The sequence below is a fragment of the Paeniglutamicibacter cryotolerans genome (genome assembly GCF_014190875.1).
Lineage (GTDB): Bacteria > Actinomycetota > Actinomycetes > Actinomycetales > Micrococcaceae > Paeniglutamicibacter > Paeniglutamicibacter cryotolerans.
On record NZ_JACHVS010000001.1, the window covers coordinates 2,751,793 to 2,808,627 of the forward strand.

50 protein-coding genes (2 of these 50 cut by a window edge) are annotated in these 56,835 nt (G+C 68.2%); 32 read left to right on the forward strand and 18 right to left on the reverse strand.

From position 1 onward, the window contains the following. From E9229_RS12660 to E9229_RS12685, 6 genes are all read left to right on the forward strand, one after another. Nucleotides 1-1,525 carry the 3' portion of a hypothetical protein gene (locus E9229_RS12660; protein ID WP_183511671.1) on the forward strand. The gene continues 152 nt to the left of window position 1, outside the view, so only the last 1,525 of its 1,677 coding nucleotides appear in the window; the start codon falls outside the window, past its left edge; it ends in the stop codon at nucleotides 1,523-1,525. Between the two features lie 101 nt (nucleotides 1,526-1,626). Continuing rightward, nucleotides 1,627-2,550: a co-chaperone YbbN gene (locus tag E9229_RS12665; RefSeq protein ID WP_183511672.1), complete on the forward strand. Its 924-nt coding sequence runs from the start codon at nucleotides 1,627-1,629 to the stop codon at nucleotides 2,548-2,550. Nucleotides 2,551-2,703: 153 nt separating this feature from the next. Continuing rightward, nucleotides 2,704-3,486 (forward strand): ABC transporter ATP-binding protein, encoded by a 783-nt coding sequence (locus E9229_RS12670; protein ID WP_183511673.1) that lies wholly within the window; start codon nucleotides 2,704-2,706, stop codon nucleotides 3,484-3,486. Continuing rightward, nucleotides 3,468-5,039 (forward strand): transporter, encoded by a 1,572-nt coding sequence (locus E9229_RS12675; RefSeq protein ID WP_183511674.1) that lies wholly within the window; start codon nucleotides 3,468-3,470, stop codon nucleotides 5,037-5,039. Before E9229_RS12670 ends, E9229_RS12675 begins: the two co-directional genes overlap by 19 nt. Before the next feature lie 93 nt (nucleotides 5,040-5,132). Continuing rightward, a complete protein-coding gene (locus E9229_RS12680; protein WP_183511675.1) occupies nucleotides 5,133-5,429 on the forward strand; it encodes a DUF3039 domain-containing protein in 297 nt (98 codons plus the stop codon). 80 nt (nucleotides 5,430-5,509) lie between these two features. Then, complete coding sequence (locus E9229_RS12685) at nucleotides 5,510-7,309, forward strand: DEAD/DEAH box helicase (protein WP_246380487.1); 1,800 nt, start codon at nucleotides 5,510-5,512, stop codon at nucleotides 7,307-7,309. A 75-nt stretch (nucleotides 7,310-7,384) separates the two neighbouring features. Here E9229_RS12685 and E9229_RS12690 read toward each other — a convergent pair whose 3' ends face one another. Together E9229_RS12690 and E9229_RS12695 are read right to left on the reverse strand one after the other, a co-directional pair. Further along, a complete protein-coding gene (locus E9229_RS12690; RefSeq protein WP_183511676.1) occupies nucleotides 7,385-7,993 on the reverse strand; it encodes an isochorismatase family protein in 609 nt (202 codons plus the stop codon). Beyond that, the gene (locus E9229_RS12695; protein ID WP_183511677.1) at nucleotides 7,983-9,296 is read right to left on the reverse strand and encodes a nicotinate phosphoribosyltransferase; all 1,314 of its coding nucleotides are present in this window, start codon (nucleotides 9,294-9,296) and stop codon (nucleotides 7,983-7,985) included. Before E9229_RS12695 ends, E9229_RS12690 begins: the two co-directional genes overlap by 11 nt. 148 nt (nucleotides 9,297-9,444) lie before the next feature. Between E9229_RS12695 and clpS the strand changes: the two genes are divergently transcribed. From clpS to E9229_RS12730, 7 genes are all read left to right on the forward strand, one after another. Continuing rightward, on the forward strand, nucleotides 9,445-9,750 hold the full coding sequence (gene clpS, locus E9229_RS12700) for an ATP-dependent Clp protease adapter ClpS (protein WP_183511678.1): 306 nt from the start codon (nucleotides 9,445-9,447) through the stop codon (nucleotides 9,748-9,750). 5 nt (nucleotides 9,751-9,755) lie between these two features. Beyond that, on the forward strand, nucleotides 9,756-10,325 hold the full coding sequence (locus E9229_RS12705) for a DUF2017 family protein (RefSeq protein WP_183511679.1): 570 nt from the start codon (nucleotides 9,756-9,758) through the stop codon (nucleotides 10,323-10,325). 65 nt (nucleotides 10,326-10,390) lie between these two features. Next, entirely contained in the window at nucleotides 10,391-11,326 is a 936-nt protein-coding gene (gene murI, locus E9229_RS12710; protein WP_183511680.1) for a glutamate racemase, read from the forward strand. Then, on the forward strand, nucleotides 11,323-12,222 hold the full coding sequence (locus E9229_RS12715) for an MBL fold metallo-hydrolase (RefSeq protein WP_183511682.1): 900 nt from the start codon (nucleotides 11,323-11,325) through the stop codon (nucleotides 12,220-12,222). The genes murI and E9229_RS12715 overlap by 4 nt, the downstream gene beginning before the upstream one ends. 49 nt (nucleotides 12,223-12,271) lie before the next feature. Continuing rightward, nucleotides 12,272-13,021 (forward strand): ribonuclease PH, encoded by a 750-nt coding sequence (gene rph, locus E9229_RS12720; protein ID WP_183511683.1) that lies wholly within the window; start codon nucleotides 12,272-12,274, stop codon nucleotides 13,019-13,021. Beyond that, on the forward strand, nucleotides 13,018-13,641 hold the full coding sequence (gene rdgB / locus E9229_RS12725) for an RdgB/HAM1 family non-canonical purine NTP pyrophosphatase (protein ID WP_183511684.1): 624 nt from the start codon (nucleotides 13,018-13,020) through the stop codon (nucleotides 13,639-13,641). The genes rph and rdgB overlap by 4 nt, the downstream gene beginning before the upstream one ends. 172 nt (nucleotides 13,642-13,813) lie before the next feature. Beyond that, the gene (locus E9229_RS12730; RefSeq protein ID WP_246380488.1) at nucleotides 13,814-14,461 is read left to right on the forward strand and encodes an AAA family ATPase; all 648 of its coding nucleotides are present in this window, start codon (nucleotides 13,814-13,816) and stop codon (nucleotides 14,459-14,461) included. 13 nt (nucleotides 14,462-14,474) lie between these two features. Here E9229_RS12730 and acnA read toward each other — a convergent pair whose 3' ends face one another. Next, nucleotides 14,475-17,267 (reverse strand): aconitate hydratase, encoded by a 2,793-nt coding sequence (gene acnA / locus E9229_RS12735; protein ID WP_183511685.1) that lies wholly within the window; start codon nucleotides 17,265-17,267, stop codon nucleotides 14,475-14,477. 550 nt (nucleotides 17,268-17,817) lie between these two features. On the opposite strand from acnA, the gene E9229_RS12740 reads away from it, so the two are divergent. Continuing rightward, complete coding sequence (locus tag E9229_RS12740) at nucleotides 17,818-18,159, forward strand: cupin domain-containing protein (RefSeq protein ID WP_183511686.1); 342 nt, start codon at nucleotides 17,818-17,820, stop codon at nucleotides 18,157-18,159. Nucleotides 18,160-18,358: 199 nt separating this feature from the next. On the opposite strand, the gene E9229_RS12745 is transcribed toward E9229_RS12740, so the two are convergent. Further along, entirely contained in the window at nucleotides 18,359-18,646 is a 288-nt protein-coding gene (locus E9229_RS12745) for a hypothetical protein (protein WP_183511687.1), read from the reverse strand. A 95-nt stretch (nucleotides 18,647-18,741) separates the two neighbouring features. After that, nucleotides 18,742-19,413, reverse strand: a complete 672-nt coding sequence (locus E9229_RS12750; RefSeq protein WP_183512050.1) for a VTT domain-containing protein — start codon at nucleotides 19,411-19,413, stop codon at nucleotides 18,742-18,744. 247 nt (nucleotides 19,414-19,660) lie between these two features. Here E9229_RS12750 and E9229_RS12755 point away from each other — a divergent pair, with 247 nt between their 5' ends. The 4 genes from E9229_RS12755 to E9229_RS12770 all read left to right on the forward strand — a co-directional run bounded on the left by E9229_RS12755 (nucleotide 19,661) and on the right by E9229_RS12770 (nucleotide 22,781). Continuing rightward, the gene (locus E9229_RS12755) at nucleotides 19,661-20,047 is read left to right on the forward strand and encodes a GntR family transcriptional regulator (RefSeq protein ID WP_183511688.1); all 387 of its coding nucleotides are present in this window, start codon (nucleotides 19,661-19,663) and stop codon (nucleotides 20,045-20,047) included. A 4-nt stretch (nucleotides 20,048-20,051) separates the two neighbouring features. Further along, complete coding sequence (locus tag E9229_RS12760) at nucleotides 20,052-20,975, forward strand: ABC transporter ATP-binding protein (protein WP_183511689.1); 924 nt, start codon at nucleotides 20,052-20,054, stop codon at nucleotides 20,973-20,975. Beyond that, complete coding sequence (locus E9229_RS12765) at nucleotides 20,972-21,661, forward strand: hypothetical protein (protein WP_183511690.1); 690 nt, start codon at nucleotides 20,972-20,974, stop codon at nucleotides 21,659-21,661. Before E9229_RS12760 ends, E9229_RS12765 begins: the two co-directional genes overlap by 4 nt. Before the next feature lie 100 nt (nucleotides 21,662-21,761). Next, complete coding sequence (locus tag E9229_RS12770) at nucleotides 21,762-22,781, forward strand: exonuclease domain-containing protein (protein ID WP_183511691.1); 1,020 nt, start codon at nucleotides 21,762-21,764, stop codon at nucleotides 22,779-22,781. A gap of 79 nt (nucleotides 22,782-22,860) precedes the next feature. Here E9229_RS12770 and E9229_RS12775 read toward each other — a convergent pair whose 3' ends face one another. From E9229_RS12775 to E9229_RS12785, 3 genes are read right to left on the reverse strand one after another with little or no spacing between them, the layout of a single operon-like run. After that, nucleotides 22,861-23,985, reverse strand: a complete 1,125-nt coding sequence (locus tag E9229_RS12775) for a flavin reductase family protein (protein ID WP_246380489.1) — start codon at nucleotides 23,983-23,985, stop codon at nucleotides 22,861-22,863. Then, nucleotides 23,985-25,283 carry an aromatic ring-hydroxylating oxygenase subunit alpha gene (locus E9229_RS12780; RefSeq protein ID WP_221184454.1) on the reverse strand — a complete coding sequence of 433 codons (1,299 nt, stop codon included), beginning with the start codon at nucleotides 25,281-25,283 and terminating at the stop codon, nucleotides 23,985-23,987. The genes E9229_RS12775 and E9229_RS12780 overlap by 1 nt, the downstream gene beginning before the upstream one ends. Before the next feature lie 56 nt (nucleotides 25,284-25,339). Further along, the gene (locus tag E9229_RS12785; RefSeq protein WP_183511694.1) at nucleotides 25,340-27,379 is read right to left on the reverse strand and encodes an oxidoreductase; all 2,040 of its coding nucleotides are present in this window, start codon (nucleotides 27,377-27,379) and stop codon (nucleotides 25,340-25,342) included. A 120-nt stretch (nucleotides 27,380-27,499) separates the two neighbouring features. On the opposite strand from E9229_RS12785, the gene E9229_RS12790 reads away from it, so the two are divergent. Further along, the gene (locus E9229_RS12790; RefSeq protein WP_183511695.1) at nucleotides 27,500-28,435 is read left to right on the forward strand and encodes a LysR family transcriptional regulator; all 936 of its coding nucleotides are present in this window, start codon (nucleotides 27,500-27,502) and stop codon (nucleotides 28,433-28,435) included. On the opposite strand, the gene E9229_RS12795 is transcribed toward E9229_RS12790, so the two are convergent. Further along, nucleotides 28,432-29,328, reverse strand: a complete 897-nt coding sequence (locus E9229_RS12795) for an ADP-ribosylglycohydrolase family protein (protein ID WP_183511697.1) — start codon at nucleotides 29,326-29,328, stop codon at nucleotides 28,432-28,434. The two genes, E9229_RS12790 and E9229_RS12795, sit on opposite strands and share 4 nt — an antisense overlap. Before the next feature lie 73 nt (nucleotides 29,329-29,401). Here E9229_RS12795 and E9229_RS12800 point away from each other — a divergent pair, with 73 nt between their 5' ends. The 3 genes from E9229_RS12800 (at nucleotide 29,402) to E9229_RS12810 (ending at nucleotide 35,005) form a co-directional block, all read left to right on the forward strand. After that, a complete protein-coding gene (locus tag E9229_RS12800; RefSeq protein ID WP_183511698.1) occupies nucleotides 29,402-30,568 on the forward strand; it encodes an exonuclease SbcCD subunit D in 1,167 nt (388 codons plus the stop codon). Next, nucleotides 30,565-33,621 (forward strand): AAA family ATPase, encoded by a 3,057-nt coding sequence (locus E9229_RS12805; RefSeq protein WP_183511699.1) that lies wholly within the window; start codon nucleotides 30,565-30,567, stop codon nucleotides 33,619-33,621. Before E9229_RS12800 ends, E9229_RS12805 begins: the two co-directional genes overlap by 4 nt. Nucleotides 33,622-33,724: 103 nt before the next feature. Further along, nucleotides 33,725-35,005 (forward strand): MFS transporter, encoded by a 1,281-nt coding sequence (locus E9229_RS12810; RefSeq protein ID WP_183511700.1) that lies wholly within the window; start codon nucleotides 33,725-33,727, stop codon nucleotides 35,003-35,005. A 5-nt stretch (nucleotides 35,006-35,010) separates the two neighbouring features. Here the strand turns inward: E9229_RS12810 and E9229_RS12815 are convergent, their stop codons facing one another. Further along, complete coding sequence (locus E9229_RS12815; protein WP_183511702.1) at nucleotides 35,011-35,742, reverse strand: IclR family transcriptional regulator; 732 nt, start codon at nucleotides 35,740-35,742, stop codon at nucleotides 35,011-35,013. Nucleotides 35,743-36,262: 520 nt separating this feature from the next. On the opposite strand from E9229_RS12815, the gene E9229_RS12820 reads away from it, so the two are divergent. After that, entirely contained in the window at nucleotides 36,263-37,603 is a 1,341-nt protein-coding gene (locus tag E9229_RS12820) for an MFS transporter (protein ID WP_183511703.1), read from the forward strand. Nucleotides 37,604-37,723: 120 nt separating this feature from the next. Here E9229_RS12820 and E9229_RS12825 read toward each other — a convergent pair whose 3' ends face one another. Continuing rightward, nucleotides 37,724-38,392 carry a phosphoribosyltransferase gene (locus E9229_RS12825; RefSeq protein WP_183511704.1) on the reverse strand — a complete coding sequence of 223 codons (669 nt, stop codon included), beginning with the start codon at nucleotides 38,390-38,392 and terminating at the stop codon, nucleotides 37,724-37,726. A gap of 120 nt (nucleotides 38,393-38,512) precedes the next feature. Between E9229_RS12825 and E9229_RS12830 the strand changes: the two genes are divergently transcribed. From E9229_RS12830 to E9229_RS12840, 3 genes are all read left to right on the forward strand, one after another. Then, nucleotides 38,513-38,881: an META domain-containing protein gene (locus tag E9229_RS12830; RefSeq protein ID WP_183511705.1), complete on the forward strand. Its 369-nt coding sequence runs from the start codon at nucleotides 38,513-38,515 to the stop codon at nucleotides 38,879-38,881. Between the two features lie 6 nt (nucleotides 38,882-38,887). Next, a complete protein-coding gene (locus E9229_RS12835; protein ID WP_183511706.1) occupies nucleotides 38,888-39,292 on the forward strand; it encodes an META domain-containing protein in 405 nt (134 codons plus the stop codon). A gap of 410 nt (nucleotides 39,293-39,702) precedes the next feature. Next, the gene (locus tag E9229_RS12840; protein ID WP_312855683.1) at nucleotides 39,703-41,178 is read left to right on the forward strand and encodes an MFS transporter; all 1,476 of its coding nucleotides are present in this window, start codon (nucleotides 39,703-39,705) and stop codon (nucleotides 41,176-41,178) included. 94 nt (nucleotides 41,179-41,272) lie between these two features. Here the strand turns inward: E9229_RS12840 and hpaD are convergent, their stop codons facing one another. The 5 genes from hpaD to E9229_RS12865 form a co-directional block, all read right to left on the reverse strand. Then, nucleotides 41,273-42,355, reverse strand: a complete 1,083-nt coding sequence (hpaD, locus tag E9229_RS12845; RefSeq protein WP_183511709.1) for a 3,4-dihydroxyphenylacetate 2,3-dioxygenase — start codon at nucleotides 42,353-42,355, stop codon at nucleotides 41,273-41,275. A 49-nt stretch (nucleotides 42,356-42,404) separates the two neighbouring features. After that, complete coding sequence (hpaE, locus tag E9229_RS12850) at nucleotides 42,405-43,910, reverse strand: 5-carboxymethyl-2-hydroxymuconate semialdehyde dehydrogenase (protein ID WP_183511710.1); 1,506 nt, start codon at nucleotides 43,908-43,910, stop codon at nucleotides 42,405-42,407. Nucleotides 43,911-43,975: 65 nt separating this feature from the next. Continuing rightward, complete coding sequence (locus tag E9229_RS12855) at nucleotides 43,976-44,635, reverse strand: GntR family transcriptional regulator (protein WP_183511711.1); 660 nt, start codon at nucleotides 44,633-44,635, stop codon at nucleotides 43,976-43,978. Beyond that, entirely contained in the window at nucleotides 44,632-46,143 is a 1,512-nt protein-coding gene (locus tag E9229_RS12860; RefSeq protein WP_312855684.1) for a fumarylacetoacetate hydrolase family protein, read from the reverse strand. The genes E9229_RS12855 and E9229_RS12860 overlap by 4 nt, the downstream gene beginning before the upstream one ends. A gap of 349 nt (nucleotides 46,144-46,492) precedes the next feature. Continuing rightward, entirely contained in the window at nucleotides 46,493-47,305 is an 813-nt protein-coding gene (locus E9229_RS12865) for an alpha/beta fold hydrolase (RefSeq protein WP_183511714.1), read from the reverse strand. Nucleotides 47,306-47,492: 187 nt separating this feature from the next. Between E9229_RS12865 and E9229_RS12870 the strand changes: the two genes are divergently transcribed. The 5 genes from E9229_RS12870 (at nucleotide 47,493) to E9229_RS12890 (ending at nucleotide 53,224) form a co-directional block, all read left to right on the forward strand. Continuing rightward, nucleotides 47,493-48,239: an NUDIX hydrolase gene (locus E9229_RS12870; protein ID WP_312855685.1), complete on the forward strand. Its 747-nt coding sequence runs from the start codon at nucleotides 47,493-47,495 to the stop codon at nucleotides 48,237-48,239. Next, complete coding sequence (gene nadA / locus E9229_RS12875) at nucleotides 48,236-49,504, forward strand: quinolinate synthase NadA (protein WP_183511716.1); 1,269 nt, start codon at nucleotides 48,236-48,238, stop codon at nucleotides 49,502-49,504. Before E9229_RS12870 ends, nadA begins: the two co-directional genes overlap by 4 nt. Beyond that, entirely contained in the window at nucleotides 49,501-51,150 is a 1,650-nt protein-coding gene (gene nadB / locus E9229_RS12880; RefSeq protein WP_183511717.1) for an L-aspartate oxidase, read from the forward strand. Before nadA ends, nadB begins: the two co-directional genes overlap by 4 nt. Before the next feature lie 68 nt (nucleotides 51,151-51,218). Beyond that, complete coding sequence (gene nadC, locus E9229_RS12885; protein ID WP_183512053.1) at nucleotides 51,219-52,082, forward strand: carboxylating nicotinate-nucleotide diphosphorylase; 864 nt, start codon at nucleotides 51,219-51,221, stop codon at nucleotides 52,080-52,082. Then, a complete protein-coding gene (locus E9229_RS12890) occupies nucleotides 52,079-53,224 on the forward strand; it encodes a cysteine desulfurase family protein (protein ID WP_183511718.1) in 1,146 nt (381 codons plus the stop codon). Before nadC ends, E9229_RS12890 begins: the two co-directional genes overlap by 4 nt. A 10-nt stretch (nucleotides 53,225-53,234) precedes the next feature. On the opposite strand, the gene E9229_RS12895 is transcribed toward E9229_RS12890, so the two are convergent. After that, complete coding sequence (locus E9229_RS12895; protein ID WP_183511720.1) at nucleotides 53,235-55,073, reverse strand: HNH endonuclease signature motif containing protein; 1,839 nt, start codon at nucleotides 55,071-55,073, stop codon at nucleotides 53,235-53,237. A gap of 128 nt (nucleotides 55,074-55,201) precedes the next feature. On the opposite strand from E9229_RS12895, the gene E9229_RS12900 reads away from it, so the two are divergent. Continuing rightward, the gene (locus tag E9229_RS12900) at nucleotides 55,202-56,578 is read left to right on the forward strand and encodes a M20/M25/M40 family metallo-hydrolase (protein WP_246380490.1); all 1,377 of its coding nucleotides are present in this window, start codon (nucleotides 55,202-55,204) and stop codon (nucleotides 56,576-56,578) included. Between the two features lie 25 nt (nucleotides 56,579-56,603). On the opposite strand, the gene E9229_RS12905 is transcribed toward E9229_RS12900, so the two are convergent. Further along, nucleotides 56,604-56,835: the 3' portion of a hypothetical protein gene (locus tag E9229_RS12905; protein WP_183511721.1), read on the reverse strand. The gene runs 59 nt beyond the window's last position; only the last 232 of its 291 coding nucleotides appear in the window; its start codon lies off the right edge, out of view — the gene reads right to left on this strand; the stop codon is at nucleotides 56,604-56,606.

Genomic DNA, 56,835 nt, shown 5'->3' on the forward strand with positions numbered 1-56,835 from the left:
CGGCGTCGTATCGGCCAGTGATACGCCGGTACAGCTGACGATCGAGTCCAAGGGCACCTTCAGCGCCTCGCTGGGCCGGGCCGAGGACGTCAACGCCTGGGTGGACGGGTCCGCCCACACCACCATCCGTGGCGTGGATAAGTCAAACCTGGTGCTCGACGCCGAATCGACGCCCGGCAAGGCCACCAGCCCCAATCCCGCCGGTGCCGACCTCTTCTACGGCTCGGAGACGGCCAAAGACACCATGACCTACCGCTGGAGCGCCCCGGACGACGGGAACTGGTCCCTGCTTCTTGCTGCCAACGGGAAAGCCGATGCGCCGACCAACGTCACCGTCTCCTGGGCCGGAAACACGGACACCCCCTTCTCGATGCCGCTGATCGTCGTTGGCTCCCTGCTGGTCCTACTTGGCCTCGCCGGGCTGCTGACCCGCGGCCGCGGCAAGGGCACCGCCAGCCGGGCGATGCTCGATTCCCCGCGCCGCGAATCCCGCGGCCAGACGGAAGGCAGCGGAAACGGCACGGCCAAACGCCTTGCCGCCGGCGCCACGGCCCTGTCGCTCTTGGTGCTGCCCGCGTCTCCGGCCTTGGCTGTTGGCGCCGCTGTATCGGTCGTCGACGGCGGTACCGCCACCTCGTACCCGGTGCTGATGCCCGAACAGCTCAAGCGCATCCTTGATTCGGTGTCGACCACGGTGAGCGAGTCCGACAAGAAGCGCGACGCCAAGACACTGGGCTACCGTGCCGCCGGTGGGGCGCTGCGCCTGCGCAAAGCGAACTACAAGCTGCTTTCTGACGGGGTGAAGGTCCGCGTGGCCACGCCGTTCTCCGTTGATGTGATCCGTTCGGCCGCTGTCACCACCAGCACCGATTTCCCGCGCAACATCATGATCGTCACCGCCAAGGACAACAACCCGGAGACCATCCCCTCGGTCCTGGCGCTGACTCAGAAGACCCCGTGGGACAACTACAAGCTGGTCTCTGCCCCGGCCATGCTGGCCGGAGCCACATTCCCGGGCATCGGTGTCGGTGATTCCGCCGTGCAGAGCCTGAAACCGGGGGACAAGACGCTGAAAACCAGCCCCGAGGTCGCCCTGACCCAGCTGGCCAACGTGCTGGATAACGACAAGGCCAAGGAAAAGGCCGACTTTGCCGATAACCCTTACATCAAGATCAACGCCACCGAACAGGCTGCACTGGCCAAGGCAAATGCGAAAAACGCCGTGGTGAAGTTCGATCGCACAGTGATTCCGGCCGACACCATGGTGCTCTCGGCGCCCGACGGCGGCGCGGTGGTCATGGGCCAGCTGACCAGCACCACCACCGTCACCCCGAAGGAGCTCGGAGGCAAGGTGGTCCTCGACTCGATCACCTCCAAGATCACCGGGGTCAAGGAGACCGACAAGGGCATCGTGGTCTCCTACGGCGAGTCGATGCTGCTATACGTCCCGGCAGCCGGTAGCGCGGACAAGATCCGGCTGGTGGCCGTGGAATCGATCACGCTGGGTGCCCAGCTCAAGAAGTAGGGCCCTGAAGGGCCCCTCGGCGTCCGCCCCCGCAGCCACCACGGCGTGCGGTGGCGGACGCTTTTTCGTGCAGCCGGGGTCATACGGCATAAAGTAGAGTCATGACGAGCCTGCCTGAACCCACCGCCCCTTCGTCCCGCGGGGCGATTGACCTGACTTCACTGCAGCACCATGCACCGGAACCCGTCGACGACTACCCGACCGGACCGGCCTGGGTGCGCACGGCAAATACGCAGAACTTCCCCGAGATCGTTGCCCTTTCCCAACAGGTGCCCGTCGTGGTGTCCCTGGGCGGCCCGCGTTCCGACGTGTCGCTGCAGCTGGATGGCCTGCTGGCCCGGGCCGTGAACGCCCGCGGCGGCAAGTTCGTGCTGGCCACGGTCGACGCGGAGGCGGAAGCCGCCATTGCGCAGGCCTTCCGGGTCACCCAGGTCCCGGCCGTCGTCGCGCTGATCAACGGACAGCCGGTACCGATGTTCCAGGGCATGGTCGAGCCGGAGCACATCGACTCGCTGCTCGACGAACTCCAGGGCTTGGCCCTGCAGAACGGTGTGGTCGGAGAAGCCCAGCCGATTCCGGCACCGGGCACCCCGGCGGACCTGCCGGCACCGCTGCCGCCGCTGCACCAGGCAGCCCTCGACGCCCTCGCGGCGGGGGACTTGGACGGAGCCGAGGCCGCCTACCGCAAGGCGCTTGCCGAAAAGCCGAACGACGACGATGCGGCTGTGGGACTGGCCCGGGTGCAGCTCCAGCAGCGCACCGCCGGCGCCGACCTGAACGTGGCCCGCGCCGCGGCGGCCGCCGATCCGGATGACCTCCAGGCCCAGTTGGCCGTTGCCGACTTGGACATGCTCGGCGGCCACGTGGAGGATGCCTTCGCCCGGCTGGTCTCGTTCATCGGGCGCAGCGCCGGCGAGGAGAAGGAAGCTGCGCGGGGCCGCCTCATCGAGCTCTATTCCGTCACCGGGACCACCGACGAACGCGTCGTCGCCTCCCGGCAGAAGCTGGCCCGCGTCCTGTTCTAGGCCCGAGTTCTAGACCCGAGCCGGCCGGGCCGCGGCGCCCCGGTTGTCCGTTGCGGACGGCCGGGGCCCCGTGCCGTCTCAGCTAAAGGTCGATCCCCGGATTACTCCCGAAGGATGATCCGCTGCGGCACCGGCCGATGCTACGTTCATTGCATGAGTAGTGAACACGTCACATCCCCGCCTGCGCCGGCGCTGTCCATCAGGGGCCTGGGCAAGCGCTTCGGCGACAAGATCGCGGTCAACGGGATCAGCCTCGATGTCCCCTCCGGTTCGTTCTTCGGGCTCGTAGGACCCAATGGCGCCGGCAAGACCACCACGCTGTCCATGGCCACGGGGCTGTTGCGCCCCGACGCGGGTACGGTGGCCATCCACGGGGTGGACGTGTGGAGCGAACCGCTGAAGGCCAAGTCCTCCCTGGGCGTGCTCGCAGACGGGGTGCGCCTGTTCGACCGGCTCTCGGGGCGCCAGCTGGTGACCTACTCCGGGCTGCTGCGCGGCATGGACCGCGAGACTGTTGCGACGCGTACCGAGGACCTGCTGCGCGTGCTTGACCTGCAGGAGGCGGCGGACAAGCTCGTCGTGGACTACTCGGCGGGCATGACGAAGAAGATCGCCTTGGCCACCGCGCTGATCCATTCCCCCCGCGTGCTGGTGCTCGATGAGCCGTTCGAGGCGGTCGATCCGGTCTCCGCGGCAAACATCCGCGACATCCTCAGCGACTACGTCGGGCACGGCGGCACGGTCATCGTCTCCTCGCACGTGATGGACCTGGTCCAGCGCATGTGCACCCACGTGGCGGTCATTGCCGGCGGCAACCTGCTTGCCGCAGGGACGGTGGACGAGGTGCGCGCCGGCGAATCACTCGAAGACCGCTTCGTCTCGCTCGTGGGCGGGCGCGGAACGAACGAGGGGCTCTCGTGGTTGCACACCTCCTAGCCCTGAAATGGCGCCTGCTGCGTAACGGCTTCAAACGCAGCCCCTGGCAACTGGTCGGATTCATCATCGGCGGTCTGTACGCGCTGGGCGTCGTGGTGCTGCTCGTTGCCGGACTGTTCTTCCTGGGTAACGAGGGGCCGGCCTTCACCTCGATGGTGCTGACACTTGCCGTGTCGGCGATGCTGCTGGGCTGGACGCTGGTCCCGGTGCTGGCCTTCGGCGTTGATTCAACGCTCGATCCTTCGCGCTTCGTGACGTTCACGCTCGACCGCAGGCAGCTGGTCATCGGCCTGCTGCTCGGCGGGTTCATTGGCATACCCGGCCTGCTCACGCTGCTGCTGTTCAGCGCGCAGGCGCTGGCCTGGCGCAGTTCGCCCGCAGCAGCAGCAGCGGCGCTGACCTGCGGCGTGCTCGCGGCAGTGCTGTGCTTGGCAGCGGCCAGGCTGAGCACCACCGCCGCCACGGCGCTGACCTCCAACCGGCGCTTCCGCGATATCGCCGGCGTGCTGCTGATCATCCCGCTGTTCCTGCTGGGCCCGATCCTGACCGGACTCGGCAACGGCTTCGAGCAGGCGCTGGGCTGGCTGCCCAAGCTTGCGGCCGTGCTGGGCTGGACGCCGCTGGGCTCCTTCGCCGCGGTGCCGGCCGACATCGCCGCAGGTGCCTGGGGCATCGGCGCCCTGCGCTTCGTGCTTTCACTGGGCTACCTCGCCGCGGTGGTCTGGCTCTGGCAGCTGCTGCTGTTCAGGGCGCTGGAGAATCCGCCGGCGGTGGCATCCGGCGGCAAGGGCGCCAAGGGCCTGGGTGCCTTCGCCCGCTTCCCGGCCGCACCGTGGGGCGCCGTGGCTGCCCGCGCCCTGATCTACTGGCTCAAGGACCCGCGCTATGCGGCGAGCATCGTGATAGTTCCGCTGCTGCCGGTGATGTTCTGGTTCATCGGCAGCCAGACCGAGAGCTACGGTCTGCTGATGTACGTCGGCCCGATCATCGCCGTGCTGATGGCCTTCAGCATTTCGGCCGACGTTTCCTACGATTCAACGGCCTTCGCGCTGCACGTGACATCCGGGGTGCGCGGGATGGCGGACCGCGCCGGTCGCGTGGTGGCCTGTGCGCTGCTCGCCGTTCCCGTGGTGCTGCTGGCCACCGTGCTGCCCCCGGTGCTCTCCGGTCGGCCCGATCTGCTTCCCGGGCTGCTCGGGCTCTCGCTCGGGGCCCTGTGCACCGGGTTCGGCGTTTCGTCAGTGGCATCGGCGCGCTTCACCTATGCCGTGCCGATGCCGGGGGAGAGCCCGTTCAAGACGCCTCCTGGCGCCGGAGCGCGCATGGCGCTGGTGCAGTTCGCCACCTTCGGCATCATGGGCCTGCTGATGCTTCCGGAAATCGGCTTGATGGTGGCATTCCTGATCACCGGCAACGCGTTGTTCGGTTGGCTGGTGCTGGCCACCGGTGGGGTGCTGGGAGCGGTGCTGATGGTCCTCGGCATCCGCCTGGGTGGGCGCTGGCTCGACTCGCGGATGCCGGAGCTGATGCAGGCCACGATGGTCAACCGCTGAGCTGCCCGGTAGCACGGCGTGTCGGGACCGGCGGGACCCGGCGCGCCGCCTACGTCACTGCGCGCTCGTGTGCGGCTTGTTAGACTGGGTGCCATGAGCCTGCCCCCAGATCCTTTCCACCATGACCCCTCGACGCCCGGTGGCGGTACAGCCACCATCGAGCGCACTGAGCTCGCCCAGGAACTCGAGGCCGGCGACAGGGAGCGCTTTGCCCACTACGTGCGCAAGGAAAAGATCATGGAATCGGCGCTCAGCGGAGACCCGGTCATCGCCCTGTGCGGCAAGGTCTGGGTTCCGGGCCGGGACCCGAACAAATTCCCGGTGTGCCCGGACTGCAAGTCCATCTACGAGGGACTCACCGGCGGCGGCGACAAGTCGGATAAGAAGTAACCGCCGTTTTCACTTCCTGCAGTTCCACCTGCCTTTGGCGTGCCCTCGCGGCGCGTGCCACCGCTAGCCCTTAAGGAGGCATGCCCGTGAGCGATACGCTCTTCAGCATCGGCGAGAAGCTGCCGATGGAAGACAAGCTGCCGCCGGCGTACCCGGAACGGGCCGCCTGGGGCACCGTGACGAAACTGCGCCAATGGCAGTCCGAGGCGCTGACCAAGTACTTCAGCGACTCGCCGCAGGATTTCCTGGCGGTGGCAACCCCGGGTGCCGGCAAGACCACGTTCGCGCTGCGCGTGGCTGCAATGCTGGTCGAGGCCGGAACCATCAACCGGATCACCATTGTCTGTCCCACCGAGCACCTCAAACGCCAGTGGGCAGATGCCGCGGCACGCATCGGGCTCTCGATCGACCCGAACTTCAAGAACTCCGACGGGCGCCACGGAGCCGGCTACATCGGCGTCGCCGTGACGTACGCGCAGGTCGCTTCCAAGCCGCTGCTGCACCGCGCCAAGACCGAAGCGGCCCGCACGCTGGTGATCCTGGATGAGATCCACCATGGCGGAGACGCGCTGAGTTGGGGAGAAGGCATCCGCGAGGCCTTTGAACCGGCAGCCCGCCGGCTCGCGCTCACCGGCACCCCCTTCCGTTCCGATACCGCTTCCATCCCGTTCGTGGACTACGTCGAGGATTCGGCCGGCATCCGCCGCTCCAAGGCCGACTACACCTACGGCTATGGCAACGCGCTGAAGGACCATGTGGTGCGCCCGGTGCTGTTCATGGCGTACTCCGGGCACATGCGCTGGAAGACCAGCTCCGGGGAAGAAATGGAGGCCCAGCTCGGCGAGGGCTTCACCAAGGACATCACCGCCCACGCCTGGCGCACCGCGCTGGACCCGGCCGGCGACTGGATCCCCTCGGTGCTGGCCGCTGCCGACAAGCGGCTGACCGAGGTCCGCCGCACCGTGCCCGATGCCGGCGCGCTGGTGATCGCCACCGACCACGAGGACGCCCGCGCCTATGCGGCGCAGCTGAAGGCCATCACCGGGCAGGACATCACGGTGATCCTCTCCGACGATGCCAAGGCCTCGGAAAAGATCGAGGAGTTCTCCGACGGGGATGCACGCTGGATGGTCGCCGTGCGCATGGTGTCCGAAGGCGTGGACGTGCCCCGGCTGTGCGTCGGCGTCTACGCGACATCGACAGCGACCCCGTTGTTCTTCGCCCAGGCGATCGGACGCTACGTGCGCTCTCGGCGCCGCGGCGAGGTGGCCAGCGTGTTCCTGCCCTCGGTGCCGATCCTCATGGAACTGGCGAACCAGATGGAGCTCGAGCGCGACCATGCACTGGACCGTCCGGAAAAGCACCTCGAGGACCCCGACTTCGTGCCCGAAGAAGCGCTCATGGCCGAGGCGAATCGCGAGGACAAGGCCTCGGATGAGCTGAACAAGCAGAAGTTCGAGGCCCTGCACTCGCAGGCTTCCTTCGACCGGGTGCTTTTCGACGGCGGCGAATTCGGCACCGGCGGTGCGGCGGGTTCCGAGGAGGAGCTGGATTTCCTGGGCATCCCCGGGCTGTTGGACGCCGAGCAGGTCGGCGTGTTGCTGCGCCAGCACCAGGCCAAGGCCGTCACGAAGCAGAAGTCCTCACGCCAGACGGCCGAACCGGAGCCGTCGGTCATCGACCACCGCCAGCTCATGGAGCTGCGCACCCAGCTCTCCAAGAACGTCGCTGCGTGGAGCGCACGCACCGGGACCCCGCACGGTGTCATCCACACCTCCCTGCGCGCGGCCTGCGGCGGCCCGGCCGTGGCCCAGGCCAACGCGGACCAGCTCACCTCGCGGCTGGCGAAGCTGCAGAACTGGTTCATCGGGCGCAAGTAGCTGTTGCACGGCCATGTCCCCGCGCGGATGCGGGACGGGAGCGGTGCCTTGTGCGGCGTTCTTCCCGGAGAGCAATCAGCCCAGTGTCAGCACTGTGACCCTGGCGTCCTGCAGCCCGGCCACGACTTCGGCAACGGATTGCGGGTGCACAGCGGCGCTCAGCGGCAGGATCACCGTGGTATCCAGTCCCTGGGCCACTGCATCCAGTGCCGTGGCACGTACGCAGAAGTCCGTCGCGATGCCCACGATGTCCACCGAGGTGACACCTGCTGTGCGCAGCCAGTCCCCGAGCAGCATGCCTGATTCGGAATCACTTGCCTCGCCGTCGGCGGCCAGCCGGGCCTCGAAGCCCGAGTAGGCTGCGGCGAAGCGGCCCTTGCGGAACCGCGCGCCGACGTGCCCGAGCGCCGGGGAGAGGCCCGGGTGGAAATCGGCCCCCGGCGTCCCGGCCACGCAGTGCACCGGCCAGGAGTCGATGAAATCGGGGGTGTCGGAAAAATGCGTGCCCGGGTCGATGTGCCAGTCCTGGGTGGTCGCGATGTGCCCGTAGTCCGCCGAGCGCACGGCGAGATCCGTGGCTATGCCCGCCGCGACTGCCGCACCGCCGGCCACTGCCAGGGCGCCGTGCTCGCAGAAGTCGTTTTGCACGTCGATGATGAGCAGCGCGCGCTCGCTAGCGTCCATGGGTGAACTCCGTCGGGATGACCGGCTCCCCGCGCTGGAGCCGGCGGGCCATGCCCGGCATCTCGGCGATCGAGTCCTTGTGGCGTTGGGTGGCCCGGGCGACGCCTTCGGCCCCTATCCAGCCCGGTGCCAGCACGCCATCGGCCACGAAGTGGTGCAGCAACGTGCGGTCGTTGCCGTCGGATGCCGGCGGTTCGCCGATGCCGATGACCTCGGTGGTGGCGCGGCCGCGCTCGTTGAGCCGGCGCAGGGCGAACTTGCGCCCGCCAATGCTGACCTTGTTCTCCGCGGCCTTGGCAACGTCGATGAATTCGCCGGCATCGTTCTGGCGGCTTACCAGCTTGTAGACCATCGACGCGGTCGGGGCGCCCGAACCGGTGACCAGCGAGGTGCCCACGCCGTACGCGTCGACGGGGGCCGAAGCCAGGGCGCCGATGGCATATTCGTCGAGATCGCTGGTGACCACGATGTGGGTGTTCTCGTTGCCCAGGTCATCGAGCAGCGTCCGCACCCAGCGGGCCTGTTCGACCAGGTCGCCGGAGTCCAGCCGGACGGCGCCGAGCTCGGGTCCGGCGGCCTCCACCGCGGTGCGCACCCCGGTTTCGACATCGTACGTGTCGACCAGCAGCGTCGTGTCGGCTCCCAACGAGGCGACCTGCGCCTCGAAGGCCGCGCGCTCGGAATCGTGCAGCAACATGAAGGAGTGCGCCGCCGTGCCGACGGTCTTCAGCCCGTAGCGCATCCCGGCCTCCAGGTTGGAGGTGGAATCGAAACCGGCGATCAGCGCGGCACGGGCCGCGGCGACGGCCGATTCCTCCTGGGTGCGGCGGGAGCCCATCTCGATGCAGGGGCGGGTGCCGGCGGCGGCGATCATGCGCGAGGCGGCGGAGGCGATGGCAGAATCGTGGTTCAGCACCGAGAGGATGAACGTCTCCAGCACGCAGGCCTCCGCGAACGTGGACTCCACGATCAGCACCGGCGAGTTCGGGAAATAGATCTCGCCCTCGGCGTAGCCATAGATGTTGCCGCTAAAGCTGAAGTCCGCCAGGTAGTCCAGCGTGAGCTGGTCCACGACGCGGGTGGAGGCGAGGAACCCAAGCTGGGCGGGGGAGAAGCGGAAGTGCTTAATGCCTTCCAGGATGCGTCCGGTGCCGGCCACCACGCCGTAACGCCGGCCATCGGGCAAGCGCCGGGCGAAGGCCTCGAACACCGAGGGGCGGTGCGCCGTGCCCGAATGCAGTGAGGCCTGCAACATGGTCAGCTCGTAGTGGTCGGTAAAGAGGGAGGTGGGCTGCTGCCACATCGGTGGGGCTCCTGAAGGGATGTCGTGCCCGCCGGGCGGCGCAGGGCCGCTGTCCCGGTGGAGGGGCGTTCGCTTACCCGTCCCACTCTAGTCCCCGGCCTCTGCCCGCCGGCTGCCCGGTGTCGGCGGTGCGTCGTAGAATGGTTACATGTCCGTCATTACAGCCACCCCCGACGTGCTCCCCGTCGAGGATCTGGGCCTGCTCCAGGAAACCGCCGTTCCGTATGTCCTGATCGTCTGGAACGACCCGGTGAACCTGATGAGCTATGTGAGCTATGTCTTCCGTTCCCATTTCGGCTTCAGCGCGGCCAAGGCCGACACGCTGATGATGGAGGTGCACCAGCAGGGACGCTCGGTGGTCTCCACCGGCAGCCGCGAGAAGATCGAAGCCGACGTGACGGCGATGCATACCTACGGGTTGTGGGCCACGCTCCAGCGCGCGGATGCGAGCTGAGGGGCATGGCACGGGCTTTCAAATACACCCCCCGCGGGCTGAGCGCACAGCTTGACAAGGCCGAACGGCAGCTGTTGCGCGGCCTCTTCCAGGACGTCATCACGTTGCTGGAGCCCGAGCGACGCAAGGACGAGGACCCGCTCTGGGCCATGGTGGGACTGGATCCCGACGCGCACCGCGCTGATTTCGCCCCTCCATCCGACCGCGCCGTCAAGCGCCTGCTGCCCGATGCCAACCCGGACGACGCCGCCGCGTCGCTGGAGTTCCGCCGGCTGACCGAACGCACGCTGCGCGAACGCAAGCTCGGGGCGCTGCGCGAGGCCGCGCTCGCCGTCGAATCGCGCGCGCTATTGCTGGACATCGCAGCGGCACCGCGCTTCGCCGCGGCACTCAACGACGTGCGCCTGGTGCTGGCCCAGCGCCTGAGCCTGGAGACCGAGGAGGACGCCGAGGCGATCCATGCCCAGGACGACTGGTCGAAGGCCGAAACCACCGACGATTACCTGGCCCTGGTCTACAACTTCGTCACCTGGTTCCAGGAATCGCTGATGCAGGCGCTGGCGCTTTCGCTGTGACCTGGCCGACAATGTGCCCGACGTCATTCGTTGAACCCCCCGAAACGCAGTAGTCTCGATAAATCATGACTAGTGCTGCACAGGTGCGCCGGAACCGGACCGCCTCACCCACACCCCGGGCCGAGGCTCCACTGGGCATCTTCGATTCCGGGGTAGGGGGACTGACCGTCTCGCGCGCCATCATCGACCAGCTGCCCCACGAATCCACCATGTACGTGGGGGACACGGCCAACTCGCCGTACGGTCCGCTGCCCATAGCGCAGGTGCGGGCCAATGCCCTGGGCGTGATGGACGAACTGGTCGATTCCGGGGTCAAGCTGCTGGTCATCGCCTGCAATTCGGCCTCCGCCGCCGTCCTGCGCGATGCCCGCGAACGCTACACGGCCCGCTACGGGATCCCCGTGGTCGAGGTCATCCAGCCGGCCGTGCGGCGCGCGGTATCCGCGACCCGCAACGGGAAGATCGGTGTCATCGGCACCGAAGCCACCATCGGATCCCGCGCCTACGAGGACGCCTTCGCCGCGGCCCCGCACCTCTCGATTCATTCCGCCGCCTGCCCGCGCTTCGTCGAGTTCGTCGAACACGGCATCACCGCCGGACCCGAACTGCTTCAAACCGCGGAGGCCTACCTGGCCCCGCTGAAGGCGGCCGGGGTCGACACGCTGGTGCTGGGCTGCACCCACTACCCGCTGCTGACCGGCGTCATCTCCTATGTCATGGGCGACGATGTCACCCTGGTCTCCAGCGCCGAGGAAACGGCCAAGGACGTGTACCGCGCCCTGTTGCGCCACGACCTGGCCCGCGCGGGCACCGGCACCCCCGAACACCAATTCATCGCCACCGGCGACGCCGCCTCCTTCGAGGTCCTGGCCCGCCGCTTCCTGGGTCCCGAGGTGCTCTCCGTGGAGCACGTCGCCCACGTGGCCGCCCACTATCCCACCGGCTCGTTTCCGCGGATCACCCCGGAAATGATGGCCCAAGCACAAGCGAGCGTGTCATGAAGCTGACCATCATCGGCTGTACCGGTTCCTTCCCCGGCCCCGGCTCCCCGGCCTCCTGCTACCTGGTCACGGCGTTCGACGGTGAACGCGACTGGAAGATCCTGCTCGACATGGGCTCCGGCGCGCTCGGCGTGCTGCAGCGCTACGTCGACATCAAGGACCTGGACGGCATCTTCATCTCGCACCTGCACCCGGACCACTGCATGGATTTGTGCGGGATGCACGTGGCCATTCACTGGGACCCGAACGGCTGGAACAGGGACCGGATGCTGGTCTGGGGTCCGGAAGCCACGGCGGACCGCATCGCCACCGCCTATGGGCTGCCGCTGGATCCGGGCATGCACGAGGACTACGACTTCCAGCACTGGGTCCCGCGCGAACCGGTGCACCTTGGCCCGTTCAAGATCACCCCGGTTCCCGTGCTGCACCCCATCGAGGAGGCCTACGCGCTGCGCGTGGAAGCCACCGAGCCCATGGTCGACGGCACGCTGCGTACCTCGGTGCTGACCTACTCGGGGGACACCGACTCCTGCGACGGGCTCATCGAAGCCGCACTGGATTCGGACATGTTCCTCTGCGAAGCGGCCTTCGAGGAGGGCCGCGATGACGGCATCAACGGCGTGCACCTCACCGGCAAGCGCGCCGGCATCGCAGCGACGCAGGCCGGTGCCGAGCGCCTGCTGCTGACCCACATCCCGGTGTGGACAGACATCAATACGGTGGTGAACGAGGCGAAGGAAGTGTACTCCGGGGGCATCGCGGTGGCCGTGTCCGGCGTGACCTACGGCGTCTGGTCCGGATCCCAGCTGGGCACCCCGAAGTCGCTGCCGACGGCACCGGTCTCGATCGTGCGTCCGGCTCCGAACCGCGAATGGCCCGGCGTCGCGTCCACGTAGCGGAAGCGCAAAGGCTGTGGGCGTGCCGATGCCGACTAGACTTGAAGCCATGACTTCAGCATCGACTTCAGCAGCAACGCGCGCCGACGGCCGCTCCACCGACCAGCTCCGCGACGTAACCATCACCCGCGGCTGGTCCCAGCAGGCCGAGGGTTCGGCCCTCATCGAATTCGGCAACACCCGGGTGCTGTGCACCGCATCGTTCACCGCCGGGGTCCCGCGCTGGCTCAAGGGCGAGGGCACGGGTTGGGTTACCGCAGAATATGCCATGCTGCCGCGTGCCACCAACACCCGCAACGGCCGCGAATCGGTCAAGGGAAAGATCGGTGGGCGCACCCACGAGATCTCGCGCCTGATCGGCCGCTCGCTGCGCTCGGTCATCGACACCAAGGCACTGGGCGAAAACACCATCGTGCTCGACTGCGACGTGCTCCAGGCCGACGGCGGCACGCGCACTGCTGCCATCACCGGTGCCTACGTGGCACTGGCCGATGCCATCGCCTGGGCCAAGTCGCAGAAACTGATCAAGGCCAACGCCACCGTGCTGACCGACTCGGTGGCCGCGATCTCAGTGGGCATCATCGACGGCACCCCGATGCTCGACCTGCCCTACGTCGAGGACGTCCGTGCCGAAACCGACATGAACGTCGTGGTGACCGGCTCCGGCGACTTCGTCGAGGTCCAGGGCACGGCCGAGGGTGCACCGTTCAACCGCACCGAGCTCGATGCACTGCTTGACCTGGCACTTGTCGGCACCACCGAGCTCGCCCGGATCCAGCGCGAAACCCTCGGCGCATGAGCGCAGCCCCCCGGCTGGTGCTCGCCACCCACAATCAGGGCAAGTTGAAGGAGCTGCGCGAGCTGCTGCGCGGACAGGTCCCGGGCCTGGACGTCGACACGCAAGTGATCGATGCCGCTGCCGCCGGAGCCCCGGATGTCGCTGAAACCGGCACCACGTTCGCCGCCAACGCGCTGCTCAAGGCCCATGCAGTAGCGAAGGCCACCGGCCTGCTGGCCATCGCCGACGACTCCGGGCTGGCCGTGGACGTGCTTGGCGGCGCGCCGGGCATCTTCTCCGCGCGCTGGGCAGGGCGCCACGGCGACGATGCGGCGAACCTCGACCTCCTGCTGGCCCAGCTCTGCGACATCGCCCCCGAACACCGTGGTGCGTCGTTCGTGTGTGCGGCCGCGCTGGCCACACCCGCAGGCTCCGAGGTCGTCGAACTCGGGCACCTGAGGGGCACGCTGCTCACCGCCCCGCGCGGCGATGGCGGTTTCGGCTACGACCCGATTCTGCTTCCGGCGGGCCTGGACCGCAGCTGTGCCGAGCTGGAGAGCGCCGAGAAGAACGCGATCAGCCACCGCGGCACTGCCTTCCGGGCACTGCTGCCGCGCATCATCGCCGAACTCGGTATGTGACTCGCTTGAGTTCAGGGCGGCATGGAAGTGGGAAACCGCAGGCCATGCCGTCCTTTCATGCCCTGGGCACTTCGGATGCCGGTGCGGGGTGCACGGATGGAGCCATGACGCCCGGTGAGACGCCCCTGTGCCGGGTCGGAGCGAACCCGCCTGATCCGGCCCCGCCCGGAATATGGCCGGCACCCTCGCCCCGGTGGCGCAGCTGCTCGAACGCGGCCCGGAGCCGGGACGGGCCACGGTGCTGGTGGGCGCGAACGGATCGGGCAAGTCGACCAGGGTGGAGGCCATCGCGCAGGCCTGCGGATTGAGCGCCGAGGGCGGATCCACCGGCGCCATGCACGCGACTCGGGACACCGGGTCCGGACTGCACCGCCACCTGTGCCTGGAACGAAATCCGGGAACCACCCGCTACGGCTACTTCCTGCGGGCCGAAACCATGCATGGCTGCTTCAGCTACCTGGAGGACAACCCCGCAGGCCCCGACCTGGCATTCCAGGAGATGTCCCACGGCGAATCCTTCCTCGAAACCGCCGCGGGAAAGTTCCGCGGCGGTGGCCCGTGGATCCTCGAAGAGCCCGCTTCAGCGCTCTCCTTCCCTGGTTGCCTGGCGCTGCTCGGGGTGTTGAAGGACCTGATCGGGCTGGGCGATTCACAGGTGATCCCCTGCACCCATTCGCCGATCCTGGCGGCCCTGCCCGGTACCCGGGGCCACGAGGTCGGCGACCGGCGCCTGCGTGAACGCCAGCGGGCGGAACTGGACCTGGTCCAGGGCTGGCGCTCCTTCCTCGATGCCCCGCAGCGCTTCCTGCGCCACCTGTAGCCAGCTGCCCTGCTCAGGACTCAAGCAGCTGGCGCAGGACGTATTGAAGGATGCCGCCATGCTTGTAATAGGCCTCTTCCGCCGGTGTGTCGATGCGGACATCGACGGTGATTTTCCGCGAACCGGCCGGTGATTCAACAAGCACGAGAACGTCCTTCGGCAGTGCCCCCACCCCGGCCAGCCCGGTGATGGAGAAGGTTTCCTCGCCCGTGAGCCCGAGGGATTCGGCAGAGTCGCCGGCTTTGAACTGCAGCGGCAATACCCCCATCCCGATCAGGTTGGAACGGTGGATCCGCTCGAAGGAGGTGGCCAGCACGGCCTTGACACCGAGTAACAGGGTGCCCTTGGCCGCCCAGTCGCGCGATGAACCGGAGCCGTAGTCAGACCCGGCCAAGATCACCAGCGGCGTCCCGTCCTGACGGTAGCGCTGGGCGGCATCGAAAATGCTTCGTCGGGACCCATCGGGCAGGTAGCGGGTGAATCCGCCTTCCACGCCCGGGACCAGCTTGTTACGCAAGCGCACATTGGCGAAGGTTCCTCGGATCATGACATGGTGGTTGCCACGCCGCGAACCGTAGGAGTTGAAGTCCCGCGGATCCACGCCCAACGACACCAGGTATTCCCCTGCCGGGGAGTCCTTCCTGATGGATCCGGCAGGTGAAATGTGGTCGGTGGTCACCGAGTCGCCCAGATGGGCCAACACCCTCGCTCCGGTGATGTCAGCAAGATCCGTTGGCGCGGGCCCGACCCCGTCGAAATACGGCGGGCGCTGCACGTAAGTGGAGGCGGGGTCCCACGTGAAGCGGTCGCCCTCCGGGATCGCCATCGAGCGCCAGTTCTCGTCCCCGGCGTAGACATCGGCGTACCCGTGGGTGAACATCGAGGCCTCAAGGTTCGCATCGACGACCTCCTTGATCTCCGCGCTGCTCGGCCAGATATCGCGCAGATACACCGGATTCCCGCCGGTATCCTGTCCCAGCGGGTCTTTGAGCAGGTCAGCATGCATCGTCCCGGCTAGCGCATAGGCGATCACCAGCGGCGGGGAGGCCAGGAAATTCATCTTCACTTCCCCATGGATCCGGCCCTCGAAGTTCCGGTTGCCCGAGAGCACCGAGGCCACCGTCAGGTCGTTCGCGTTTACCGCTGCGCTGACCTCGGGGATCAGCGGGCCGGAGTTGCCGATGCAGGTCGTGCAGCCGTAGCCGACCAGGTTGAAACCCAACGCCTCGAGATACGGAGTGAGCCCGGACCGGTCGCAGTAGTCGGTGACCACCCGGGAGCCCGGAGCCAGCGTGGTCTTCACCCACGGCTTGGAACGCAAGCCCTTTTCCACCGCTTTCTTGGCCAGAAGCGCCGCCCCGATCATCACCTGCGGGTTGGAGGTGTTGGTGCAGGAAGTGATCGCGGCAATGACCACATCCCCGTGGTCGAGGCTGGCCGGGGTCCCGTCGAGGACGAGCTCTACCGGGTCCGAGGGCCAGCTGGTCACCGGCGGCTCGCCGGAGAACCCATGCGGGGGAACGTCGCGTTCGCTGCCGGTGCTGATGGCCACCGGGTCGCTGGCCGGGAACGATTCATCCCCGGCCTCATCGAGTGACGCGGCGACGGCCTCGTCTTGCGGATAGCCGGCCAGCAGCCGCCGGACGGCCTGCTGGGCCGCCTTGAGCGGGATCCTGTCCTGTGGGCGCTTGGGCCCGGCAATGGAGGACACCACGGTGCCCAGGTCCAGTTCCACGATTTGGCTGTAGTCCGGCACATGCTCCGGGTCGTGCCAGAGCCCCTGCTCCCTGGCATAGGCCTCGACCAGCCGGATGTGGTGTTCGGAGCGCCCGGTAAGGGCCAAATAGTCCAGGGTTTCGGCGTCGATCGGGAACAATGAACCGGTGGAACCATATTCGGGGCTCATGTTTCCCAGGGTGGCTCGGGTGGCTAGCGGAACATTTGCCACCCCGGGGCCGAAAAAGTCAACGAATTTACCCACGACGCGAATCTTGCGCAGCAGTTCGGCCACGGTCAGCACCAAGTCGGTGGCCGTGGTGCCCTCGGGCAGTTCGCCGGTGAGCTTGAGCCCGAGCACCTGCGGGATCAGCATGCTCATGGGCTGGCCGAGCATTGCCGCCTCGGCTTCGATCCCGCCCACGCCCCAGCCCAGCACGCCCAGCCCGTTGACCATGGGCGTATGCGAATCGGTGCCGACCAGGGTGTCGGGGTAGGCCTGCTCGCCGTCGGGTCCCTTTCGGGTGAAGACGACCCGGGAGAGGTATTCGAGGTTCACCTGGTGGCAGATCCCGGTGTCCGGCGGGACCACCAGGAAATCGTCGAAGGATTGCTGGGCCCAGCGCAGCAGCTGGTAGCGCTCCTGGTTGCGCTGGAACTCGTACTCGGCATTGCGCGCAAAGGCGTTGCCGGTGCCGAAGACATCGGCGATCACGGAGTGGTCGATGACCAGTTCGGCGGGGATCTGCGGGTTGACCTTGCGGGCATCCCCGCCCAGTTCGGTCATGGCATCGCGCATTGCCACCAGATCCACGACACAGGGCACGCCGGTGAAGTCCTGCATCAGCACCCGGGCTGGGGTGTATTGGATTTCGGGGTTCTGCGCGGATGCAGGGTCCCAGCCTGCCAATGCCCTGATTTGGTCCTGGGTGACCAGTCGGCCGTCCTCGTTGCGCAACAGGTTTTCCAGCAGCACCTTCAGGCTGTAGGGCAGCCGGTCCGAGCCGGCGACCCTGCCGATCCGGTAGATCTCATAGCGCTTGTCATCGACGGTGATGTGGTCTTTTGCGTTGAAACTATTGCTCTTCATCGTGTTCTCCCGTGGATCGATGCCGGGGCGTTGATCCACGGGGGCTTCACCCTGCCCGCCGTGCCGTTCGCCCGTGTGATGTTAGATGCATGGCTACAGGAATCTACAGCCATGCGGCGCCGCCACACCGGAGTCGACAGGTGCTTGCCGCGGCGATCCTGGCGAATTCGTTGGCCACGACATGAGCGGGGATGGTCCGCGAATCAGCGTTGCGTGAATCGCCGGGCCGCAATTCCTTGCGAACTAGCGCAGGGGGATGGGTCGCGCCAATGCTCTAGCGGGCCACCATGATCGCTAATGCGCGTCCGGCTTGGGGTCGGCGTTCAGCAGGATCTTTCCGGTGATCGGTTACATGGTTCTTTCCTCCACGCTGTTGTCCGAAGCCGGTCCCGTCATGAGGCCAGCCTCACTTATCAAGCTATCGCGGCAACGATGGTTTGAACATGGCAGGGCCTCGGCAGTGCGGCGGGCGGGAACCGGCGGAAGCTTGACCGCTGCCTGAATTGGCGCGATTCTTGGCTCTAGGAAGATCATCCAGGGGGCTTTGAACATGAAGAAGTTTTCGTTGACGGCGCTGGCGAAGCATCACCTGGATGATGCACGCCGGGCATCCAGTGGCCGCAGTGCCAGTACGGTTTTCGGAGGCCACGAGCACGTGCTGCGCCAAACCGTCATCGCGTTGGCATCCGGGCGCTCCCTCTCGGAGCATGTGAATCCCGGGGAAGCCACGGTGATGGTGCTGGCGGGGCGGATCAGGCTGGTCGCGGACGAGCAGAAATGGGAGGCCCGGGTGGGGGACCTGTTAGTGATCCCGCCGGGTTCATCCTCGATCCATGCAGTGGAGGATTCCACCATGCTGCTGACTGTCGCCAAATCCGACCGGGTGGCTTGAGGCCACCGGGCCGACGCTACCGTCCTGAACAGGCTAGGTGCGCGGACGGGCCCAGTGCCGGGAGTGCCGGGCATCGAAGACTGCACCGCTCAATGGCGCGTAGGCGTACCATCTGCCGGTCCGGAGGCGTCACCGGCTGCTTCGAATCCCGCTGTGGCCAGCCGGGCGGCATCCGCCAGTGCCTCGAAGGCTGCCGCAGCTAGCTTGTTGGTGGCCGGGAATGGGCCCGAGTTGATGGTATGCCGCCCCTGAAGCGCGCGTAGCCGACCTCGTAGCAGTTGCCGACCTCGACTGCCACCCGCTCGGCCAGGGCCTGGGCGCCGGAAGTATAACCGCCGCCGCCCTCCCAGCGCTCGAGGGCTTCAACGCGTTCGGGGCTGAGCCGGGAATCGGAGTACTCCACCGGGTCGGACAGCCAGAGCACGGTTCCCGCATGGCCGCAGGACAACCTGATCAGCAGGCGTGTCGTGATCGCTGCATCAATCATGCATCCAGCGCATCCATGCTGCGGCGCAGCTGCTTAAAGGTGCGGCCCACATCCCGGGATCCGGATGCGGGCCGCCGCATGGCTTTTGCCTGTGCTCAGGCCTTCTTGCTGTTCTTCGAAAGGGTCGCCTTGAGCAGCTCGATGCCGATCGGGATCAACGAGATCAGCACGATGACGATGAAGATGAGGTCGATGTTGTCCCCGACCCACGCGAACTGGCCGAGCCAGAAGCCAAGCAGCGTCACTCCGACCCCCCAGAGCAGGGCGCCGATCAAGTTGAACACCACGAACGTGCGGTACTTCATGTGGGCGACGCCGGCGATCACCGGAACGAAGGTGCGCACGATCGGCACGAAACGGGCCAGGATCACCGCGCGGCCGCCGAAGCGCTCGAAGAACGCGTGGGCCTTGTCCACATATTCCTTGCGGAAGAAGCGCGAATCGGGCTTGTTGAAGACAGTGGGGCCGGCCTTGCGCCCGATCAGGTATCCGGTCTGGTCCCCGGCGAATGCGGCGACGAAGACGCACAGTGCGAACAGCGGCAGAGATACGTCGATGGCGCCGGTGGCCACCAGCAGTCCCGCGGTGAAGAGCATGGAGTCCCCGGGCAGGAAGAACCCGACCAGCAATCCGGTTTCGGCGAAGACGATGCCGCAGACCAGCAGGATGATCCAGGGTCCAAGGTCCGCGTTGCGCAGGAACACGTCCGGGTTCAGCCAGTCGGGCAGGAAGCTGGCCGTGGGCGGCTGAATGGCGCCAAGGGCCATGGAGGCTTGATGGATCACGTCGATAGTCACGCATCTGATCTTAAGGCACGTCCGAGGGCCCTGGACGCCGGGGGAGGCTCTCGTGTCAGAACTCTCAGCACCTTGCCAGCCGCGGTGACGGGCGAAAACGGTGCGGCAGAGGGTCTTGACGCGGGCAGTTCCCCGACCTAGCTTAGTTACATGAGTAATGAACCAGCTAACGAGGTAACTGACGGATTGGCCGGCTCGTCCTCGGCAGTCAGGGGACATGCAGGTGCTTGAGGATTCAACTCCGATCTTCCAGCAGATAGCCTCCCTCATCGAAAACGACATCGTCGAGGGAATGCTCGCCGAGGAGACCCAGGCCCCCTCCAGCAACGAGTTCGCCTCCTTCTATCGGATCAATCCCGCCACGGCGGCCAAGGGCCTGAACCTGTTGGTCGACGACGGCATCCTCTACAAGCGGCGCGGCATCGGCATGTTCGTCGCACCCGGGGCCAGGGAGCGGCTGCTGGCCCGGAGGCGCGAGGAGTTCATCCTGCGCTACGTCACCCCGGCCGCCATCGAGGCGCGCAAGCTGGGCATCGGCACCGAGCAGCTCACCGCCATGTTCAAAGCCTCGGGCAGCACCACCGAATCCACCACTGGAGCGTGAGTCAATGAAGAAGAGCCAGTCACCGGCCATCGAACTTCGCGGCGTCACCAAGGCCTACCGTGGGCTCAAGGCACTGGACGACGTCGATCTGGTCCTGGAGGGGAACCGCATCTATGGGCTGCTGGGCCGCAACGGCGCCGGCAAGACGACACTGATGGGCATCCTCGCCGGCCAGGGTTATGCCAGCTCCGGAAAGGTGCGGGTCAACGGGGCCGACCCTTTCGAAAACGACGGGGTTCTTTCGCGCATCTGCTTCATCAGGGAATCGCAGAAATACCCGGACGACTTCAATGCCGGCCAGGCGTTCAGGGCCGCGGCGCTCTTCTTCACCCACTGGGACACGGAGCTTGCTGCACGGTTGGCGAAGGACTTCGCGCTGCCGCTGAAACGGCGGATCAAGAAGCTCTCGCGCGGCCAGCTCTCGGCCGTCGGGGTGATCATTGGCCTGGCCTCCCGGGCAGAGATCACGTTCTTCGACGAACCCTACCTGGGCCTGGACGCCGTGGCGCGGCAGCTGTTCTACGACCACTTGGTCGCAGACTTCGCCCTGCACCCGCGCACCATAGTGCTCTCCTCACACCTGATCGACGAGGTCGCCAACCTGCTGGAGCACATCATCCTCATCGACAAGGGGCGCATCGTGCTCGATGCCGAGGCCGATGAGATCCGCGGTTCGGCCGTCACCGTCACCGGCGCCGGGGCCAAGGTCGACCCGTTCATAGCCGGGCGCCGGGTGTTGCATCGCGACGCGCTCGGGTCCCTGGCCTCGGCGACCATCGAGGCGCGGCTCGACGCGGCAGAGCGGGCCCGGGCCGCAGTGCTGGGCCTGGAAATCTCCCCGGTCTCGCTGCAGCAGCTGGTGGTGCGCACGGCGCTCGCGGCCGGGAACAGGACTGAATCCGATCCGGAAATGGAGATGCTCAAATGAACCGCGCAGTGAATGTCGCCCGCATGCAGTTGATCAATAAATGGACCTTCCTGGGCATCCCGGGCCTGATCCTGGCCTCCAGCACCCTGCTGACCTTCGCCATCTGGGCGGTGATCCCGGACGAGGTGGGAACGAAGTACTCCGGTGCCGGCCAGGCGGTGATGTGGTACTTCCTGGCCCTGGGCATCCAGGCGCTGACCCTGACCTTTCCGTTCTCCCAGGCCATGAGCGTGAGCCGCAAGTCGTTCTACGCCGGCACGCTGGGGTTGTTCTCCGTCGTCGCGCTCGGCGTGGCGGTGCTCTACTACGTGCTGGGGCGCATCGAACAGGCTACCCACGGCTGGGGGATGAACGGGCAGTTGTTCGCGCTTTCCTGGGTGGCCGATGCCCCGGCCTGGGTGCAGATCCTGTTCTACTTCGTGGCGATGGTGCTGTTGTTCATGGTCGGCTTCTGGGTCGCCACCGTCTACATGCGCTGGAAGACCACCGGAATGCTGGTGGCCGGACTCGGGTCCGCCGTGCTGCTGGTCGGGGCCATCGCGCTGGCCTCGTTCAACGGCTGGTGGCTGGCGATCGGCAGCTGGCTGGGAGCGCAGACGCCGCTGAGCACTGCGGGATGGGCGGGACTGCTCGCGGTGGTGCTGGCCGCGGGGTCCTATCTGACCCTGCGCCGCGCCATCGCCTGAGTTCCGGTTTGCCCTCGCGCCGGGCCAAACAGCGCCCGGGGCGGCGTGGCACGCGCCACCATTTGCCCAGGGTGTCGGCTGCTGCCGGTATGGTTACCAGGTGGCTTTGGACTTTACGGCAATAGATTTCGAGACGGCTAACGGCTTCAGGGGCTCCGCCTGCAGCGTGGGACTGAGCCGGGTCCGCGGCGGGCGAATCGTCGAGGAGACGACCTGGCTGATGCGCCCGCCGGAGGGTTTCGACCATTTCGATCCGCGCAATGTGCAGATCCACCGGATCACCCCCGAAATGGTCGCTCACCGCCCGCGCTTTGGCGAACTCTTTACCGAGATGGCGGGCTTCATCGGCACCGACGTGCTCGTGGCCCACAACGCCGCGTTCGACCTCGGCGTGATCCGCTCCGCACTGGAAGTCTCCGAACTCTCCGGCCCCGCCTACGACTTCGCCTGCACGGTGAAGCTGGCGCGGCGCAGCTACGAGTTGGACTCCTACTCGCTGCCGTTCGTCGCCGAGGCGGCCGGCGCCCCGATGACCAACCACCATGATGCCGGCGCCGATGCCAGCGCCTGCGCCTCGATCATGATCGACATCTCACGCAAATGTGCCGTGCGGTCGGTGTCGCTGGCTGCCGAGTCGCTGCAGGTCGCCATGGGCCATGCGGCAGCCTATTCGATTGGGGACCCGCTCTCCAAAGCCACCGTCGACGCTCAGGGTTGGGCCCGCTCCGGCCACCAGATGCCGCTGCAGCCGGAGTGGGCGCTCTGGCCTCAGGAGGGCGAGAATCCGGTGCCGAACCCCGACGCGGACCCGGCAAACCCGCTCTTTGGAGAGACCGTGGTCTTTACCGGCAACCTCGGCATCAACCGCCAGGACGCGAAGGACCGCGCGGCGCAGATGGGCGCGCAGACGGCTAGCCGGGTCACCCGGGCCACCACTGTCCTGGTCGCCGGAGACGGATTCGTCCCGGCGGACCTGCGCAACGGACGGTTAACCGGCAAGGCGAAGAAGGTCATCAGGATGCGCGAGGCCGGGCTCCCCGTCTCGGTGCTCTCCGAAGGCGAATTCCTGCAGATGGTCGGTGGCGCCTGGCCCGGGACCGGCCGGCCCGCGGCTTCGTAGCAGCCCGCATCGGGCATCGTAGAGCCCCTCGATGGCTGCTGGCTCCGGGCCTTCGTCCGCCCCGGCGGTGCCCTTGAGTTCAGGCGTCGATGACCAGATCCTCCAGCGGCTTTGAGCAGCAGATCAGGATCTTGCCAGCCGCGATTTCCTGGGGCCGGATGCCTCCGGCGTGGTTCATGTCCACGCTCCCGCTGAGCATCGGGCTCTTGCAGGTCCCGCACATCCCCAACGTGCAGGACGACGGCAATGCGAGACCCGCCGCCAGTGCGGCGTCAAGCACGAAAGAGCCGGCCGGACAGTCGATGGTGCGACCGCTGCGCTCGAACCGGACGCTGAAGGTGCCGGTGGCCGGGTCCCTGGACGGTGCCGCCGGGCCGCCTGCGGGTTCCGCTGCCGGCAGGGTTCCGAGGGCAAAGCTTTCCTCGTGTCGGCGGGCCGGATCGCAGCCGGCGTCATCGAGCATCGTCCGCACCGCCGCCAGGTAGCCGGCCGGTCCGCAGGCGTAGACCTCGCGATCCGCCAGGTCGGGAACCAGCCCGCGCAGCAGGGAGGCATCCAGCCGCCCGTGCCCGGTGCCCCCGGTGCTGCACAGCACTTCCACGCGGATGCCGCTTGCTGCCGGTATGCCCAGCAGCTCCTGGCCGAAGATCAGCTCCGCCGGTGCATGCACGCTATTGAGCAGCACCACGTCGGGCAGCGTGCTCGCCGCGGCGGCCAGCAGGGTCCGGGTGATGCCCATCAGCGGGGTGATGCCGGAGCCCGCCGCCAGGAACAGGTATTTCGGTGCCGGGGCCCCCGCAGCGTTGCCGAGCCCCTCCGGGGTGAAGGAACCCAACGGGCCATGGACCTGCACCAGGGAGCCCGGGAGTATCGATTCGTGCAGCCAGGCCGAGACCGGTCCGCCGGGAAGCCGCTTGACGGTGAGCTCCACGACGGCGGCGTGGGCGGAGCCGGAACTGATCGAGTAGCAGCGCGACGCATCGGCCCCGGGCAGCCCGGTAGACAGCGTCAGGTACTGTCCCGGTGCCCAGGCGAATCCGTCCCCGGCAGCCGGTTCGAACGTGTACGTCTTCACCTCTGCGGTCTCGGCGCGCACTCCAGTGCAGCGCAGCACGTGGTCTGCCGGGTCATCGGGTCCGAAGGGTGCAGGGGCGCAGATGGCCGGCACCGGCATGGCCTCCGCTGCCTGCAACGCGACGGACATCAGATCACCCCGGGATCGGCTGCAATGCCGGCGCGCAGCCGGTTGGCATACCAGGAGCAGAACGCCTCTACCTGGTACTCATTGGGTGCATACGGGCCCGGCTCGTAGGCCGGGCTGGAAACACCGAGCTGGGCGCGTTCCACGAAGGTGCCGTCCTGCTTGTTGGTCTGGTGCCAGACCCGCTTCAGCTCCTCCAGGTCGTAGTCCTGCCCCTCGACCGCGTCCTCGTGGACCAGCCAAGTGGTCCGCACCAGCGTCCGGTCGGCCGCCAGCGGGATCACCGAGAACGTCACTGCGTGGTCGGAGAGGACGTGGAACCAGGCATTGGGTTGCAGGTGCATCGACAACCGGCCCAGCTTGGGTTCGGTGAAATCGCCCAGCAGCCGGCGCGAGACGGCCGAGCCATCGGGGGTAAATGATTCACCGGCGCCATCGAGCGGTTCACGTTGGATCCGGTAAGCAGTCAGCGGCTGAACCAGGTCCTCGAACTCCTCGAACGGAAGTCCGTGCTCGGCGCAGGCACGGTGCAGGTCGGCCTCGGCGCGCAGATAGCGTTCGTGTGCCGGGAGCAGCCGGGCGGGCAGCTGCGCGGGATCGTATCCATAGGTCGGGAACAGCGAGCAGGAGAGCTCCGGATGGCCGTCGCAGTGGTAGCACTCACGGTTGTTCTCCATCACCAGCTTCCAGTTGCCCGCCTCGATCAGGTCCTCCTGCGCGGCGACCTTCGTGCGTGTCAGTGCGTGCGGTTCGAGGTACGGGGTGATGCGGGTGGCCATGTCGTCGAAGTCAGCCGGTGGCTCGTCGGCCAGGCAGATGAACAGCAGCCCGGCCACCGAGCGCACAGCCACTTTGCGCAGGCCCAGCGGGGAGCGGTCGAAGTCTGCCGGCTGCGAGTCGGCGTGGAGCAGCGAACCATCGGTGGAGTAGGTCCAGTGGTGGTAGCCGCAGACCAGGTTGCCGACCGATCCGCAGGCATCGTTCAGGATGCGGGCACCGCGGTGCCGGCAGACGTTGTGCAGCGCGGAGACCCGCTCGTCGTCATCGCGGACCAGGATCACCGAATACGGGCCGATCTCGAGGGTGACATAGTCGCCGGGCTCCGGGATTTCGGCGTCTGTCGCGGCAAAGAGCCAGTGCTTGGCGAACACCTCGACGATGTCCAGGTCGAAGACCTCGGGCGAGGTGTAGAACGGGGCCTGAAGGCTCCTGCCCGCGACCCGGTCGACGATGAGCCCGGCCAGCTCGGGGGATAGCGGCTTGCGTGGTGCGCGGCGGGTACGCGACGGGGTGGTGGTCATGGTGTTCATCCTTCGGCTGGGGTCACGGGTGGGGCTGGCGAGCGGTGCGTTCGGGGCTACATGGGCAGGCATAATCGCAGCGCGTCGTAGATGGCGGCATGGATGTTTCGGCTGGACACCGCGTCCCCGATCCGGAACAACGCAAAGCCGGCCGAGCCTTCGGCGCGCGGTTGCCCAAGGCCCGCCAGCAGCGCCCGCTGGTCGACCTCCCCGGCGTTGGACGAATCGGCGAGCAACTCGAAGTAGAGCTCGTCGTTGGGCAGCGTCCCGTGCTCGACGACCACGAGGTCCACCGTGCGCGTGCTCTCCAGCCCCGAGTATTCGCTGTACAGCACCGCGGTGAAGCGGCCGTCCGGTTCCCGGGTCACCGAGCGCAGCCGGTGCGCCAAGGTGATCGTGACATCGTGTTCGGAGAAGGCGCGCAGGTAGGCCGGGGAGTTCATGGAGCCGATCTCGGGGGCCAGCATGCGTTCGGGGGTGACCAGCTCCACCCGGGCCCCGGCGACGGCCAGCGACTCGGCGGCGTCCATGCCCGGCTCGGCCCCGTTGTCGTCGAAGACCAGCACCGTTTCCGGGGCCGTGCCAAGCTGGCCGAGCACGTCCCAGCAGTCGGCAACCAGATCGGCCCCCCGGGCCAGGAAGGAGGTGTTCGGCATGCCGCCGGTCGCGATCAGCACCACATCGGGATCCTCGGCAAGCACCGTCTGCCGATCCGCGTACACGCCGTAACGGAACTGGACCCCGGCCTGGGCGGCCTCGGCCACGCGCCAGTCGATGATGCCCTGCAGGTCCCGTCGGCGCGGCGACGAGGCGGCGATCAGCACCTGCCCGCCGGGTGCGTCGGCGGCCTCCAGCACCACCACGTCATGGCCGCGCTCGCCGAGCACCCTGGCGGCCTCGAGCCCGGCCGGTCCGGCGCCGACGACCACGGCCTTCTTCCGCGGTGCAGCGGCCGGGGGCACCGTGTGCGAAAGCGTCAGCTCGCGGCCGGTCGCCGGGTTGTGGATGCACTTGGCGTCCCCGGAGGCGTAGATCGAATCCAGGCAGTAGTTGGCTCCCACGCAGGGGCGGATCCGCTCCTCCGCCCCGGCCATCAGCTTGGCTACCAGGTGCGGGTCGGCGATCTGCGCGCGGGTCATCCCGACCAGGTCCAGCAGCCCGCTGCCCACGGCATGGCGCGCCGTGGCGATGTCGGCTATCCGCGAGGCGTGCATGACCGGGATGTCCACCGCCGCCTTGATCCCCCCGGCGAAGTCCAGGAACGGGGCCGAGGCGGTGCCCATCGACGGGATGACCTTCGCGAGCGTGGCATCGGACTCGATGCTGCCCTTGATCACCGACAAGAAGTCGATGCCGTCGCACACATAGTGGCGCAGCGCCTCCAGCGCCTCCTCGCGCCCCAGCCCGCCCTCGCGGTCCTCGTCCATGGCCATGCGGATGCCGAGGATGAATTGAGGTCCCACGGCGGCGCGCACCGCCTGGATCACCGCCCGGGGGAACGCCATCCGGTTTTCGAAGCTGCCGCCCCATTCATCGGTACGGTCGTTGGTGGCAGGGGAGAGGAACGCGTCCATGAAGTGTCCGTAGGACTGGATCTCGATGCCGTCCATGCCGGAGTCGCGGCAGCGCACAGCGGCCGCCGCATAGTCGTTGATCACGCGTTTGAGGTCCCAGGGCTCGGCGACCTTCGGGAAGGAACGGTGGGCCGGTTCGCGCATCGCCGAGGGATAGATCGCGGGCAGCCAGTCGCCGGCGTAGTTGCTGGTGCGCCGGCCCAGGTGGGTGATCTGGCACATGACGGCGGCTCCCTCGGCATGGACCTCCTCGGTGAGCCTGCGTAGCCAGCCGGTGATCTCCTGGCGATGCAGCTGCAGGTTCCCGAAAGCCGGCGGGCTGTCGGGAGAGACCACGGCGGAGCCGCCGATCATCAGCAGGCCCGCGCCTCCCCGGGCCCGCTCCACGTGGTAGGCGCGGTAGCGGTCGGTGGGCATCCCGTCCTGCGAGTAGGCCGGTTCGTGGGAAGTGCTCACTATCCTGTTGCGCAGCTTCAGGTGCCTGATCTCGAAGCCATCCAACAGGGGATCGTTGATGCGCATGCGGTGTTGCCTTCCCCGGTGCGGATCCGGCGTTGCGCGAGACCCTTTTCCCCCAGTGTTGCCCGGCCGAATGCTGAATAATAGCAAATGAAATCGCAAGATACCGTGTAATGTTTTTACATGATTGATTCGCGGCTCCACGTGCTGAGGGTGTTGGCATCCCACGGCACCGTCACCGCCACCGCCAGGGCCTTGCACTACACGCCCTCTGCCGTTTCCCACCAGCTCAGAGGGCTTTCCGAGGACCTCGGAGTGGAGCTGCTGGTGCCCGCCGGGCGCGGAGTGAAGCTGACGCCCGCCGCCCGGATCCTCCTGGCCCACGCCGATGAGCTGTTCGCCCGCTGGGAACACATCCGCGGGCTGCTCGGCACCGGGGCACCGGGCGCCGCCGGCGTGCTGCGGCTCGCCGGATTCTCCACCGCCGCGGCCGCCCTGCTGCCGCCGGTGGTCAGCGCGCTGCGCACCGCCCGGCCGGAACTTCAGGTGCGGATCATCGAGGCCGATCCGGCCGAATGCTTCGAGCTGCTCTTGGCCGACGACGCGGATCTGGCGGTCATCGTCGCGACCGGCACCACGCCGCAGGCATCGGACAGTCGGTTTGACCAGGACTTCCTGGTCGATGACCCGCTGGAGCTGCTGGTGCCCGAGGGGCACCGGCTGGCGGAGCGGCCCGGGGTGGCGCTGGCCGAGACCGCGGAGGAACGCTGGATCGTGGACCGCCCCGGGCGGCCACACCGGCAACTGGTGTTCAGTTCCTGCGCCGAGGCGGGGTTCACCCCGGTGATCGCCCACGAGGCGGCGGAGTGGGATACCGGTGCGGCCCTGGTGGCGGCGGGATTCGGTGTCTGCCTGGTGCCGCGGTTGGCGAGGCTCCCGGCCGGCTACGGCATCCGGAGGGTACCGCTGCTCGGGGACCCGGCCCCGTCACGCCATATCCGCACCGTGGTGCGCAGCGGCAGCGGTGCGCAGCCGCTGCTGGCCCAGGCCCTGGGGGTGCTCGGCGATACAGCAGCCGCAGCACGCCGGATCACCGGAGGATCCGGTGGCGCCGGTTAGGAGCCCGTTGCCGCCAGCCAGCGTGCGTGCATGCCGGTAACCAGGGGAGCGATGGACAGGGAGGCTTCCCACCCGGCCGGCAGGGCCTGGGTGCCAAGCACCGAGGCGATAAGCGCTGCGGTGAAGGAGGCCTCGTCCGGACCCGCGCCTGCTGCGATCGAGGCATTCAGAGCGGCGGGGAGCCGGGTCCCGGACGGCCCGCCGGCCGACAACGCGGCGCTGGCCACGGCGACCGCCCGGCGCAGTGCGGCCATGGCCGGTCCGTGCTGCCCGCTGCCATCGAGCATCGACGTCCACCGGGTCACGGCGGCCATGTCCGCTTCGATGCCGGAGCGCACCATCAGCGCCGCCAGTGACGCGGCTCCGTGCGCGGCATCCGTGCCGTGGGTCAGAGCCGCGGCACCGGAGGCCAGCCGGGACGTGGTTTCGGCATCGACGCGCGGCAGCAGCGCGATGGCGGCGGCGCGAGGCAGGACGCCGGGCCCGTCGGCGTCGGGGAAGACGCGGCGCCCGGTGCTGGACATCTGCGCAGAGTCCAGTCCGGAGCGTGAGCGGGGGTCGGCCGGGGAACCGATGGGGCCCAAAGCGCCGAGCTCGTCATCGATCCAGCGCGTCAGCGGTTCGGGGGCGGAGAGCGGGAACGCACCGGTCACCGCCTTGTACCAGCGCAGCCCGGCGAGCCACATGCAGGCGGTTTCATCCGAGGCGACACCCTCGTTGGCCCACTCGATGGCTTCGAGCAGCCCGTCCATGATGAACAGGGCAAGGGTCTCGGACTCACCCGGGCCGGTGGCATCGGAACCGGCCCCGGCCCCCAGGGCGCCGGCGGCAAGCACTGCCAGCACGCGGTCGGAAAAATCGGCGGTGGGCACGAGGGCGCGGGAATCAGTCACCGAACCATTCTAGTGGCGCGCCCGGGACCGGACCGCAGCCAAGCGCCGGGTGGAACTCGATAGGCTGGGACGCATGCGTATCCTGCACACCTCCGACTGGCACCTGGGCCGTTCCTTCCACGGTGCCGGGTTGCTCGCCGCCCAGGGGCACTTCATCGACCGGCTCATCGAGACGGTCCTCGAGCACCGGGTTGACCTGGTTCTGATCAGCGGTGATGTCTATGACCGGGCGCTGCCCAACGTCGATGCCGTCGCCTTGTTCGACACGGCGCTGGGGCGGCTGCGCGCTGCCGGAGCCGCCGTCGTGGCCACCAGCGGCAACCACGACTCGGCGCTGCGCCTGGGCTTCGGTTCCTCCCTGATGGAGGCCGCCGGAGTGTTCCTGCGCACCCGGATCGAGGACCTCGACGTGCCCGCCGTTTTCGCCGCCGACGGGTTCGAGCTGCTGGTCTACGGGCTGCCCTACCTGGAACCGCGCATGGTCGCCGAGGCGCTGGGCGTCACGGAGCCCGGGCACCCGCCGGTCATCAGGGCGGCGCTGGAGCGGGTCCGCGCCGACTGGGCCGAACGCCGGGCTGCGGCGGATCGCCCGGTGCATGCCATCGTCATGGCGCACGTCTTCGCCGCCGGTGGAGAACCGGCCGAAAGCGAACGCGCGCTGAGCATCGGCGGGCTGGACATCGTCCCGGTGCCCTACTTCACCGACTTCGACTACGCGGCGCTCGGGCACCTGCACGGGCGCCAGAAGCTCGCGGACAACGTGCGTTACAGCGGATCGCCGATTCCCTACTCCTTCTCCGAGGCCGGGCACACCAAGGGAGCGCTGCTGCTGGAGTTCGATGCCGACGGGCTGGGGGAGGTCCAGCCGATCGACTGGCCCGCCGCCAAGCCGCTGGCGGTGCTGCGCGGGCACCTCGAGGAACTGCTCGCCGATCCGGACCTGGCCCCTGCCGAGGCCGCCTGGTGCCAGATCACGCTCACCGATACGGACCGCCCGGCGGCGGCGATCGAACGCCTGCGCACCCGTTTTCCCGACACCCTGGCGCTGAACTTCGAACCCGAGGGCCGCGCCGAACCCCAACACGCCAGCTACGGCGAACGCCTCGCCGCAGCCGCCACGCCGCTGCAGGTCTGCGCCGGCTTCGTCGACCACGTGCGCCAGCGCCCCGCCGATGCAGCCGAAACCGCCTTGCTTGAGCGCGTCCTGGCCGACGCTACGGCAGCGGCGGTGACCCGATGAGGGTGCACCACCTGTCCGTCCAGGCCTTCGGTCCGTTCGCCACGCGCCAGGAGATCGACTTCGACGGGCTCTCCGCCGCCGGATTGTTCCTGCTCAACGGCGAAACCGGGGCCGGAAAGACCAGCATCCTCGACGCGATCTGCTATGCGCTCTATGCCGGGCTGCCCGGGGAGCGCGAGGGAAGCAAGTCGTTGCGCTCCGATCATGCGGAGCCCGGACTGGCCCCGGAGGTCATGTGCGAATTCAGCACCGGTTCCCGGCGTTTCGAGGTCACCCGCTCGCCGGCCTGGGCCCGCCCGGCCAAGCGCGGCTCCGGAACCACCACCGCCCAGGCCCAAAGCCGGCTGCGCGAGCTCGTCGACGGCGCCTGGGTGGAGAAATCGACGCGCAACGACGAGGTCGCCGCTGAACTGCTGGCGGCCATCGGGTTGGGCAAGGACGAATTCACCAAGGTCGCGATGCTGCCCCAGGGCGCCTTTGCCGCGTTCCTGCGCGCCAAGGACAAGGAGCGCGAGGCGCTGCTGAAGTCCCTCTTCGACACCAGCACCTATGGTGCCGTCGAAGCGTTGCTCGCCGATGAACTGAACGCCGCCAAGGCAGCGGCCGCCGATGCCGAGGCTGGGCACGACGCCGCCCGTTCGGCGCTGCTGGCAGATGCCCGGGCCTCGCTCGCCGAGGACGGGGGGGAAGCGGTCATCGCGACCGGTCCCGCCGAGGGCCACCCGGTGCCCGATGACGCCGAACTCGGAGCGCTGCTCACTGCCCGCCTGGCCGAACGCACGGCGCTGCTCCGGGAGGCCGAACACGCGGCCACCGCCGCGGCCGACGCGGCCGCCGGGCATGCGGCGGAGCTTGAACGCCGCGCGGCCGACCACCGGCGCCTGGCCGAACTCGATGCGCTGCGGGCCACGCACGAACGGGGCGCCGCCGGGGCCATCGAACTGGAAACGGCACTGGCCCTGCACGCCGCGGCAGCGGCCGTCGCCCCGGTGCTCGAAGACCGGGACCGGGCACTTGCCGACGCGGCCGAGGCCGCCGCCGCGCAGGCCACGGCGCTGGACCGCGTGAAGGCCCACGAGTGGGCGGCCGGCTACCTGGCCGGGGCCGGGGAGCCTCGGGGCACGGCGCAGCAGGCCACGGCCGCCACCCGCATCGCCACCGAGGAAGCCGCCGTGCTGGAGGCGTCGCTTCCCGACGAGGCTGCCCTGGCGGCCGGGGAACGCGAGCTGGCAACGGCCGCCACGGAGTCCGCCGGCCTCGTCGAAACGGTGGCATCGCTCGAGGCCGAAATCACGGAGCTGGAGACCGGCATCCCGATCATGCGCGAACGGCTCGAGGGCCAGCGGGCACTTGGTGCCCGGGCCGCCGAGCTGAAAACGGTGGTGGACGCCGCCGAGGTACGTGTGGCGGCCGTAGCCGCCTGTGCCACCGCGGAAAAGCAGCGGATCAAGTCCGAAACGGCGTTCCTGGCAGCCAAGGAGGACCGGCTCGTCGAGGAATCCACCGTGCTTCAGATCGGGCGCACCCGGCTGGGGCAGGCGGCGGCGGCGCTCGCCCGGACGCTGCGCGACGGGTGCGCCTGCCCGGTCTGCGGTGCCGTGCAGCACCCGGCGCCGGCTGACACGGGGGACGGCGACCTGCTCGGCGAGGAAGACGAGGAGGCGGCACGCGCCGTCCTGAAAAAGGCGGCCGCGGTGCAGGAGAAAGCCGAAAAGGCGCTGCAGTCCGCCCGGGACAAGGAAAGTGTGGCCCGTGGCAAGGCCGGGGGCCTCGATGCCCGCACGGCCGACCGGCAGCTGGAGACGGCCAGGTCCGAGCACCGCGAGTGTGCGCTGTCGCTGAAGGAATCAAAGCGCGCCAAGGCGGAGTTGGAGCTGGCGGAGGCGCGGCTGAAAACGATCTCCGCCGAGGCTTCCACCCGGGCCACCGAGCTCGGCGTGCTGCGCGCCCGCATCGAACACCTGCGCACCGAGGGCGCCCGCCTGGGGGCGAAGCTTTCCGGGCTGCGCGCCGGTGCCGGAACACTGAAGGTCCGTCACCTGCAAGTGCGGGAGGCGGCCGAACGCCTTGATGCGCTGGCAGCAGCACGCTCCGGTGCCGCCACTGCCGAACGCGCCGCCGGGTCCGCCGCCCGGCGCTGGGCGGCGGCACGCGCCGGCGCGTCCTTTGCCGATGACGGGGCCCACGCCAGCGCACTGCTTCCGGCCGCCGAGGCGGCGGCCCAAGCCCAGCTGCTGGAGAGCCGCCGGGCGGAGGCGATCACGCTGCGGGTCTGGGAAGCGGCGCCCGAGGTGGCCCGGGCCCGCGCCGACGCTGCTGCCGGCATCGGCGCACCGGAACCCGGACTCCTTGACGCGGCCCGGGGAGCCGTCGAATCGGCAAATGCCACCCGCGACGCCGCGGTGCGTGCCGCAGCGGTGCTCGGGGACTATGCGCGCCGACTGCATGCGGCACGCCGTGACCTGGAAGCGCTGGCCATGGCCCGGGGCCCGCTGCTCAAACGCCTGGCCACGGCGAAGTCCATGGCGGAGCTGGCCCGCGGCGGCGGGGAGAACCGGCTGAAGATGTCGCTGAGCACCTACGTGCTGGCCGCCCGGCTGGAGGCCGTCGCGCTGGCGGCCACCGAGCGCCTGGCGGTGATGACGTCCCAGCGCTACGCCCTGGTGCACGACGACGGGCCCAAGGGCAACTCCCGCTCCGGGCTCGGGCTCCATGTGCTCGATGCCTGGACCGGTCAGCGCCGCGACACCCAGACGCTCTCCGGAGGCGAATCGTTCATGGCCTCGCTGGCCCTGGCGTTGGGCCTGGCCGATGTCATCGCGCACCAGTCCGGCGGCATCGACATCGAGACGCTGTTCGTCGACGAGGGCTTCGGCTCGCTCGACGAGGAGACGCTCGAGCAGGTCATGGACGCACTGGAGAACCTGCGCAGCGGCGGGAGGGTTGTGGGGCTGGTGAGCCACGTCGCAGACATGAAGCAGCGCATCACCACTCAACTGCGGGTCCACAAGGGACGTAACGGATCCACCGTGTCGCTGCACCTCGGGGGCTGAGCCCCGGCGCCGGTGGCGCGGGATAGACTCGGTGCATAACGATTTGAGGGAACGGTGTGCCGGGGGTGGGACGGGACACATCGACTCAAGGAACCTAAAGCACATGAACAAGTCATTGACCGGCCCCGGCGCCCCGAACGGTAGCGGCGGCGCCGGTTTCCGCGAGCTGGTGGTGATGGCAGGCCCCGCCTTCTTCCCACTGGCCTTCTTCGCCCGGCTCCCGCTGGCCATGCTGACGGTCGGCTCGCTGACACTGGTCGCCGGAGCCACCGGATCCTATGCACTGGGCGGACTTTCCGCCGCGATGGTCGGCCTCGGCTCGGCCTTTGGCGGTCCGCTGCTGGGGTACATGGCCGACCGGATCGGGCAGCGCAAGGTGCTGCTGCCTCTGGCGCTGGCCAACCCCGCGGCCATCCTGGCCCTCATGGTCATCGGCGGATCCGGCACCAACATCGGGCTGATGGTGCTGGCCAGCCTGCTCTGCGGCGCGTTATCCCCGCAGGTCGGGCCGCTGGCCCGCGTGCGCTGGATGGCGATGACAGCCGGGCGCCCTAACTCCGGGCGCGAACTCTCCACCGCGCTGAGCTACGAGGGCACCGCCGATGAACTGACCTTCGTGATGGGACCGGCCCTGGTCGGGCTGCTGGCGGCGACCATCGCCCCCTGGCTGCCGCTGGCGATCGCCGCCGCACTGACCCTGGTGCTGGTCCCGCTCTTCGCCCTGCACCACAGTGCCACCCGCGCCCATCCCGGCCCGGGCTCCGCAGCGGCAGCCAAGCCCACCGGCGACCAGGTGCTGCGCGTGGCCCTTGCCGTGACCGGAATGATCGGCATGGGCACCTACTTCGGTGCGATGTCGGCCGGGACCATTGCCTTCGCCGGTTCGCTGGGCAACGCGAGCGCCGGCGGGCTGCTCTACGCCGCCATGGGTCTGACCTCCGCCTGTGCCGCGCTCTCCGTGGCGTTTTGGCCGCAGAGCTGGCCGCAGGCCAACCGCTGGATCTTGGCCGGCGGGCTGCTCTTCCCGCTGGTGCTGCTGCTGCACCTGCCTACCACGCTTGCCCCGATGGTCGTGGTGCTGCTGCTGGTCGGCATCCCCGTGGGTCCGATCATGGTCACCATCTTCACCGTCGGCGGTGCGGCCGCGCCGGCGGGCCGGCTGGGCACGGTAATGACCATGCTGTCCTCGGGCATCGTCGTGGGCACGGCGATCGGCAACGGGCTGGCCGGGACGCTGGCCGATTCGGTCGGCTTCCGCGGCGCGTACTGGGTTGCAGCGGCCGCCGCCTTGCTGCTCTTCGCCGCCGGACTCGGCACTGCCATCCTGCACCGGGTGGATCTGCGTGCCGGGAAGGAACACCCGACCCGTCGCCGCGTGGGCTGATCCGGCTAGCTGCCCAGCACGTTCTCGATGGCCACGGCCGCCGCGCGCAATCGCTGCCCGATTGCGGCCGTTTCCATGGGGTTCAACGCCGTCGCGTAGACCACCGAGATAGCGGCCGGCAGCTGGCCCGGGACCTGCAGCGGCACGGCAACCGACGACACGCCGGAGATGACCTCGTCGATGCTGGTCGCGTACCCGATGACCCGGGCCCGGGTGGCTTCCTCCCGGTAGGGCTGGCCCGGGGAGATTCGAGCCCATTGCGCCTCGGTCTGCGAGGACTGGATGGCGATGCCCGGTGCGCCCTGGTCGAAGGGGTGCCGGGTTCCCGGGCGCTGCAGCACTGCGCCATGTCCGTGGCGCGGTTCGACGGTCAGCAGCGTGGTGCAGTCGTGGTGGTCCCAGACCGCGATGAAGGCAGACATCTGCAGGTCGTTGGCGAGCACCGTGAGTTCGGGCAGCGCTGCGGACTGCAGGTCGCGCTGGACCCCGCGGGCCAGCACGGCCAGTCCGGGTGCCGACTGCACGCGGCCGGACTCGTCGCGCATGACCAGCCGGTGATCCTCGAGCGTGCGCAGGATCCGATAGGCAATGGAGCGGTGCACGCCCAGGTCTGCCGCCAGTTCGGCGATGGTGCGCGGGGTGCTGGCCTCGGCCAGCAGTTCCAGCAGGCGGATCCCGCGGGCGAGCGTCTGCGAGTGTGCGGCACCGGCGCGCGGTGCGGGGGCTGGAGTCGTCATCGGGCCGGGCTTTCTAGGAAGCACATCGGAACCGGAGCCAGGCGCCCGGTCGCGGGTTGCTATGTTTTTGATCACTCGTTCCCTATCGGAACGAGCCGTTCGATAAAAGAACTTTATCAGCCCGGCGATGACTGGACGTGGTGGACACGGGCGGTTCCCCGGCGGCTCCGGGCCGCGCCGCCGCAGCGCTGACCGCCTGGTCCGAAAAGGGGCGGAAACCTGCGCGATTTCCCGGCGTCCGGGCGCTTCGGGTGCATCGCCGGGCAGGCCGGCCGCCCGGAAGTGGAGGGCGCCGCTGCGCCTGGGGCCGGGGCGACGCAGGTCGGTTCGGACTTTGGTCACTTCCCGGCCCGCGAACGCTCCCCGGGGCTTTTGTGATGGCCCCCATGGGTGCTGGTGAGGGGCGTCACTGAATTCGGGTAGGATGATCACAATCACATTTCCGTCCGAACGGTCGGTCACGATGAATGAAATCCCATTGCCAGCCGCACGGCAGGCAGCAGATGATGGAGAAAGACCCATGGCCCAAACAACGATGACCGCGTCAGCGGCCAAGCGCCGCGAAGAACGCCGCGTACTTGCCGGAACGATGGTCGGCACCACGATCGAGTGGTACGACTTCTTCATCTTCGCGCAGCTGACGGCAACGCTGCTCACCCCGCTCTTCCTCGCACCGCTGCAGGAATCGAACCCCGGCCTCGGCCAGATCCTCGCCTTCGCGATGATCGGCATTTCCTTCCTGTTCCGCCCGCTGGGAGCGATCGTCGCCGGCCACCTGGGCGATAAGTTCGGGCGCAAGAACGTGCTCGTCGCAACGCTGATCCTCATGGGCGTGGCCACCGCGCTGATCGGCATGCTGCCGGTCTACGCACAGATTGGCATCTGGGCTCCTATCCTGCTGGTGCTGCTGCGCATCATCCAGGGCTTCTCCGCCGGTGGCGAATGGGGCGGCGCTGCCCTGATGGCCGTTGAGCACGCACCGGAGAAAAAGCGCGGCTTCTTCGGCGCCTACCCGCAGATCGGTGTGCCGACCGGCATGATCCTGGCCACCGGCCTGCTGTTCATCCTGAACTCCTCGATGACCAAGGATCAGTTCCACGACTGGGGCTGGCGCATTCCGTTCCTGCTTTCCATCTTGTTGATCATCGTCGGCTACGTCATCCGCCGCACCGTCGAGGAATCCCCGGTCTTCAAGGAACTCTCCCAGCGCAAGGCCTCCGAGCACACCCCGCTGAAGCAGCTGTTCACCACGAACACCAAGGAAGTCATCCAGGCTGCCCTGATCTTCATCTCCAACAACGCCGCCGGCTACCTGGTGATCGCGTTCTTCATCTCCTACGCCACCAAGGTGCTGAAGATGGACGTGGCCCCGGTGCTGCTGGCCACGACCATCGGCTCCGTCGGCTGGCTGATCTTCACCCTGGTCGGCGGCTGGCTCTCGGATTACATCGGGCGCCGCAACACCTTCCTGCTCGGCTACGCGATCATCTTCCTCTGGATGATCCCGATGTTCATGCTGATCGACACCGGCAGCATCGTGCTCTACGCGGTCGCCGTCTTCGTGCTGACCATCGGCCTGGGCCTGTCCTATGGACCTCAGACGGCCATGTATGCCGAGATGTTCCCGGCGCACATCCGCTTCTCCGGCATCTCCATCGGCTACGCCCTGGGCGCGATCCTCGGCGGCGCGTTCGCCGCGACCATCGCCCAGGCGCTGCTGAACGCCACCGGGAAGTCCATCTCGGTCGCCATCTACATCATGGTCATCACCGTCATCTCCGTGGGTGCCGTGCTCTGGGTCGGCGAAACCAAGGGCCGCCCGTTGGGCGTCCAGGACGCGGACAAGGAACTGGCCAAGTAGCACTCCCGGTTCACCACAGCAGCAACGCGAAGGCGTCGGTTCCCGTTCCCGCACAGGGGGATGGGGTGCCGGCGCCTTCGCCGTTTCCGGACCCCGGCGTTCCCGCAGGGGATCCGCCGGTTAGAAATGCGGGATCAGGGCTATGACCTCGGCGTCATCGACCTGGTCGAAACGCGAGTAGAAGGCACTGACCGAATGGAAGACCCTGGGGACGATGGCGCACAGAAGCCGGTCCACCAGCGGTTCGATCTCTCGGCAGGCGACGGCGGGTGCCACTGGCACTGCAACCACGATCCGAGCGGGTCCGGCGGCCCGGATGACCTCGATGGCCGCGAGCATCGTGGCGCCTGTCGCCATCCCGTCATCGACGAGGATCACCGTGTTCCCGGCCACCGGCAGGGCCATCTCGCCCACAAAAGTGTCCTGCAGGCGCTGGAGCTCGATCCGGGCCTCGGCCTCGACGGCCTCGAGCTGGTCGGGCGTGAAATGTTGTTGCGCGGGGCCCCACACGCGCTCTACGTATTTCAGTGCCGTGGTCCCGGCATGCGATGCCAGGGCCCCGAAGGCCGTCTCGGAGCGCTCGGGCAGGCCTAACTTGCGCACTGCCAGCCCATCCACCGCGACGCCCAGGACCCGTGCGATCTCTGCCGCTACCGGCACTCCGCCACGCATCAGGCCCAGCACCAGGACATCGGGGGCATCGGAAAACTCGGTCAGGTCCTCGGCCAGGAAGGCGCCGGCCTCGACGCGGTCGGCGAAACGATCAGGTGCTTTGCGAACGGTGCTCATGGAACCCAGTCTGCACCCCTTGAGCGTGGAAGCCGGGTCGGGGCGCGCCGGGATGGCGGGAGTGCCCGGGGCTGCCCCGCAGGCATCGAAATTCCGTTGGCCGGGGGATAAGATGCGCAGATGAGAAGACTTGCGATACTGATGACGATTCCAGCCATCGTCCTGGCGCTGGCCGGATGCAGCGGCTCCGGCGGGTCCCCGGTGGTCGGGCAATGGGGTGGGCAAACGGCAAACGCCCCGGCACTGGACTTCAAGGATGCGGGAACTTTCAGCGGAAACGATGGCTGCAACTCGCTGACGGGCACCTGGTACCAGCAGGGCACTGATATCAAGCTGAGCCCCTTGGCGATGACCATGATGGCGTGCCCGGGGCCGGTCTCGCTGCTTTCCACGGCGACGGTGGCCCGGGTCAAGGGCGATACGATGCTGCTGTTCAACCAGAACGACAGGCCGATCGGCGGACTGCCGCGCACGGGTACGGGGAAGTAGCGGCTCGTGGGGGGCGGGAGAAAGGCCGGAACCGGCTCGGCCCGGCCTCGGCTGAGGTGGTTCGGTGCGATGGTGCTGCTCGGCCTGATGGCGCCTTGCCTGGCCGGGTGCGGTGATGCCGGTTCTTCGAAGGTGCTCGGACCCTGGGGCGGTGAAGGTCAAGTGCCGCGGATCGCCTTTGAAGATGCCGGGACATTCGGTGGGGATGACGGGTGCAACGCCTTCTCGGGGACGTGGTACCAGTCGGGTGCCGATGTCATCGTCCTGGACGCCATCGTCGGTGCGGTGGGGTGTCTTGAGGATCGGGCCCGGCTCTCAGCCGCGGTGAGCTTCCGCGTTCAAGACGGGAAGCTGCTGGCCTTCGATGGGCAGGGATCGGTCATTGATGAACTGCACCGGAACGGGCCATGAAAAATTAGCCGCGGTGAAACCAGCTTTTTACCCTGTCCGACCTGTGGTTCAGCACGATGTCCTCCGTGGAGTACATGATCCCGGGTTTTGCCGGCACGAAGGAAGCCCGGTTGCCCACGCTCGGTGTTCCACTGCTCATGCGTGCTGCGTGCTGCGTGCTGCGTGCTGCGAGTTGCCCGGGCCAAGGGCGATGAGTTCGAGCAGGTCGACCGTGCGGGCTCGGCGGGGGAGGCGAACCCGTTGTGCCGCCGGCCCGCAGGACCGCAAACACCGGCTCGCCGTCCTGGGCCGGCTGCCGGCGTCCAACGTGGGCCGGCGAGGGGCCGGAGGCGTTGCTACGGCTTGCTGGTAGCCGGAACACGGACTGCAGGCTATTCCACAGGAGCCGCCCACGGCGTATGAATGGGAGGGTGAGCGATTCCCAGACCGCGGAAGGTGCGGAGGCGGACTACCGGCCCGACCCGGCTCGCTGGCGCGTGCTAGCTGTCCTACTGGTCACCATGTTCATGTCGTTGATCGACGTGTCCATCGTCAACGTGGTGCTTCCCAGCATCCAGGGTTCCCTGGGCGCCACCGAGTCCGAGATCCAGTGGGTGCTGACCGGATACGCGTTGACCTTCGGTGTGGTGCTGGTCGCTGCAGGGCGGGCCGGAGACGTGTTCGGGCGCGGCCCGCTGTTCATCTTCGGGGTGGCCCTGTTCACGCTTTCCTCAGTGGCCTCGGGGTTGGCGCCGAACCCGGTGGCGCTGGATATTGCGCGGTTCTCGCAGGGGATCGGTTCGGGGCTGATCAGCCCCCAGGTGTTGGGGATGATGCAACAATACTTCCGTGGTGCCGAGCGTGGACGGGCGTACGGTGCGCTGGGCACCGTGGTGGGTTTTTCGGTAGCCGTCGGGCCGCTCATCGGCGGCCTCATGATCCAGTTGCTGGGCCCGGAGATCGGATGGCGCTTTACGTTCCTGGTCAACGTGCCCGTGGGCACCACCGCCATCGTGCTGGGCCTCAGATGGTTTCCGCGACCGCTGTTCACTTCCCGGAAGCGGGCCGGCACTGCCGCGGAGGTAGCCAGGTCGCGCCACGCCAAGGATCTGGATCCGGTCGGGACGATGCTTCTGGGCCTCGGGGTGCTGACGCTGCTGCTGCCCTTCGTCCAGGGGCGGGACAGTCCCTGGACGTGGTGGCTGTTGCCTGCGGGACTGCTGGTCATCGGGCTCTGGGTGGGCTGGGAGAGGGCCTATCACCGGGGAGGCCGCTCTCCGATGGTGGACCTGGGCCTCTTTGCGATCCGCTCGTTTTCCCTGGGCACGCTCATTGCCGGGCTGTATTTCATGGGGGTGACCAGCATCTGGGTGCTGGTGGCGATCTATGTGCAGGACGGGATGGGACTTTCTGCACTCCAGGCCGGACTGCTGGGCCTGCCTGCAGCCCTCTGCGCGGCAGGGGCGGCGCACTTGGCCGGGAAACGGGTCATTGAATACGGCCGCAAGATCGTCATTGCCGGGATCGTGTGCGCAGTGTTCGCCATGGCCTCGAGCATCGTGGTGGTACAGCTCTCCGCGGCCGGACGGATCGGGATCTGGTGGCTGTTGGCCACCTTGTCATTTGCGGGAATCGCCCAGGGTGCGATCATTTCACCCAACCAGGCACTGACCCTGATGGAGGTCCCGCTGGGGCAATCCGGAAGCGCGGGTGGGGTGATGCAGACGGCACAGCGCATCGGCGCCGCGACCGGGATTGCGGTGATCACCGGGATTTTCTTTGCCGTGTTGGCGGCCAGCGACTGGGATACGGCGATCAGCGCTGGGTTTGCCGCCATTGCGGTGGTGGCGTTGGCAACCCTGGCAGTGGCCGTGGCAGACCAGCGTCGCCGTGGCCGGGGAACCTGAGCCGCACCACCGGAAGGATTCCGGGAAGTGCCTAGGGCCCGGTAGCGCTCCCGTGGGAGTGCTACCGGGCCCTAGTGCACGGTATTGCTGTGGCTTAGAGCTGGTTGCCCAGCTTGAAGCCGGAGGCTTCGCCGTCCTTGTCCTCTGGGCGGGTGTAGGAGAAGCCGTCCGCTCCCACGGTCACCGCCATCTCCGAGGAATCTGTGCGCTCGATGACCGGCTGCGGGTTGCCGTCCAGGTCCAGGACCAGGGAGGCCTCCGTGTACCAGGACGGAACTACCGGGTTGCCCCACCAGTCGCGGCGCTGGTTATCGTGCACATCCCAGGTGATGACAGGGTTGTCCGGGTCCCCGGTGTAGTAGTCCTGGGTGTAGATCTCGATCCGGTGGTCATCCGGATCCAGGATGTACAGGTAGAACGCATTCGAGACGCCGTGGCGTCCGGGGCCGCGTTCGATGCGGTCGGACATGCGCAGCGCACCCATTTTGTCGCAGATCTGGATGATGTTGTGCTTCTCGTGGGTGGAGAAGGCCACGTGGTGCATGCGCGGGCCGTTGCCGCCGGTCAGGGCGGTGTCGTGCACGGTGCCCTTGCGCTGCATCCATGCCGCGTAGGTCACCCCGGCCTCGTCCTGGATGTCCTCGGTGACGCGGAAGCCCAGGTCCTCGAGGTACTTGCGGCCGCGCGGGACATCCGGGGTGACCTGGTTGAAGTGGTCCAGTCGGACCAGCTCGCCGGGGGAGTAGATGTCATAGCGCTGGTGCAGGCGTTCGACGTGCGTGGTCTCGAAGAAGAACTCGTACGGGAAGCCCAACGGATCCTCGACGCGGACCGAGTCGCCGATGCCGCGCACGAAACCCTCGGTGCGGCGCTCGGTGCGGCAGCCCAGTTCCTTGTAGTAGGCCTCGGCGGCATCGACGTCGGCGTTGGAGCGCACGCGGTAGGAGAAGGCCTTCACCGCGGCGATCGGGCCCAGGGTCAGCACCAGGTTGTGGTGGATGAATTCCTCGAAGCTGCGCAGGTAGATCTGCGTCTCGTCCTCGTGGGAAATGTGCAGGCCCAGCAGGTCGACGTAGAACGCGCGCGACTTGGCAAGGTCGGTGACGACGATTTCCATGTAGGCGCAGCGCAGGATATCCGGCGCCGGGACCGAGGGGGTGGGGATGGCGTTTGACATGATTCGCTCCTTTGCGGAAAAGCTGATGGTGGGAAGAAAAGCGGAGGTGCTAGGCGCCGAACTTGGGTGTGTGCACGTCACCGAGGGTGATGTGCACTGCCTGCTGGTCCGTGTAGAAATCGATCGAGCGGTAGCCGCCCTCGTGGCCCAGGCCCGAGGCCTTCACGCCGCCGAAGGGAGAACGCAGGTCGCGTACGTTGTGGCTGTTCAGCCAGACCATGCCGGCCTCGACGTCCTGCGCGAAGTTGTGCGCGCGCTTGAGGTCGTTGGTCCAGACGTAGGCGGCCAGGCCGTACCTGGTGTTGTTAGCCAGTTCCAGCGCTTCCGCATCGGTGTCGAATGGCGTGATGGCGACGACGGGTCCGAAGATTTCCTCCTGGAAGATGCGGGCATCCGGTGCCACGTCGACGAAGACTGTCGGTGCGACGTAGGAGCCGTTTTCCTGACCCTCGGGCAGGTTCTCCGGGCGGCCGCCACCGGCGACGAGGCGGGCCTCGGTCTTGCCGATCTCCACGTAGCTCATGACCTTGTCATAGTGCTCCGGGTGGACCAGCGCGCCGACCTGGGTGGCCGGGTCGTGCGGGTCCCCGACCTTGATGTTCTTGGCGCGGGCGGCGTAGGCCGCAACGAACTTCTCGTAGATCGGGCGTTCGACCAGGATGCGCGAGCCGGCGGTGCAACGCTCGCCGTTCAGCGAGAACACGCCGAAGAGGGTCGAGTCGATGGCGGCGTCGAAGTCGGCATCGGCGAAGACGATGGCCGGGGACTTGCCGCCGAGCTCCATCGACATGCCCTTGAGGTTCTCCGCGCAGTTGCGGAAGATCAGCTGGCCGGTGGAGGACTCGCCGGTGAAGGAGATCAGCGGGACCTTCGGGTGCTTGACCAGGGCGTCGCCGGCGTCTTCGCCGATGCCGTTGACCAGGTTGAAGACACCGGTCGGCAGGCCGGCCTCTTCGAAGATGGTGGCCCACAGTGAGGCGGACAGCGGGGTGAACTCGGCCGGCTTGAGCACCACGGTGCAGCCGGAGGCGATGGACGGGGCCAGCTTCCAGGACTCGAGCATGAACGGCGTGTTCCACGGGGTAATCAGGCCGGCTACGCCGATCGGCTTGCGGTTCACGTAGTTCAGCTGCGAGCCGGGAACCTTCAACGCGGTATCGTGCTGGGCGACGATCAAATCGGCGAAGAAGCGGAAGTTCTCCGCTGCGCGCTGGGCCTGGCCACGGGCCTGGGTGATCGGCAGACCGGTGTCGAAGGTTTCCATTTCGGCCAGGCGGCTTTCCTGGGCGACGACCGCATCGGCGATCTTGTACAGCACCTTGGCCCGGGCACGCGGGCTCATGGTGGGCCACGGGCCGTTCTTAAACGCCTCGGTGGCTGCTACGACGGCTGCGTCGATGTCTGCCTTCTGGCCGGCTGCGGCAGTGGCGTAGGTCTTGTTGGTGACCGGGTCCAGGACCTCGAAGGTCTCCCCTCCGATGGAGTCGACGAACTTGCCGCCGATGTAGTGCTGCAGGTGGGTCGGGAGGTTTTCCGGAACGAAGTGCTTGCTCATGGTGGTCCTTTCCTAGGGTGTTGCGGAAGTAAGGGTGGGAAGCATGGAATGAAGCGTGTTGCTGTCTAGAGGGTCGATGGCGGCAGGCCGGTGGCGGCCAGGTACGCGTTGAGCGTGCCGGTGCGATGAGCCCGCGCCGCCTGCTCGATGAGGGCCGGTGAGGCGCCCGAGGCGATCAGGTCCAGCAGCGCCTCGTGCTCCGCGACCGAGACCGCGGCCCGGCCCGGGATGTGCGTGAAGCTGGAGGCCCGCATCGCGTTGAGCCGGTTCCAGCCCCGGTGCACCAGGTCCAGGATGTGCGGATTGGGGCAGGGCCCGTACAGCGCCTCGTGGAACCGGTTGTTCAGTTCGGTGAAGCGCCGCGGGTCGAAGTCCGCCAGGGACTCGCACAGCTGGGCGTTGAAGGCCCGGGCTTCGGCGATGTCCGCCGGTCCCAGCAGCGGGGCGGCCAGCGCCGTGGCCGCCCCCTCGATCACGGCCAGGGTCTGCATGGTGTGCAGGTACAGCGTGGCATCGGCCTTGGCGACGGTGGCCCCGACGTTTCGTTCGAAGTTCACCAGCCCCTCGGCCTCGAGCCGCCTGATCGCCTCGCGGACCGGGACCGTGGAACAGCCCAGTTCATTGGCGATCGTGCCGAGCACCAGCCGATAGCCGGGGGAGAACTCCCCGTTGCTGATCCGTCCGTGTAACAGCGAGTAGGCGGCTTCCGACTTGCTGGGGGTCACTGATCCCCGCCGGCGGCGACCCACTCGTTGTAGCGGGCCTTCCACTCGGCGTTCATCGGGAACAGGCCCTCGATCTTGTTGCCCTCGGTGACCATGTTGAACACGAAGGTGTCCTGGCGTTCGGATTCGACGACCTCCTCGGCGATCTCCGCTGCCAGGTGCGGCGGGATGACCAGGATGCCGTCGGCATCGGCGATCACGATGTCACCGGGCACGATCGTGGTGCCGCCGCAGCCCACTGCCACGTCGATGTCCCACGGCACGTGCTTGCGCCCGAGCACCGCCGGGTGCGCGCCGTTGTGGAAGGTCGGGATCTCCAGCGCGGCCACTGCGTCCAGGTCGCGGACGCCGCCGTCGGTGATGATGGCCTCGGCGCCGCGGACCTGGGTGCGCATCGCCAGGATGTCGCCCAGGGTGCCCGAGCCCTTTTCGCCGCGGGCCTCCATGACCAGGATCTCTCCCGGGCCGATGTCGTCGATGACGCGCTTCTGCGCGTTGTAGCCGCCGCCGTGGGTCTTGAACAGGTCCTCGCGGTTCGGGACGTAGCGCAGGGTGCGCGCGGTGCCAATGACCTTCTTCATGCCCTTGGTGGCCTGCAGCCCGTCGACCGAGACGTTGTTCAGCCCGCGCTTGCGCAGGGCCCCGGAAATGGTGGCGGTGGCCACCGACATGAGCTTGGCCTTGACGTCCTCGGTCAGCGCGGACTTGCCGGTGACGGGGACCTCGATGCCGGCCGCCGCGGCGGTGCCGAAGGCATCGATGCGGTCGGTGTCGGTGATCTTGGGCTGGTTGCCGAAGGCGGCGAAGGCCTCGGTGCCCTGGGTGACCGGGGTGGACAGGCGTCCGGTGGACAGGCCTGCTGCCTCGTCGTCGACCTGGATTTCCACGACGTCGCCGGGGACGATGACCGAGGAGCCGGCCGGGGTGCCGGTGAGGATGACGTCACCCGGCAGCAGGGTCATCTGCTGGGAGAGGTCCGCGACGATCTGGGCGAAGGAGAAGATCAGCTCTTCGGTGGAGGCGTCCTGGGCCAGGATGCCGTTGACCCAGGTGCGGATGCGCAGTGCTGCCGGGTTGAGCTTGTCGGCCGGGAGCAGGACCGGGCCCATCGGGGTGAAGCCGTCGCCGGACTTGGAGCGGATGTTCGAGCCCTTGTCCGCGTACTTGATGTCATAGACGCCCAAGTCGTTGGAGGCGGTAACGGCTCCGACGTGGCTCCAGGCCTCTTCGACCGATACGCGGCGCGCCTTGGTGCCGATGACCAAGGCGATTTCGCCCTCGAAGGCGAGCAGTTCGGTGCCCGCGGGGCGCTCGACCGGGGTGCCGGAAACGCTCAGGGAAGAGGATGCCTTCATGAAGTACGAGGGAAAAGCGGGGGTGCGGCCACGCTGTGCCGCCCGGGAGGAATAGCTGAGGTGGACGGCAAGGACCTTGCCGGCCTGGTCAAGAACCGACTGGTCAACGGCCGTCAGGCCCTCGATCGTGGTGGCTTCGTTACCCGAATTCACTGTTCCTCCTGTGATGTACGAAATCGTATACGATCTAGTGTGACTCGCGTCTCCGCATCTGTCAAGGCGGTGTCCGCGGTCCCTCGCCCCCGGTGTGTGGCATCGCCAGGGCGTTGCCATGGCCGGAAACGGGGCTCATGGAGGTGCGGGGAAAAGATACTGAAGAGTTTTTCGAAAAGCGCGTCCCGTTCGCCGTGATGCGCACTCTCACTAGTTGTCGGCGCGGTAGGAGCGCCGGAGATTGCCGTTTGTTTCAGCTGACCGCCTTGGGGGCGGCCATCGGGGGGGTGGATCCGGAAGGGGCGTTGAAGTTCCGGTTGCCGGTGGTGCCGACAACCGGTCGGCGCCGTCAGGTGGCGAGGAAATCCACTGCGGCATCCTTGAACTCGCGGCTGGTGACTGCGTTGGCGTGGTCCCGTCCCGTGATCCAGAGCTCGGAGGACGGCGTCCGGCGCGTTGCCAGCAGTTCGGTGAGCCGCGGCATGCTGGCCGCGAGCGGATCCCCGTCCCCGGCAACCAGCAGCGTCGGCATGGTGGGAATCAGCTGCCCGGGCGCGAAGGGTTCGGTCTTGATCGCCTCGATCATGCTCATCAGCGAGAACATGTCATTGGTCTCCACTGTCCGCGCCATGCGGAGCAGGTTTGCCGTTTCCGCATCGGCGATGGGCGTGCCGTCGGCCAGGAAGCGCTGGGCGGCGGCCAGGTCGAAGGCAGCCAGCGGGTCCGTGCTTGCCGCGCCGCCCAGGACCAGCCGATGCACGAGCTGGTCCTGGGTGCCGCCGAATTCCCAGGCGAGCCGGGCCCCGAGCGAGTATCCGATCAGGTCCACCCCCGAAAGTTGGTTTGCCGGGTTCAGGGCCAGGGCGCCGTGGTCCATGAGCAGCTGAAGCAGGTCGGCGCGGATGCGGCTGGGTGTGTAGGCATCGAGGTCATCGGGGGCGGGGGAGCTGCCGTGCCCGGGCAGATCGACGGCGAGCACCCGCCGGCCGGCCTTGGCCAGGACCCTGATCCAGCCGGTTTTTTCCCAGTTCAGGTAGCTGGAAGACGCGAACCCGTGCAGCAGGACCACCGGGCGCAGGGCTGCGGGGGCCTCCGGTTCGTGGGTGGTCAGGCTCAGGGCGTTTGCCGTGCCCTCAACGAGGTGCTCGTGTGCGGATCCCATGGGCAGATCCTTTCAGATCGGATCGGCCAATGCGAGGGGTGTCCGCTGGGCGATCCCGGTGAATTGGCGGTGTGTCTGCGTGGTTGCTGATGGGGGTCGGTGGCCGGGGTGTGTCCCGGGGTACGTTGTGTTTTTGGTGCCGCGGGTCTAGTCTTAGTTATGGTCAATATGACACTAACTAAGGATGGTGGGTTCGGTTCAGTTCGGAAACGTCGCAGAACGCCGGGAACAGCCTCCTGCGCTTGCCGTCTCGACGGTGATCTTCGCGCTGCGCGACGATGACCGCACCGGGCGCAAGGGCCTCTGGCTGCCGTTGGTCCGGCGGACGCGCGAACCCTTCCTCGGCCAGTGGGCACTGCCCGGGGGACCGCTTGGCGCCCGTGACTCGCTGGTCGATGCGGCAGCGGCCAACCTACGCGATACCACCGGGCTCATCCCGCGCTATCTCGAACAGCTCTACGCCTTCGGCGACCCCGCGCGGTCACCAACCCGCAGGGTAGTCTCCATCGTCTACTGGGCGCTGGTACGGGAGAACGATGCCCAGCACACCGAATCAGCAGCAACATCGGTGCTGCTCGATGATCCGAATGTCGCCTGGTTCCGCGCCGACGACGTGGAAGTCATGGAGCACCTGGCCTTCGACCACAGCCGGATCATCGACTACGCCCTGTGGCGGCTGCGCAACAAGGTCGAATACGGCTCGATCGCCCACCGCCTGCTCGGCGAGCGCTTCACCCTCGCGCAGGTGCGCGGGGTCTACGAGGCGGTGCTGAACAAGTCACTTGACCCGGCGAACTTCCGCCGCCAGCTGCGCGCCGCCGCCGACATCGAGGAAACCGACGAGTTCCTCTCCGGCGGCAAACACCGCCCCCCACGCCTTTACCGCTATTCCGGCTCCACTTCCCATCCCCTTGAGAGCGAGACCATCTCATGAGCAGCATCAACTCCACCATCACGCGCCTGACACTGATTTCCCCGGAATCCACCTGCAACACGGACCTGGCCAAGGGCCCGTGGGCCTTCGACACCGGTGCGCCGGCCTACGGCCCCGGCTCCTCCGAAAACGACGTGGCGCCGGCGGCCACTCCACGCCAGGGCCAGATCCCGGCCGAGTACCGCCAGGCCTCCGACGAGGAACTCACCGGGCGGATCCTGGCCGCCAAGGAGGCGCTCGGCGAGCGCCTGGTCATCCTGGGCCACTTCTACCAGCGTGACGAGGTGGTGCGTTTCGCCGACTTCGTGGGGGATTCCTTCCAGCTGGCCAACGCGGCGCTGACCCGCCAGGAAGCCGAGTACATCGTCTTCTGCGGCGTGCATTTCATGGCCGAGACCGCCGACATCCTCTCCACCGACGAGCAGCAGGTCATCCTGCCGAACCTGGCCGCCGGCTGCTCGATGGCCGACATGGCCGACGAGTCCAGCGTGGAGGAATGCTGGGAGCAGCTGATGGAGCTCTACGGGGATGAACCGACCGCCGAGGGCCTGGCCCCGGTGATCCCGGTGACCTACATGAACTGCTCGGCCGCGCTGAAGGCCTTCGTGGGGCGCCACGGTGGGATCGTGTGCACTTCATCGAACGCATCGACGGTGCTCGAGTGGGCGTTCGAGCGCGGGCAGCGGGTGCTCTTCTTCCCGGACCAGCACCTGGGCCGCAACACGGCCAAGGCCATGGGCGTGCCGCTGGAGCTGATGCCGATGTGGAACCCGCGCAAGCCGCTGGGCGGGAACGACGCCGCGAGCCTCACTGACGCGCGGGTCATCCTCTGGCACGGCTTCTGCTCGGTGCACAAGCGCTTCAACCCGGCCCAGATCGAGCGGGCCCGGGCCGAGTTCCCCGGCGTGCGGGTGATCGTCCACCCCGAATGCCCGATGGAGGTGGTCGACGCGGCCGACGAGGCGGGCAGCACCGATTACATCCAGAAGGCCATCGCCGCGGCACCGCACGGATCCACGTTCGCCATCGGAACCGAGATCAACATGGTCAACCGGCTGGCCGCGCAGTACCCGCAGCACCACATCTTCTGCCTGGACCCGGTGATCTGCCCGTGCTCGACGATGTACCGGATCCACCCCGGCTACCTGGCCTGGGTGCTGGAGGCGCTGGTGCGCGGCGAGGTGCCCAACCGGATCACCGTGGCCCCCGAGGTGGCCACCGATGCGCGGATCGCCCTTGAACGGATGCTGGCGGCCCGGCCGTGAGCCCGGGCTCGCTGCTGATTGTCGGCTCCGGCATTGCCGGGCTCTATGCGGCGGTGACTGCCGCGGCCCGCGGGCACCGGACCACCCTGCTCACCAAGGACCGGCTGCGGGATTCGAACACGTGGTACGCGCAGGGCGGCATTGCGGCGGTCGGTCCGCTCGGTGCCTCACGCGGGGACGCGGTGGCCCACCACGTCGCCGACACGCTCACCGCCGGTGCCGGGTTGAACGACGAGACTGCGGTGCGGCGGATCTGCGCCGGGGCCTGGGCCCAGGTGCAGGCGCTCTCCGAACTCGGTGCCGGCTTCGATACGGCTCCTGAAGGCGAATACGCGCTGGGGCTCGAGGCAGCGCACTCGCACGCCCGGATCCTGCACGCCCACGGGGATGGGACCGGCCGGGCGCTGGCCGGGGCGTTGATCACCGCCTGCCGTTCGTTGGAGGCAGCCGGGAAACTGGAGATCCGCGAGAACGCGTTCGTCTCCCGGCTGCTGACCGACGGTCACCGGGTCACCGGTGTCCAGGTCCTCTCCGATGCCCACTCCCACGCCCAGTCCGGTGCCGGTTTTGCCGGTACCGGTGAACTGCATGCCGATGCAGTGCTGCTGGCCACCGGTGGCATCGGGCAGCTGTATGCGGCGACCACCAATCCGGCCGGTGCCACGGGCGACGGGGTGGCGCTGGCCTGGGAGGCGGGTGCGCTGGTGGCCGACGCGGAATTCGTGCAGTTCCACCCCACGCTGGTCCCCGCGGGCAGGTTCATGATCTCCGAGGCGGTGCGCGGTGAGGGGGCAGTGCTGATCGACGGCACCGGAACCCGGTTCATGCAGGGGATCCACCCCGATGCCGAGCTGGCGCCGCGGGACGTGGTTGCCCGGGCCATCCACCGCGTCCGCTCCGCCGGCGGAGCCGTGTACCTCGACGCAACAGCCGTCGAACGGCGTGAGGGCCCCGGGTTCCTGGCCCGGCGTTTCCCCGGCATCACCGCCGCGCTGGGAGCGCTGGGACACGACCTTGCACTGGCTCCGGTACCCGTCGCCCCGGCGCAGCACTACTGGATGGGCGGGATCCACGTCGACGATGCCGGGCGCACCACCGTACCGGGCCTGCTGGCGGCCGGGGAATGCTCCAACACCGGGGTGCACGGGGCCAACCGGCTGGCCTCCAACTCGCTGCTCGAGGCGTTGGTCTACGCCTGGCGGGCCGTCACCCATCTGCCCGTGGCCGGGACCCCCACCGGCACCGCGGACACCAGCCTGATCACCACCCATCCAGGACCGCTGACACCCGAGGAAGCAACGGCCGAGGCGTCCTGCGTCGAGCTGTCCGCGCTGCAGGAACTGGCCACCGCCTACCTGGGTGTGGAGCGCACCGGTGCCGAACTGCGGGTCGCCGCCAAGCAACTGGCCAGCTGGAGCTCACCGGGTGCCACCCGGGCCACGCTGGAACTGTCCAACCTGCTCACCGTCGGGCGGATCATCGCCCACGCGGCCGGACTGCGCGGGGACTCGATCGGCGCACACTACCGGCTCGATGCCCCCGGACTGCCACAGCCTCGCAACGGCCGGCCGGCCCGCAGCGCACTGTTCAATCCCCGCACCCTTCCCCGAGCCGATTCCCGAACAGACACAGGACCCACCCCATGAGCACCACCGCACCCGCCACCGCTTCCACCGCTTCCCCGGCACCCGCTACCGTGCAGTTCCCGGAGCCGATGCCGGTCCCGGACCGCGTCATCAACGCCATCGTTGCCGCCGCCCTGGCCGAGGACAACCCGGCAGGCGACCTGACCGGCAACGTGCTGATCCCCGCCGGGGCCACGGCAACGGCCGATGTCGTGGCACGTGAGCCGGGCATCTGCGCCGGCCTGTCGGTGTTCGCCGCGGCGATGAAGCTGACCGACCCGCAGCTGGTGGTGAGCCCGGCGCTCGCCGACGGGCAATCTTTCGCCGCGGGGGACGTTTTGGCCACTGTCACCGGAGCGGCCCGATCGCTGCTGGCCGGGGAACGAGTGGGGCTGAACCTGCTCCAGCGCCTCTCCGGCATCGCGACGTTGACCCGTGGGTTCGTGCTGCAGGCCGCCGGGCACCGGGCCCGGATCGTGGACACCCGCAAGACCACGCCCGGGCTGCGCGCGCTGGAACGCTACGCGGTGCGCGCCGGAGGCGGCCACAACCACCGCGACAACCTTTCCGACGCGGTGATGGCCAAGGACAACCACCTGGCCCTGCTGGGCACCGGCGCCGAGCTGACGGCTGCCCTGGTGGCGGCACGGGCCCGGCTCGGGCACACCGTGCACTTCGAGGTGGAGATCGACCGGCTGGAGCAGCTCGATGCTGTGCTTGCCGCCGGGGTGGACACCATCATGCTCGATAACTTCACGCTGGTGGACCTGGCCGAGGGGGTGCGCCGGATCGGCGGGGCGGCCCTGGTGGAGGCGTCGGGCAACGTCCGCCTGGACACCGTGGCTGCCATCGCCGCGACCGGGGTGGACATCATCTCCTCCGGTGCGCTCACGCACTCGGTCCGGGCGCTGGATCTGGGCCTTGACCTCAGGATCACCGGTGCAGCGGCATGATCTACCTCGACGCGGCAGCCACCACACCGGTGCGCCAGGAGGTCCTTGACCTGATCATCCCGCTGCTGACCAGCGACTACGGCAACCCCTCCAGCCGGCACACGATGGGTGAGGACGCCGCCCGGGCGCTGGAGTACGCACGCGGGACGGCCGCTGCGGCACTGGCAGTGCGAGAGGGCGACGTGGTCTTCACCTCCGGGGGAACCGAGGCCAACAACCTGGCCATCAAGGGCCTGGCGCTCGGGTCCCCGCGCGGGAGGCACCTGTTGCGCTCGGCCGTGGAACATCCCTCGGTCATCGAGGCGTGCGACTACCTGGTGCGGCACCACGGCTTTTCGCTGGAGGTCATCCCCGTCGACGAATACGGGCGGATCAGGATCGGGGAACTGGAGCGGCTGCTGCGTGATGACACCACGCTGGTCTCGGTGATGGCGGTGAACAACGAGGTGGGCACCATCCAGCCGGTGGCCGCGGCGGCGGCCGCGGCACATGGCGTCGGCGCGCTGATGCACATCGACGCGGTGCAGGCCGCCGGGTGGTTGGACATTGCGGAGCTGGCGACACATGCCGATGCGCTGAGCATTTCCGGGCACAAACTCGGCGGGCTCAAGGGCGCCGGCCTGCTGATGGTCCGCGGCCGGCTCGCACTTGAACCGCTGATCCATGGTGGTGGGCAGGAACGCGGGCGGCGCTCCGGTACCGAAAACGTGGCGGGTGCCGTATCCACGGCCACTGCATTGCGGCTGACTGCAGCGGCCCGGGAAACGGCTCTGGCCGATGGCTACGGCCGGCACCTGATCGAACGGATCCTGCGCGGGTTGAACACCGATGGCCGCATCCGGGCCCGGCTCACCGGGCACCCGGATCAGCGGGTATCGGGCATCGTTTCCTTCGTCTTCCCGGAAACCGGTGGCGAGACGGTGCTGTTGGAACTCGAGCGCCGCGGTGTCGTGTGTTCATCGGGTTCCGCCTGCGCCGCCGGATCGAGCGATGCCTCTGCCGTGTTGCTGGCCATGGGGTACGACGAGGACGCCGCGCATACCGCGGTGCGCCTGAGCTTCACCCGGTCGGTGAAGGAATCGGAGATCGCCGCGGCAGCCCGGTCCGTCGTGGAGTCGGTGCGGACCATCGCAGGCCCCTGACCTGTGCGGCTCAGCCCGGTGGGTCTCCACCGCAGGGGTGAGCGGGGCCCGGAGCTGCCCCGACGGTGCCGGCCCGGTTCGCTTCGAGGCCTGGCAACGTCGGTGAGTAGGGGGAATCCAGGAGTTCGGGGTGCCAATACAGGTTGCGGACCGGGCGCTGGGTGGGGTCCTCTGCCGGGGTCGGGATGACATAGGGGACCCCGCCGAGGCAGATCAACCGGCCAGCTCCCACATGGATCAGATGGTGGTGGTGGTCGCAGAACAGGGCGGCCTTGCCGATGTTCGTCTCCCCGCCGCCGGACCACGGGTCCAGGTGATGGCCCTCGGTCCGTGCGGCGGACACCGGACACCCGGGCCAGACGCATCCGCCGTCGCGGGCGGCCATGGCCCTCAGCTGTGAACCGGAAAACAAGCGCCGGGACCTGCCGTAATCCAGGATCTCGCCGGCCCCGCCCATGACTGCGGGCACGATCTCTGCCATGCAGGCCATGGTCCTGATGGTTTGCGGCGAAATGCGCGCGCCGTGGGCGGTGCGGCCGCTGGAGCGCAGCTTGCCGAAGAGCGCCTCGTAATCGACGTGGACGACCAGCCGGGCCCGGGAGCGCAGCGAGGGGTCCCCGCTTCCGCTCTCTGGTTCACCGGTGCTCCCGGTGCCGTGGCCCAGTGTCCGGCAGGCGTCGGTCAGGGCATCGAGGTGGCGTTGTTCCATGGTGCGTTCGGCCGGATCGCAGGCGAGGAGTTCGCCGAAGGGGTCGATGCCGTTTTCGAGCCGGGGGTCGGAGCGGGGCCGGTCCTCCATCGCTGTGCCCGGTGCCACTGCCCAGTCCGGGGCAGCGACGCCCGCGCCTGCCGGGGTGGGCGCCTGCCCGTGGGCGGGAACCTGCCCCGGGCCGGTGCGGGCGGCCCCGGAAAACGGCGTCCTGGTGTTCTTCCTGCCCAGGTTAGGGTTGTCCACCAGGTCGAAGAGGTTGAGCAGGGATTCGGTCTGCCGGGCATCGCAGTACGCATCGAAGTGCGAGAGCCCGCGGACCCTGCCGCGGTAGAACAGGCCCTGTCGGGCCCTGAGTTCGGCGGTGTTCGGTTCGCGCTCCTCGACGACGGCGGCCTCCAGTTCATCCATCACCTTCTTGGCCGGCCGCGGCGGCAGCGTGCGCAGCGCCGTGTCGGCTGCCCTTTGGAATTCCTTCACCCGGGACTCCGGGTCGGACTCCCGGGCCAGCGTCGGTTCGATGCTACGCACCCTCCGAGCCGCTTCCACGACCGCCCGGGGGTCGGCGTCACCCCCGGCCAGCGTCCGGGCCAGGTACGGGAAACGGGCCGGTAGCGCCGGGCCCCCGGGTGTGGGGCGGGGCAGCAACAGCGCGGCACCGTCGAGCAGGTGCTTGGACTCGGCGAAACCCATCCGCAGCCGGGTCTGCAGATAGTCATCGGTGGAGCGGAACAGCCGTTTGCCGGAGGTTGAGCCTGCTGCTTCGGGAGGGAGGCCGATGTCGCCGACGGCGAATCCGCGCAGGTCCTGGTGCACAGCTGTCAGTCCGGTCAGCTGTGCTGCGTCCAAAACGGTGACCGGGGCCAGGGCCGCCAGCCCCGTGGCGAGGATCATCCCGTAGCCGCTGAGGTTCGCGGCGTCGTGGAGCAGGTCCAGCAGGAAGGCGGCGCGGACGGGATCCATCGGCTGCGGGTCCCGGGGGATCCGCCGTTCCGGGTCGGTTCCCCGGGGGACGGTGGTGCCGGCGGCATCGAGCAGCAGTTCGCGCCCGGCCAGCACCCAGGCTGCCAGCCTGCGCAGCGGATCCACAGCGGAGTCCAATGCCTCCCGCAGATCCCGAACCGCGTCGTTGTTGCCCATGCACCCAGTCTGGGGCAGTGCGCGCCGGCATGGGGGTGCTGTGCGGGGGTAGTCGGACTCCGCGAGCGGCGGCCCCGGGCGGAACCGAGGGGTGTGCCCGGGGCGTCCGAGCGCATAGGATCGGGCCCATGGCACAGCAATCCACGCACCCACCAGTACCGATGGACGCCGAGCCGCGCGCCGCTGTGGCCGCGCGGCTGGCTCCCAAGCTCGCTGAACTGATCCGTTTCAGGACCGTGTCGCGACGCGAGAGGCGCCTGGAGGACCGCGAACAATTCACCCTGCACGCCCAGGCCCTTGCCAGGCTCTTCCCGCACATAGCTGCGGCGGTGGAGCGCGAACCCATCGGGATCACCGGGCAACTGTGGCTGTGGAGGGGTGCGGCATCGAACCGGCCGGTGGTGCTGATGGCCCACCAGGACGTGGTCCCCGTCGAAGAAGAGGCAGCTTGGCTGCATCAGCCGTTTGCCGGGACGATAGCCGACGGGCGGGTATGGGGCCGCGGTGCACTGGATGACAAGGGTGATCTGGTCTGCATCCTCGAGGCTGCAGACCTGCTTGCAGCCACCGGATTCGTCCCGGGCCAGGACGTGTACTTCTTCTTTGGCGACAACGAGGAGACCGCAGGTGACACCGCCATCGCCACGGCTGCGCTGCTGCAATCGCGCGGGGTCGCGCCCTGGCTGGTGCTCGATGAGGGCGGGGCTGTGACCACCGGCGCGTTTCCCCTGGTCAAGGCGCCGGTCGGTGTCATCGGTGTCTCCGAAAAGGGGCTGATCGACGTGGTGCTTCAGGCGCACGATGCCGGCGGGCACGCCTCGGCACCGCCGTCATTCGGCGCTGTGCAGCGCATTGCCCGGGCCATCACGCGGCTGCGACGCGCCCCGTTCCCGGCCTCGCTGTCCGAGGTCACCGTCGAAATGATCGACCGGCTGGCCGCCACCGCACCGGCTGGGGCCCGGGGGCCGATCGGCCTGTTGGGCCGTGGCGGACGAGCCACTGCGTGGATCGTCTCGCGGATCGGCGCCGAGCCGGCTGCCTTGGTGCGCACCACTGTCGCAGCCACCGAGCTGGCCGGCAGTGACGGGAGCAACGTGCTGGCCAGGCGCGCCGCAGTCACGCTGAACATCAGGATCGCCGCCGGGGAAAGCGTGAACTGCACGCTGAGGCGCATCAAACGGATCATCAGGGACGGAAAGATCACCATTGATGTGCTTTCGGCCAGTGAACCGTCGCCGGTGTCACCGCACGACTGCGACCAGTTCCGGCTGCTGGAGGCCTGTCTGGCCACCTCCCACCCGGCGGCAGTACCCGTTCCCTACATCATGCTCGCAGCGACCGATTCGCGCCGCTTCACCGGGATCAGCGAGAACGTGTACCGGTTCGCGCCGCTGGGCATGGACAACTCCGAGCGCGCCGGGATCCACGGGACAAATGAATCGGTACTCGTCTCCGAGCTGGGCAATGCGGTGGCCTTCTACACCCGGCTGATTCGCTCGCTGTAGGCGGGTCCCCGGGTGCTTGCCGCCGCTACTGACAGCTCAGCGCCCGGGACGCCGTGGAAGCTGAGAGCAACGTGCCGAAATTCCGGTTCAGGGACGTGGCCCAGGCCCCGGTGGAGGCCATGCGCGGCAGCGTGTTGAGGCTGTACCTGCCCGGAGTAATCAGGTGTTCACTTGGTTGTTCCTCGGTGGGGAGCAGCCGCAGCAGCTCCGCCCTCGGGTAGCCGCCGAGGTCGGCAGGTGTGGCGCCAGCGGGATCG

Coding starts and splice junctions, on each gene's coding strand:
- E9229_RS12670 (WP_183511673.1), top strand. CDS start 2,704: ATGAGTAGTGAACACGTCACATCCCCGCCTGCGCCGGCGCTGTCCATC.
- E9229_RS12760 (WP_183511689.1), top strand. CDS start 20,052: ATGAAGAAGAGCCAGTCACCGGCCATCGAACTTCGCGGCGTCACCAAG.
- E9229_RS12705 (WP_183511679.1), top strand. CDS start 9,756: ATGGCACGGGCTTTCAAATACACCCCCCGCGGGCTGAGCGCACAGCTT.
- E9229_RS12745 (WP_183511687.1), bottom strand. CDS start 18,646: ATGATTGATGCAGCGATCACGACACGCCTGCTGATCAGGTTGTCCTGC.
- rph (WP_183511683.1), top strand. CDS start 12,272: ATGACTTCAGCATCGACTTCAGCAGCAACGCGCGCCGACGGCCGCTCC.
- E9229_RS12685 (WP_246380487.1), top strand. CDS start 5,510: ATGCCCGTGAGCGATACGCTCTTCAGCATCGGCGAGAAGCTGCCGATG.
- E9229_RS12865 (WP_183511714.1), bottom strand. CDS start 47,305: ATGGGATCCGCACACGAGCACCTCGTTGAGGGCACGGCAAACGCCCTG.
- E9229_RS12740 (WP_183511686.1), top strand. CDS start 17,818: ATGAAGAAGTTTTCGTTGACGGCGCTGGCGAAGCATCACCTGGATGAT.
- E9229_RS12750 (WP_183512050.1), bottom strand. CDS start 19,413: ATGGCCCTTGGCGCCATTCAGCCGCCCACGGCCAGCTTCCTGCCCGAC.
- E9229_RS12810 (WP_183511700.1), top strand. CDS start 33,725: ATGAACAAGTCATTGACCGGCCCCGGCGCCCCGAACGGTAGCGGCGGC.
- clpS (WP_183511678.1), top strand. CDS start 9,445: ATGTCCGTCATTACAGCCACCCCCGACGTGCTCCCCGTCGAGGATCTG.
- E9229_RS12900 (WP_246380490.1), top strand. CDS start 55,202: ATGGCACAGCAATCCACGCACCCACCAGTACCGATGGACGCCGAGCCG.
- acnA (WP_183511685.1), bottom strand. CDS start 17,267: ATGAAGAGCAATAGTTTCAACGCAAAAGACCACATCACCGTCGATGAC.
- nadC (WP_183512053.1), top strand. CDS start 51,219: ATGCCGGTCCCGGACCGCGTCATCAACGCCATCGTTGCCGCCGCCCTG.
- E9229_RS12785 (WP_183511694.1), bottom strand. CDS start 27,379: ATGCGCATCAACGATCCCCTGTTGGATGGCTTCGAGATCAGGCACCTG.
- rdgB (WP_183511684.1), top strand. CDS start 13,018: ATGAGCGCAGCCCCCCGGCTGGTGCTCGCCACCCACAATCAGGGCAAG.
- E9229_RS12895 (WP_183511720.1), bottom strand. CDS start 55,073: ATGGGCAACAACGACGCGGTTCGGGATCTGCGGGAGGCATTGGACTCC.
- E9229_RS12755 (WP_183511688.1), top strand. CDS start 19,661: ATGCAGGTGCTTGAGGATTCAACTCCGATCTTCCAGCAGATAGCCTCC.
- nadA (WP_183511716.1), top strand. CDS start 48,236: ATGAGCAGCATCAACTCCACCATCACGCGCCTGACACTGATTTCCCCG.
- E9229_RS12715 (WP_183511682.1), top strand. CDS start 11,323: ATGAAGCTGACCATCATCGGCTGTACCGGTTCCTTCCCCGGCCCCGGC.
- E9229_RS12830 (WP_183511705.1), top strand. CDS start 38,513: ATGAGAAGACTTGCGATACTGATGACGATTCCAGCCATCGTCCTGGCG.
- E9229_RS12775 (WP_246380489.1), bottom strand. CDS start 23,985: ATGTCCGTCGCGTTGCAGGCAGCGGAGGCCATGCCGGTGCCGGCCATC.
- E9229_RS12805 (WP_183511699.1), top strand. CDS start 30,565: ATGAGGGTGCACCACCTGTCCGTCCAGGCCTTCGGTCCGTTCGCCACG.
- hpaE (WP_183511710.1), bottom strand. CDS start 43,910: ATGAGCAAGCACTTCGTTCCGGAAAACCTCCCGACCCACCTGCAGCAC.
- hpaD (WP_183511709.1), bottom strand. CDS start 42,355: ATGTCAAACGCCATCCCCACCCCCTCGGTCCCGGCGCCGGATATCCTG.
- E9229_RS12665 (WP_183511672.1), top strand. CDS start 1,627: ATGACGAGCCTGCCTGAACCCACCGCCCCTTCGTCCCGCGGGGCGATT.
- E9229_RS12730 (WP_246380488.1), top strand. CDS start 13,814: ATGGCCGGCACCCTCGCCCCGGTGGCGCAGCTGCTCGAACGCGGCCCG.
- E9229_RS12780 (WP_221184454.1), bottom strand. CDS start 25,283: ATGACCACCACCCCGTCGCGTACCCGCCGCGCACCACGCAAGCCGCTA.
- E9229_RS12695 (WP_183511677.1), bottom strand. CDS start 9,296: ATGTGGCAGCAGCCCACCTCCCTCTTTACCGACCACTACGAGCTGACC.
- E9229_RS12815 (WP_183511702.1), bottom strand. CDS start 35,742: ATGACGACTCCAGCCCCCGCACCGCGCGCCGGTGCCGCACACTCGCAG.
- murI (WP_183511680.1), top strand. CDS start 10,391: ATGACTAGTGCTGCACAGGTGCGCCGGAACCGGACCGCCTCACCCACA.
- E9229_RS12890 (WP_183511718.1), top strand. CDS start 52,079: ATGATCTACCTCGACGCGGCAGCCACCACACCGGTGCGCCAGGAGGTC.
- E9229_RS12680 (WP_183511675.1), top strand. CDS start 5,133: ATGAGCCTGCCCCCAGATCCTTTCCACCATGACCCCTCGACGCCCGGT.
- E9229_RS12765 (WP_183511690.1), top strand. CDS start 20,972: ATGAACCGCGCAGTGAATGTCGCCCGCATGCAGTTGATCAATAAATGG.
- E9229_RS12825 (WP_183511704.1), bottom strand. CDS start 38,392: ATGAGCACCGTTCGCAAAGCACCTGATCGTTTCGCCGACCGCGTCGAG.
- E9229_RS12690 (WP_183511676.1), bottom strand. CDS start 7,993: ATGGACGCTAGCGAGCGCGCGCTGCTCATCATCGACGTGCAAAACGAC.
- E9229_RS12790 (WP_183511695.1), top strand. CDS start 27,500: ATGATTGATTCGCGGCTCCACGTGCTGAGGGTGTTGGCATCCCACGGC.
- E9229_RS12800 (WP_183511698.1), top strand. CDS start 29,402: ATGCGTATCCTGCACACCTCCGACTGGCACCTGGGCCGTTCCTTCCAC.
- E9229_RS12820 (WP_183511703.1), top strand. CDS start 36,263: ATGGCCCAAACAACGATGACCGCGTCAGCGGCCAAGCGCCGCGAAGAA.